General features: G+C 37.4%; 59 protein-coding genes and 1 pseudogene (2 of these 60 cut by a window edge). 27 read left to right on the forward strand and 33 right to left on the reverse strand.

Annotated features, from left to right (window positions below):
- From ACRD64_RS09480 to ACRD64_RS09550, 15 genes are all read right to left on the reverse strand, one after another.
- On the reverse strand, positions 1 to 2,794 hold the 5' portion of the coding sequence (locus ACRD64_RS09480; RefSeq protein WP_430933079.1) for a contractile injection system tape measure protein. The gene continues 551 nt to the left of window position 1, outside the view; the window shows 2,794 of its 3,345 coding nt (coding positions 1-2,794); its start codon is at positions 2,792 to 2,794; the stop codon falls past the left edge of the window.
- Position 2,795: 1 nt separating this feature from the next.
- Complete coding sequence (locus tag ACRD64_RS09485; RefSeq protein ID WP_430933080.1) at positions 2,796 to 6,149, reverse strand: hypothetical protein; 3,354 nt, start codon at positions 6,147 to 6,149, stop codon at positions 2,796 to 2,798.
- A 113-nt stretch (positions 6,150 to 6,262) separates the two neighbouring features.
- Positions 6,263 to 7,174: a hypothetical protein gene (locus ACRD64_RS09490; RefSeq protein ID WP_430933081.1), complete on the reverse strand. Its 912-nt coding sequence runs from the start codon at positions 7,172 to 7,174 to the stop codon at positions 6,263 to 6,265.
- A gap of 9 nt (positions 7,175 to 7,183) precedes the next feature.
- Positions 7,184 to 10,702: a hypothetical protein gene (locus tag ACRD64_RS09495; protein WP_430933082.1), complete on the reverse strand. Its 3,519-nt coding sequence runs from the start codon at positions 10,700 to 10,702 to the stop codon at positions 7,184 to 7,186.
- Between the two features lie 24 nt (positions 10,703 to 10,726).
- The gene (locus ACRD64_RS09500) at positions 10,727 to 11,143 is read right to left on the reverse strand and encodes a GPW/gp25 family protein (protein ID WP_430933083.1); all 417 of its coding nucleotides are present in this window, start codon (positions 11,141 to 11,143) and stop codon (positions 10,727 to 10,729) included.
- On the reverse strand, positions 11,144 to 11,443 hold the full coding sequence (locus ACRD64_RS09505) for a PAAR domain-containing protein (RefSeq protein WP_430933084.1): 300 nt from the start codon (positions 11,441 to 11,443) through the stop codon (positions 11,144 to 11,146).
- 11 nt (positions 11,444 to 11,454) lie between these two features.
- Positions 11,455 to 13,251, reverse strand: a complete 1,797-nt coding sequence (gene vgrG, locus ACRD64_RS09510) for a type VI secretion system tip protein VgrG (RefSeq protein ID WP_430933085.1) — start codon at positions 13,249 to 13,251, stop codon at positions 11,455 to 11,457.
- Positions 13,252 to 13,257: 6 nt separating this feature from the next.
- Positions 13,258 to 13,914, reverse strand: a complete 657-nt coding sequence (locus tag ACRD64_RS09515; RefSeq protein WP_430933086.1) for a CIS tube protein — start codon at positions 13,912 to 13,914, stop codon at positions 13,258 to 13,260.
- Positions 13,915 to 13,921: 7 nt separating this feature from the next.
- Complete coding sequence (locus ACRD64_RS09520; RefSeq protein ID WP_430933087.1) at positions 13,922 to 14,104, reverse strand: DUF5908 family protein; 183 nt, start codon at positions 14,102 to 14,104, stop codon at positions 13,922 to 13,924.
- 2 nt (positions 14,105 to 14,106) lie between these two features.
- Positions 14,107 to 14,565 carry a phage tail protein gene (locus tag ACRD64_RS09525; protein ID WP_430933088.1) on the reverse strand — a complete coding sequence of 153 codons (459 nt, stop codon included), beginning with the start codon at positions 14,563 to 14,565 and terminating at the stop codon, positions 14,107 to 14,109.
- A gap of 2 nt (positions 14,566 to 14,567) precedes the next feature.
- Entirely contained in the window at positions 14,568 to 15,020 is a 453-nt protein-coding gene (locus tag ACRD64_RS09530; RefSeq protein WP_430933089.1) for a phage tail protein, read from the reverse strand.
- A 40-nt stretch (positions 15,021 to 15,060) separates the two neighbouring features.
- Positions 15,061 to 16,926: a phage tail sheath C-terminal domain-containing protein gene (locus ACRD64_RS09535; RefSeq protein ID WP_430933090.1), complete on the reverse strand. Its 1,866-nt coding sequence runs from the start codon at positions 16,924 to 16,926 to the stop codon at positions 15,061 to 15,063.
- 19 nt (positions 16,927 to 16,945) lie between these two features.
- Positions 16,946 to 17,971: a hypothetical protein gene (locus ACRD64_RS09540; RefSeq protein WP_430933091.1), complete on the reverse strand. Its 1,026-nt coding sequence runs from the start codon at positions 17,969 to 17,971 to the stop codon at positions 16,946 to 16,948.
- A 9-nt stretch (positions 17,972 to 17,980) separates the two neighbouring features.
- Positions 17,981 to 18,553: a DUF4255 domain-containing protein gene (locus ACRD64_RS09545; protein WP_430933092.1), complete on the reverse strand. Its 573-nt coding sequence runs from the start codon at positions 18,551 to 18,553 to the stop codon at positions 17,981 to 17,983.
- 82 nt (positions 18,554 to 18,635) lie between these two features.
- A complete protein-coding gene (locus ACRD64_RS09550) occupies positions 18,636 to 19,985 on the reverse strand; it encodes an ATP-binding protein (protein ID WP_430933093.1) in 1,350 nt (449 codons plus the stop codon).
- Between the two features lie 441 nt (positions 19,986 to 20,426).
- Between ACRD64_RS09550 and lon the strand changes: the two genes are divergently transcribed.
- The gene (gene lon, locus ACRD64_RS09555; protein WP_430933094.1) at positions 20,427 to 22,799 is read left to right on the forward strand and encodes an endopeptidase La; all 2,373 of its coding nucleotides are present in this window, start codon (positions 20,427 to 20,429) and stop codon (positions 22,797 to 22,799) included.
- 116 nt (positions 22,800 to 22,915) lie between these two features.
- Here the strand turns inward: lon and ACRD64_RS09560 are convergent, their stop codons facing one another.
- The 3 genes from ACRD64_RS09560 to ACRD64_RS09570 all read right to left on the reverse strand — a co-directional run bounded on the left by ACRD64_RS09560 (position 22,916) and on the right by ACRD64_RS09570 (position 24,649).
- Positions 22,916 to 23,269, reverse strand: coding sequence for a hypothetical protein (locus ACRD64_RS09560; protein ID WP_430933095.1), 354 nt, complete (start codon positions 23,267 to 23,269; stop codon positions 22,916 to 22,918).
- A 21-nt stretch (positions 23,270 to 23,290) separates the two neighbouring features.
- Complete coding sequence (locus ACRD64_RS09565; RefSeq protein WP_430933097.1) at positions 23,291 to 24,265, reverse strand: DnaJ C-terminal domain-containing protein; 975 nt, start codon at positions 24,263 to 24,265, stop codon at positions 23,291 to 23,293.
- Between the two features lie 102 nt (positions 24,266 to 24,367).
- Positions 24,368 to 24,649, reverse strand: coding sequence for a hypothetical protein (locus tag ACRD64_RS09570; RefSeq protein WP_430933098.1), 282 nt, complete (start codon positions 24,647 to 24,649; stop codon positions 24,368 to 24,370).
- 570 nt (positions 24,650 to 25,219) lie between these two features.
- Between ACRD64_RS09570 and ACRD64_RS09575 the strand changes: the two genes are divergently transcribed.
- From ACRD64_RS09575 to ACRD64_RS09635, 13 genes are all read left to right on the forward strand, one after another.
- Positions 25,220 to 25,648: a hemerythrin domain-containing protein gene (locus ACRD64_RS09575; RefSeq protein ID WP_430933099.1), complete on the forward strand. Its 429-nt coding sequence runs from the start codon at positions 25,220 to 25,222 to the stop codon at positions 25,646 to 25,648.
- The gene (locus ACRD64_RS09580) at positions 25,641 to 26,735 is read left to right on the forward strand and encodes a hybrid sensor histidine kinase/response regulator (protein ID WP_430933100.1); all 1,095 of its coding nucleotides are present in this window, start codon (positions 25,641 to 25,643) and stop codon (positions 26,733 to 26,735) included. The genes ACRD64_RS09575 and ACRD64_RS09580 overlap by 8 nt, the downstream gene beginning before the upstream one ends.
- Before the next feature lie 398 nt (positions 26,736 to 27,133).
- A complete protein-coding gene (locus ACRD64_RS09585) occupies positions 27,134 to 27,586 on the forward strand; it encodes a type I restriction-modification system subunit M N-terminal domain-containing protein (protein ID WP_430933101.1) in 453 nt (150 codons plus the stop codon).
- A gap of 11 nt (positions 27,587 to 27,597) precedes the next feature.
- Positions 27,598 to 27,915: an N-6 DNA methylase gene (locus tag ACRD64_RS09590; protein ID WP_430933102.1), complete on the forward strand. Its 318-nt coding sequence runs from the start codon at positions 27,598 to 27,600 to the stop codon at positions 27,913 to 27,915.
- Positions 27,916 to 28,065: 150 nt separating this feature from the next.
- Positions 28,066 to 28,470: a type I restriction-modification system subunit M N-terminal domain-containing protein gene (locus tag ACRD64_RS09595; protein WP_430933103.1), complete on the forward strand. Its 405-nt coding sequence runs from the start codon at positions 28,066 to 28,068 to the stop codon at positions 28,468 to 28,470.
- Complete coding sequence (locus tag ACRD64_RS09600; RefSeq protein WP_430933105.1) at positions 28,400 to 28,597, forward strand: HipA N-terminal domain-containing protein; 198 nt, start codon at positions 28,400 to 28,402, stop codon at positions 28,595 to 28,597. The genes ACRD64_RS09595 and ACRD64_RS09600 overlap by 71 nt, the downstream gene beginning before the upstream one ends.
- Before the next feature lie 243 nt (positions 28,598 to 28,840).
- Positions 28,841 to 29,101: a hypothetical protein gene (locus ACRD64_RS09605; RefSeq protein WP_430933106.1), complete on the forward strand. Its 261-nt coding sequence runs from the start codon at positions 28,841 to 28,843 to the stop codon at positions 29,099 to 29,101.
- 1,143 nt (positions 29,102 to 30,244) lie between these two features.
- On the forward strand, positions 30,245 to 31,717 hold the full coding sequence (locus tag ACRD64_RS09610; RefSeq protein WP_430933107.1) for a glycoside hydrolase family 130 protein: 1,473 nt from the start codon (positions 30,245 to 30,247) through the stop codon (positions 31,715 to 31,717).
- 251 nt (positions 31,718 to 31,968) lie between these two features.
- On the forward strand, positions 31,969 to 32,307 hold the full coding sequence (locus tag ACRD64_RS09615; protein WP_430933108.1) for a hypothetical protein: 339 nt from the start codon (positions 31,969 to 31,971) through the stop codon (positions 32,305 to 32,307).
- 16 nt (positions 32,308 to 32,323) lie between these two features.
- Positions 32,324 to 32,599, forward strand: coding sequence for a GNAT family N-acetyltransferase (locus ACRD64_RS09620; protein ID WP_430933144.1), 276 nt, complete (start codon positions 32,324 to 32,326; stop codon positions 32,597 to 32,599).
- A 760-nt stretch (positions 32,600 to 33,359) separates the two neighbouring features.
- Positions 33,360 to 33,569 carry a hypothetical protein gene (locus tag ACRD64_RS09625; RefSeq protein ID WP_430933109.1) on the forward strand — a complete coding sequence of 70 codons (210 nt, stop codon included), beginning with the start codon at positions 33,360 to 33,362 and terminating at the stop codon, positions 33,567 to 33,569.
- A 2-nt stretch (positions 33,570 to 33,571) separates the two neighbouring features.
- Positions 33,572 to 33,736 (forward strand): Hsp20/alpha crystallin family protein, encoded by a 165-nt coding sequence (locus tag ACRD64_RS09630; protein ID WP_430933146.1) that lies wholly within the window; start codon positions 33,572 to 33,574, stop codon positions 33,734 to 33,736.
- Positions 33,737 to 33,918: 182 nt separating this feature from the next.
- Positions 33,919 to 34,905: a GTP pyrophosphokinase gene (locus ACRD64_RS09635; protein WP_430933110.1), complete on the forward strand. Its 987-nt coding sequence runs from the start codon at positions 33,919 to 33,921 to the stop codon at positions 34,903 to 34,905.
- 27 nt (positions 34,906 to 34,932) lie between these two features.
- On the opposite strand, the gene ACRD64_RS09640 is transcribed toward ACRD64_RS09635, so the two are convergent.
- From ACRD64_RS09640 to ACRD64_RS09690, 11 genes are all read right to left on the reverse strand, one after another.
- A complete protein-coding gene (locus ACRD64_RS09640) occupies positions 34,933 to 35,949 on the reverse strand; it encodes a glycosyltransferase family 4 protein (protein WP_430933111.1) in 1,017 nt (338 codons plus the stop codon).
- Between the two features lie 210 nt (positions 35,950 to 36,159).
- The gene (locus tag ACRD64_RS09645; RefSeq protein WP_430933112.1) at positions 36,160 to 37,086 is read right to left on the reverse strand and encodes a glycoside hydrolase family 130 protein; all 927 of its coding nucleotides are present in this window, start codon (positions 37,084 to 37,086) and stop codon (positions 36,160 to 36,162) included.
- A 6-nt stretch (positions 37,087 to 37,092) separates the two neighbouring features.
- Positions 37,093 to 39,381, reverse strand: a complete 2,289-nt coding sequence (locus tag ACRD64_RS09650) for a glycosyltransferase family 4 protein (protein ID WP_430933113.1) — start codon at positions 39,379 to 39,381, stop codon at positions 37,093 to 37,095.
- A 214-nt stretch (positions 39,382 to 39,595) separates the two neighbouring features.
- Positions 39,596 to 39,718, reverse strand: coding sequence for a hypothetical protein (locus tag ACRD64_RS09655; RefSeq protein WP_430933114.1), 123 nt, complete (start codon positions 39,716 to 39,718; stop codon positions 39,596 to 39,598).
- Between the two features lie 34 nt (positions 39,719 to 39,752).
- A complete protein-coding gene (locus tag ACRD64_RS09660) occupies positions 39,753 to 40,697 on the reverse strand; it encodes a transposase (protein WP_430933115.1) in 945 nt (314 codons plus the stop codon).
- A gap of 95 nt (positions 40,698 to 40,792) precedes the next feature.
- The gene (locus ACRD64_RS09665) at positions 40,793 to 41,569 is read right to left on the reverse strand and encodes a sensor histidine kinase (protein ID WP_430933116.1); all 777 of its coding nucleotides are present in this window, start codon (positions 41,567 to 41,569) and stop codon (positions 40,793 to 40,795) included.
- A 159-nt stretch (positions 41,570 to 41,728) separates the two neighbouring features.
- On the reverse strand, positions 41,729 to 42,079 hold the full coding sequence (locus tag ACRD64_RS09670) for a cupin domain-containing protein (RefSeq protein WP_430933117.1): 351 nt from the start codon (positions 42,077 to 42,079) through the stop codon (positions 41,729 to 41,731).
- 739 nt (positions 42,080 to 42,818) lie between these two features.
- Entirely contained in the window at positions 42,819 to 44,294 is a 1,476-nt protein-coding gene (locus ACRD64_RS09675) for a B12-binding domain-containing radical SAM protein (protein ID WP_430933118.1), read from the reverse strand.
- A gap of 91 nt (positions 44,295 to 44,385) precedes the next feature.
- On the reverse strand, positions 44,386 to 44,922 hold the full coding sequence (locus tag ACRD64_RS09680; RefSeq protein ID WP_430933119.1) for a helix-turn-helix domain-containing protein: 537 nt from the start codon (positions 44,920 to 44,922) through the stop codon (positions 44,386 to 44,388).
- Positions 44,923 to 45,775: 853 nt separating this feature from the next.
- A complete protein-coding gene (locus ACRD64_RS09685) occupies positions 45,776 to 46,252 on the reverse strand; it encodes a Mu transposase domain-containing protein (RefSeq protein WP_430933120.1) in 477 nt (158 codons plus the stop codon).
- 166 nt (positions 46,253 to 46,418) lie between these two features.
- Positions 46,419 to 46,874, reverse strand: a complete 456-nt coding sequence (locus tag ACRD64_RS09690) for a hypothetical protein (protein ID WP_430933121.1) — start codon at positions 46,872 to 46,874, stop codon at positions 46,419 to 46,421.
- Here ACRD64_RS09690 and ACRD64_RS09695 point away from each other — a divergent pair.
- The 12 genes and pseudogenes from ACRD64_RS09695 (at position 46,858) to ACRD64_RS09750 (ending at position 53,412) form a co-directional block, all read left to right on the forward strand.
- On the forward strand, positions 46,858 to 47,226 hold the full coding sequence (locus tag ACRD64_RS09695) for a hypothetical protein (protein WP_430933122.1): 369 nt from the start codon (positions 46,858 to 46,860) through the stop codon (positions 47,224 to 47,226). The genes ACRD64_RS09690 and ACRD64_RS09695 overlap by 17 nt on opposite strands.
- Before the next feature lie 178 nt (positions 47,227 to 47,404).
- Entirely contained in the window at positions 47,405 to 47,818 is a 414-nt protein-coding gene (locus tag ACRD64_RS09700) for an L-rhamnose/proton symporter RhaT (protein ID WP_430933123.1), read from the forward strand.
- A complete protein-coding gene (locus ACRD64_RS09705) occupies positions 47,818 to 48,423 on the forward strand; it encodes a hypothetical protein (RefSeq protein ID WP_430933124.1) in 606 nt (201 codons plus the stop codon). The genes ACRD64_RS09700 and ACRD64_RS09705 overlap by 1 nt, the downstream gene beginning before the upstream one ends.
- 215 nt (positions 48,424 to 48,638) lie before the next feature.
- A complete protein-coding gene (locus ACRD64_RS09710) occupies positions 48,639 to 48,974 on the forward strand; it encodes a hypothetical protein (RefSeq protein WP_430933125.1) in 336 nt (111 codons plus the stop codon).
- A gap of 9 nt (positions 48,975 to 48,983) precedes the next feature.
- Complete coding sequence (locus tag ACRD64_RS09715) at positions 48,984 to 49,583, forward strand: mandelate racemase/muconate lactonizing enzyme family protein (protein ID WP_430933126.1); 600 nt, start codon at positions 48,984 to 48,986, stop codon at positions 49,581 to 49,583.
- 19 nt (positions 49,584 to 49,602) lie between these two features.
- Positions 49,603 to 49,785: a hypothetical protein gene (locus tag ACRD64_RS09720; RefSeq protein ID WP_430933127.1), complete on the forward strand. Its 183-nt coding sequence runs from the start codon at positions 49,603 to 49,605 to the stop codon at positions 49,783 to 49,785.
- 27 nt (positions 49,786 to 49,812) lie between these two features.
- A complete protein-coding gene (locus ACRD64_RS09725) occupies positions 49,813 to 49,938 on the forward strand; it encodes a hypothetical protein (protein ID WP_430933128.1) in 126 nt (41 codons plus the stop codon).
- 12 nt (positions 49,939 to 49,950) lie between these two features.
- Positions 49,951 to 51,039, forward strand: a pseudogene (locus tag ACRD64_RS09730) (aldehyde dehydrogenase family protein); the annotation flags it as partial.
- Between the two features lie 85 nt (positions 51,040 to 51,124).
- Positions 51,125 to 51,799, forward strand: coding sequence for a bifunctional 4-hydroxy-2-oxoglutarate aldolase/2-dehydro-3-deoxy-phosphogluconate aldolase (locus ACRD64_RS09735; RefSeq protein WP_430933129.1), 675 nt, complete (start codon positions 51,125 to 51,127; stop codon positions 51,797 to 51,799).
- 51 nt (positions 51,800 to 51,850) lie between these two features.
- Complete coding sequence (locus ACRD64_RS09740; RefSeq protein WP_430933130.1) at positions 51,851 to 52,945, forward strand: sugar kinase; 1,095 nt, start codon at positions 51,851 to 51,853, stop codon at positions 52,943 to 52,945.
- A 12-nt stretch (positions 52,946 to 52,957) separates the two neighbouring features.
- Positions 52,958 to 53,230 carry a sulfatase-like hydrolase/transferase gene (locus ACRD64_RS09745; RefSeq protein WP_430933131.1) on the forward strand — a complete coding sequence of 91 codons (273 nt, stop codon included), beginning with the start codon at positions 52,958 to 52,960 and terminating at the stop codon, positions 53,228 to 53,230.
- Positions 53,203 to 53,412: a hypothetical protein gene (locus ACRD64_RS09750; RefSeq protein WP_430933132.1), complete on the forward strand. Its 210-nt coding sequence runs from the start codon at positions 53,203 to 53,205 to the stop codon at positions 53,410 to 53,412. The genes ACRD64_RS09745 and ACRD64_RS09750 overlap by 28 nt, the downstream gene beginning before the upstream one ends.
- Before the next feature lie 225 nt (positions 53,413 to 53,637).
- Here ACRD64_RS09750 and ACRD64_RS09755 read toward each other — a convergent pair whose 3' ends face one another.
- The 3 genes from ACRD64_RS09755 to ACRD64_RS09765 form a co-directional block, all read right to left on the reverse strand.
- Positions 53,638 to 54,237 carry a site-specific integrase gene (locus tag ACRD64_RS09755; protein ID WP_430933133.1) on the reverse strand — a complete coding sequence of 200 codons (600 nt, stop codon included), beginning with the start codon at positions 54,235 to 54,237 and terminating at the stop codon, positions 53,638 to 53,640.
- A gap of 26 nt (positions 54,238 to 54,263) precedes the next feature.
- Entirely contained in the window at positions 54,264 to 54,374 is a 111-nt protein-coding gene (locus ACRD64_RS09760) for a phage integrase SAM-like domain-containing protein (protein ID WP_430933134.1), read from the reverse strand.
- Positions 54,375 to 54,841: 467 nt separating this feature from the next.
- A complete protein-coding gene (locus tag ACRD64_RS09765) occupies positions 54,842 to 56,041 on the reverse strand; it encodes a Fic family protein (RefSeq protein ID WP_430933135.1) in 1,200 nt (399 codons plus the stop codon).
- Positions 56,042 to 56,071: 30 nt separating this feature from the next.
- Between ACRD64_RS09765 and ACRD64_RS09770 the strand changes: the two genes are divergently transcribed.
- Complete coding sequence (locus tag ACRD64_RS09770; RefSeq protein ID WP_430933136.1) at positions 56,072 to 57,370, forward strand: IS1380 family transposase; 1,299 nt, start codon at positions 56,072 to 56,074, stop codon at positions 57,368 to 57,370.
- A 103-nt stretch (positions 57,371 to 57,473) separates the two neighbouring features.
- Here ACRD64_RS09770 and ACRD64_RS09775 read toward each other — a convergent pair whose 3' ends face one another.
- Positions 57,474 to 57,671, reverse strand: the 3' end of a protein-coding gene (locus ACRD64_RS09775) for a hypothetical protein (RefSeq protein WP_430933137.1). 309 nt of this gene lie beyond the right edge of the window; only the last 198 of its 507 coding nucleotides appear in the window; its start codon lies off the right edge, out of view; the stop codon is at positions 57,474 to 57,476.

Consider the following 57,671-nt stretch of genomic DNA (forward strand, 5'->3'; position numbering starts at 1 on the left):
GTTCCCGCTCAATAGGCAGCAATTGTCTCAGCGCCTCGGGGAAAGGTGTTGAATCTGCTTTTTCCGCATGAATAAGTCGGTCTATATTGGTCAATGTATCCATCCAGTTAACATGGGAAAATTCTTGTTTTAGATGTCTCAAAAAATCACGATGAAACTGCCTGTTAATTTTTGTGGCGTGCGGACCGTAATATCCGGTCGAAAATTCATACACCATCTTTCGCCATTGCGGCGGGTTTAACTGGTGGAGATAGAAATAAGGCGCAAGCATCAAATACGCCTGTATCTGATTGGTAATCTCCTCATTTGGTTTCCATCGCTTGTCTAGGATCTCCTTGTCATCGGAAAAATAAATTTCCCTTTCAATATCATTGGTCTTGCTGTTAGTATCAATATTCAATGTTCTTTTTTTGGCTCGTTCCCAATTTTCCCGCCATCTTGCAGACACAGAAAATGCTTGATCAAATTCTTTTACTATAGTTTCCGGGATTTTGCCTATCAACATTTCCAAGGTGTTTTCGTCGTTACCCAACCGCTGAAATAGGGTTTCAAATACATCGTTATTGCTTTCGTAAGATTTGTTCAATCCCGAAATAATTTCAGAAAAAGATATGCTATTGGCCCACCAGGGGAAGAATCCGTGATGTGCATAAAATAGGAGTGATGAATAGTATCCGTCAATAATGTTTTGCGGGTTCGTTGGATGGATGGCAGGTTTTAAATCGAAACCCGCGCTGTTTTCGATAGGTCCATTCCACCATTTTTCCAGTTCATCGCGAAGTTTGTTTTTGGGGGTTGGATTCGTTTCGGACGGGATCATTTCCCTTAATTCGTGATCCCATAAGTCCTGCCATGTCTCAACGGAAATTTCAAAGGTGTTATCAGCTTCGGTTTTTAATCTGCCAATTACCGAAAAGATAAAATCCTTGGGTAATGCTCCCCCCTTGGTTGCAGCCAGTGCGGTAATCAATATGGGGATGCGAAATTCGGGAGTATCTAATTTTTGATGCTTTTCCGGCTCAAGGTTCTGTGCCCATACGGTGCGTATCTTGTTGAAGATTTGACATTCTTTTTGAAAGAAGCGATTTAAATACTCCTCTAAATTAGCAATGGTTTGTTCGGAAATTAATTTATCCAATCGGGCTTTCAGATTTTCGGGATCATGGTGGTTGCGCAATAAACCTGCTAAGAAACCGTCTTTCTGCTGAAGTAAACTATTAAATAATATCAGAACATCTTGCCTGCTTAGGTCAAGATGTTTATCCGGCAACATACCATGGTTCAGATAATAGGTTATGATCTTTCGCTTTGAGATGGCCACAAACTCCTGTAACGGATAAATGTCTTCGTATGGATCGTTTGATGGCGTTGATAATCGGTTATCTGAAAATACCTTTTGAATGTTTGCTATGGCCGGATATTCGGATTCGTCTTTAATAAAAGAAAGCATCGAAGAATAGGACATACGATGATCCGAATCAATAAAATCGCGGAACATATTTGATTTCATTATGGCCGACTTGTCAACACCGGCGCTATAAACCATGAATAGAACAAACTCTTCCAGGGTAAGTTTAGCCATATCATTTTGACACAGGTAGTGTATCGAATTTACGATAACATGAATGTATGCAGACTGGCTTCCCTTAAAAAAAGGATCATCCTTTGCCTGGAGTACGTTGTCGGTAAACGATTTTAATAAATTTAATAGTGTGTGCCCGGTTTCCGGGTAAAACATATTTAAAAGAAAATCGGCTCCTGCCTTATTCAAGCCATGTATCATCAACTTCCTTTGTTTTCTATCGTTGATGATTCTCAGAACATTTTCCTTGATCCAATGCTGCGCAGCGATTTTAGTATTTTTACCACTGCTATTTAACATGGTAATGATTTGATCAAGTGTGAATGTTTGATCCTTATTTTCAGGCTGAATCCGCAGTTTTTCTTTTCGGGATTCCGGAGCTTTTTCTTTTATGAAGGCGGAAATGGTTTCCTTTAAAGCACATTTTTCTGCAATTGCTATAAATTTCTGCCAGTGTGCCCCCAGGTAGGGTTTCATATTTCCAAGTATAAAATCTGAGAAACTCTTGCGCAAAAAACTTTGCCCGGTATCATTTAACACATATTTTAAAATAAAAAAGTGAAGGGTTCGTACAAACAAATTGTCGTTCAATTGATGGATGTTACCCTGCTTTTTTGCCCTTACAATGCATTCCCTATATTCAAAAATCCATGGGTGGTTTTCGAAGGCAAGCGTCCGTAAAATCAAATCATAGGTCTCGGTTTTTAAATGGTAAGCAATTCGCTTTAATACCGTATCATGGTTGCTATACTTTTTGAGGATATCCCGAAACCTCTTTTCCTGAAACGTTTTTGTGACCAAATCATCGATTGTAACTTTTTTGTCCAATCCGAATGGGAGATACCCTTTCAGAAGGAATGTCTCAAGATATTCAATTAGATATAGTTGCGATTTAACCGGTAACTCTTCCGAAGTATTTCCCTTGTTTGTTTTTAGTCTGATTGCCAGGGCTTCCTCCAGTGATTTTCCTATCCTTTCACCAAGGTTGCCGGGTATTTCGTTTTCCGCGATTTTGCCAATGTCTATTTCCAGTTTGGCAAATTCAATTATCATCTCTTCGGGAACGATTCGGGTAACGGATTTCTGGATTTCAGTTATAATATGTGTTTCGAAAATGTCTTCAATCAAATTATTACACTTGTCGGCAGACCATGTGGACCCATATTCAAAGTTGAACAAGGCTTTATGAATCATATTTTGACCAGCTGCCATATCAATTAATTTCGAGGTTTATAATGGTTTCATACAACCTCAAGGATGCCGAATAAATCTTTTTGGAAGACTTTTCGGTATTTTGAGATGCCAACCTGAGGTTTTGCCAGTTATGGTATTTCTCTTCGAATACCTCCATCTGATGTTTATCCAACCAATAAATCTGATTACTGATATGTGTGGGGATACGTTCAAGTAAAAGATCGCTGAAGTACGATTTAAATTGGTCGTCTTGAAATCTTGCGGGCCAGTCGGGCAACATAACGGAAATTTTCATGTTAAAAAAATCCTCGTCAATAATTTTACCGTTCGGTAGCTTTCTTTGGAAAACCAGGCGTCTCTGACCGGATTTCTTATTTGTATTTTGTGGGTAGCTTGCCAGGCGTATCTTCTCCATCTCCTTATAGCGCAATCTGCCATTTTCATTTTCCGGCGTGTTGAACAGCTGAACGATGCTTCTGTTGGCATGGTATACTTTCTCAAACAGGGCATTCAGAATATTCAGATTGTTTCTGTTTTGATCATCAGGAATGCGAACCCCACTTTCCAGTTCCCATTTTCCATCCTTAAATTTATAGGCCCAATTTTTTAGGATTCCGGTAATAGATATCATATCTTCCTGATCTATTTTCTGGGAGGCAAGTAGCCTATCTTGATATTTAATAATCCACCTACTACCGCTAAACGAATAAAACGACCTGTCTCTTGCCAGACATATTTGAGAAGTATATTTTTTCGTGCTATTATAGATTTCTTCCAACGCCTTATTCAGGGATTCTAAATGCTTCACTTTCCTGACCTCCCTCGGGGTTCTTGCGTCTTCGTATTTGATAAACCAACTTCCATTTATATAGGAATAACGAGATCCGCTTTCGAGCTCATCTTCAAGCTGAATTAATTTGGGATGGTTTTTTAAAACCGGGTAAAATGTCCAGTCTTTGGTTTTAATAGACCATGTCTTATTTTCGTAACAATAATTTTCTAATGTAAAGTTGTGATGGATAAATACTTCATTTCTTTCGTCTTCTGTACGATACCAGGATTCTTCCTCTACTGTTTGAAATAAATGTTGGCCCTCTTCATCTATAAACTTAAATCCAAATTTGCTATCCTTTAAAATATTGTTCAGCAAGATATGGTCTACCAGATAGATTCCTTCCGACTTTTTGTTGAGAGAAATAAAATAGCTTATAATCTCATTGATGAGCTGAATGGCGGATTGCCTGGTTGGCGCAGTAAACACACTTACCCATTTGTCTTTCTCTGGTTGAAATAAAACGTTAACACTTTCTTTGTCGGATTGATGGTTTGATATTAGAAAATTCTCAAAATTAACGGTTCGTTTATATAAATCGTTTAAGGGTAGTTTCTTGAAAAAATACGCAGGGATGGAGTCAGGTCCTGTAATAAGGTCAGTAATGTTGAGTTGCGATTTGGTTAAAGGTCCAAAGTCATTTATTAAATCAGATGTATTGAGAATGGTGTTGAATTCCGGGAGCTGACTGGCTGATTGAGTTAACTTTTTTAATTCCGGAACTAAAGTAGTATTGCCTCTGTATGGAATACCCGTCTTGGCCATCAGAATATCCTCAAGACCTGAATGTTTCCAGGTGTAAGTATCATTTTCCTCCCGGTTAAAAAACTCTCCTCTTGTTCTGAAATAGGAGAGGGATTTCAGGTTTTTTAAATAAAACGACTTTTTATCAAGTAGTGTTTCGTTGAATATATCATCATTAGGTAGCATATTTAAAAGACTTGCAACTTTCCAGGGGATATCGTTGAATTCTTCCCCGAATCGGGCCAGAAGGTGATTGTAAATTCGGTTTTTTCGGTCGTAAAATGTTTCCTTGGCCTCCAAGTTCAGTTTTTGTTCTGTTACATCTCCACGATACAGTCCCATATCCTGTATTTGTGGGACAGAATGAAGCCATTGTGTAAAATATGTAATTTGCTGATTTTTATTGAAATTAATGTTAAAGAACGTATTCAGGTTTCCAAGTTGTGATAGATGATTGGCCAAATGCTGTTCAAACAACATGAGGTAGGTTTTTAACTGTAAGGCTTTAGCTTTTCTATCTTCGGTTTCGTTTTTTGATAGTCCTTCATTTCCAATACCATAAATTGTAGGAAAGTGATTTTGAATGGAGTGGTACTGCGTTGGGTTTTGGAATTGCCCCCTTAATTTCTTTAAAAACAACGTTTTTATCGATTTGCCAATGGGATATCCCCGATATTGTTTGGCCCACTTACCCATGAAGGAATTGTTTATTTTTTGTTTGTTTAAAACATGGAGCTTCTTGTTGTTTACATAAACCGTCATGTTTTTATAAATGTTATTGAACCTGTGGTCAAATCCATCATCGCTATTATCTTTGATAAGCACATGAAAGTATTTTCCCTTATCAACCTCCATCTTAAGTCCGTCCGTTCCATCTGCTTTAAAAGGTTCAACCTCGCATTTTTGAATGCCATCTGCCTTGGCAAATATTTTTTGGATCTCATCAATATGTATAATCTTTAACCTGTCCGTTAATGTACCTGGCTTAATGAATCCTCTGGAGGGTACCGGTCCGGAGAAAGCCTCTTCTAAACCAAAACCTGCTTCCGTTATTTCATGTAAGCTGTTAAAGCGCACCGGGCTATAAATAAACTCAAGCATTCTGAGAAACAGGTTGGCAATCGTTGTTTCCACCTCTACCTGAGCGTTCAGATATACACTAAATTCGATATCGATAAGATGAGGTTCAAGCAGTATGGCTTGTTCGTATTTTTCACCTAAATTTCTGTTTTCGCACAGGAAACGATTAACATCCGATAAAAATGCTTCTTTTTCTTTTGGATTTGAGTTGATTAGCTCTTGGAAGGAAAGTGTTGGCATCATTTCAATTTGATTAATACCTATGACCTGTTCTTCGTATCCAACATTTTTTTTGCAGTCAAACCAAACGTTTCTAATTTCTTCGAAACGATTGATAATCATTTTTCGGGTATCCTCAATGGTTACGGGATAAGAACTTAGAATTGAAGAGGGGCTGTAAAAAGCATTTTTTTGAAGATCAATTTTTACATCTTCACCTTCTAGTTCATTATCACATGCAGCTGCATCGTATTCCACTTTTTCATGGTCACTAATGGTTAAAAGGTCTTTTATAGGTAAGGAGGTGCGAAAAGCTAAATCTGTTATGGCATAGCATAACTGTTCCAAAATCGTCACACCTGGATCATGCGAATTATAATCTGTCCAAATGTCACCACTCAGTTTCTGAATATATTCCAGGCCTTCTTCACGTAGTTTAGAAAAATCCAAACTTATATGATCCATTTCCTTACCTGTAAAGCTTGCCGATTTTTTCATGTGTCTCCATTATTATAAAAGCTGAAAAGTCTCTTTATTTTGTCTAAGGCCTGTATTCTGGCAGGCAGTTTGCCTTAATGATTTGCCATGGGCATACCTTTTTCACCGACTATTTAATGATCATTTATAAAATTGGAATTCCACAGCACCGATACTCTGAAATGTAATTTTTTGTTTTGCCCGTAATTGCTTCTTGTCTTTATTTGAAGGTTATATTTATCCTTGTTTCGTTGCTCTAAAAAGCCCCATAAATATTTCCACCATTTTGCAATATCCAATAGTTTTTTGGTGTCATCCGCTTTTTTCTCTTCTATCCTGGATGGTCGTGATTCCCATCGAATGTCGATCTTATTCCACCATTTACCGTAATAGGCTGCTGTCTTGGTAATCTTGGGTCTGGAATTTCCCCGGGTACATACCGCGATGGCGTGAATTAGGGATTCGGTTTCGGAATCGCCTTTGGCATAAGCTGTAATTTCGAAGGCGTGACAGCCGTTTAATCCTTTTTCCGTATCGAAAACATTGTGCCACTCACCATCGGCTTCCACCCAATTTTCCATATGGGTACCCATTCTCCCTTCGGAGGCAATTATTCCGTTTACATCAAGTTGTTGACGTGGCAATTTTTTGCCAATTCCAACTTTCCCATCATTTTTTTGGATAAAAATAGCCGGGGAGCCTGTGTTTTCTTTAATCTGGGTATCATCTTTTTCATCTTCCTCCCGGGATGGCGTTATTTGCTGGATGGACATACCGCCGTTTTTATCCTTAGTAATAGAAAGAACCCAGGTGGCCTCATTGTTATCGCTATCTTCAAAAAAACTTAAAAGCTTTCTCTCACCTTTTTTCATGACGTTTTCGGAAGGATAGATCATCAGACCGTCTTCATTAATATCCAGCTTATCATCTGCAATGTTAAAAGTAGAATCTATTAGTTTTTCAAAAGATTTCTCTCCGGGAAGATTGCCTTTTTTGAAAAATGTCTTGAGCTGTTTTCTATCCGTAATGTTCTTTTGGTTTCTCATAACTCTTTGTTAGTTATATTTTCCGTCGCTGTCACTAATCACAAAATCAGTTTCAATTGAAAGATCGCCAACCCCCGACACTGTTGGAGGTATAGGTATATCATCCTCGATAATATCAATCTGATGGGTCGGGGCAGAGGTTAAAATGGAATATGCCGAGATGGCCCTGAGATTTTCTGTATTCCGACCGTTACTGACTGCCGTATCAATCAGTTTATATGTCCCTTGTACTTCAATAAGTTGAATGATGGATAGTTGTGTTACGAAACTTACGTACGGTCTGCTTTCAATAAAATTTAGCAATTCCGTTTTTGAGATATACTCATCAAATCCTTTTTCCACAAAGGCGTCATCCAGGTCAGGAGACAGGTATTTGATCAATTCATTGTTGAGTAAGTTTCGCAAAGCGCCTCTTTTTTGGTAATCGTTGAACTTTACGCTGCACTTTACTTTCAGTTGTTCAAATACCGGGTTGGAAACTTCTACCTTTTGATAAGGCGAAACCATTTTCGAGATATATTCTTTGACCTCCCTCAATGTCTGATAATCCACTTTAACATTCCTTTTTTGATGGTGACCGTTTAACCTGTTTTTAGGTATTAAAACAATTTGCATGGTGCTACCTTTAACCAATTCTTTGGGGTGGCTGTTTCTGCCGTAAACCCTGACTTTTTCGATGTTTTTAAATTTGTCCAGGATAATCCGTTCCACATCCCAGTTCGAAACCGCTCTGTTTTTATGTCTTAATTGTTCACTAACCCGGTCGTAAAAAGATGCTTCGTTCTCGAATTGATTATTTAATTCCAATGCATAAGGCCCGTTAATTTTCTCGACTCCTTTTACTTCAGGTAAACTGATTTTCTCAATTTTCAGGTTGGAGGTAATATTCCGGTTTTGGTTGAAATGAGATTGATCCGCGATTAAGGGAACGGCCTGGGTGAAAATTTTTATAATTCTCGAATTTATATCTTCGTCTCCGTTGTACGCCGCTCGTATCCAGAATTTACCAGTCGGCATCAAGGTGTTATCGAACTGGATAGAGAGGGGTATTTCAAGTTTTACGATACCCGACTTAATCAGGCCGGCTGTGGTATCTTCCAGTAAAAGACCTTCAAAAGAAATCCAATCGTTGTTAGAAAGATATTCCCAATGAATCCTAGGCGGTTTAATGGTGGTATGGGCATAAACGCCATGAATCAGCTCGAAACCAAGGCTTACGATTTCGCCCGGATTAATTTGGGTTAGCCCAATAAAAAGATTGCCTTTATAAGCTATCTGGGGCAACAAATAGCTTTGTGTTTTCACCGGGCCCGGAAATACTTGATTATGACCGAATGGATAAAGATGAATCAACTTCATATCGCTGGTTTCTTCATCTTTTTTTCTCATCATTATTTCCTTCGACGAATTGGAATAGTTTAAGGTTAGCCGTTCAATTACCGGTGTAAAAGGTTGATTTGGAAGCGGTCTTTGGATATTTTTTGATTTGCTGTTCAATAACGCACTTTGCGCATATATATTCGCAAAAACTTGATGGCCGAACGCAATTTCAGGATCTTTTAATATCATGAAAAGTTGATTTGGAGATTTTTCGGTACCGAAGGATTTCCTAAAACTTAGATAATCCATGTTCAGCGGTATTATTTTTTTATTGCTCAAGTAATGGTTGCTTGTCTCAAAAAGTTCTGTGATCAGTTGCTTTTTGGAAGTGTCGGCCTTGTTCTTGTCATCAGTGATTACGACTTTAAAGGAGTTGTTTTCTATTTTGTGCGGATAGGCCTTATAATAATCGTTAAATCCATGTCTGGATCCCGGTAATCCTGCCCAGTGGATCGTAATTTCAAGATGCGTCAGGTTATTTTGAAAGATGAACGGATTTTGAATTTTAAGATAATTACCGACCACAGGGGCAGGGCCAAAAGGCATAAACGGAATTGTGTGGTCGAGGTCACCCAGGGAATTAGATAAATTAAACTTGCCTACCTCTGAAACATGGGCCTCAACGGTCACATAATCCAGAATGATATGTCTTAGAATTTTATAAGGGTGGTATTGGGTGTTGTTGTTTACATGAATTTTAATACACGGCCATTCCGATTCGAAATCTCCCCCGTGGATCGATTTATCCATGGAAACAAGCATGTCGGCATGTTCATCTAATGCCATCGCAATGATCAAGGAGGTATCTGAAAAATTAAATTTCGTATTCACCAGTTTAATTTTCTTCCAACCCTCCAAGCCCGTTATACTTATAATAAAAGCATCTTTAAAGAAATTGCTTATCACCCTGTTTTTTAGTTTATCATAGTCGGTAGTAACGCTTCCTTTTTTATATTTCTCCTGTTCTAGTATTTCCTGATTGATCAAACCCCCGAACATGATTTCAGTTTTTTTGAAAGAAGCAGGGGTGATTTTAAAGGTCAAACGAATGTTCTGTTTCCCTTTTTCGAGAATTAAAGCAGGTGAACTGACAATAATTCCAATGTGGCTCCATCGTTGTGTTGTCCAGGCCAGGTCATTTTGAACTTGTGCTTGCCCAAGCGTAGCCGGATATTCCGTGCGTTTTACTATGTTTGCGTTTACTGGGTTGCCGGCGTCGGTTAAAATATCCTCTTCAAATAAATTATTGAGCGAGAAGTTTTCATGTTCGGAACTGTTGCTAAAAGGGTAATAATCACTTTTGTACAGTGTTCGTAATTCGGCAATTTTTGCTTTGTTGATTTGCATTTCGGTGGAGGTGACAAAGTTGTGTTTTTGATCCTCTCCAAATAAAAACTCACAATTTTCACCGGTATTAATAGTCACTTGTTGAACACCATCAATAAGCTGCAATTCAATTATTGCAGTACCGGTATTTAGCTTTCTTTTCTGTTGATGGAGTAGGTCGAGATAATAAAAATCCAGATGTTTTTGGGTGAGTTGGTTAATGTCGTTTTGAAGGTGTTTGAATAATTTAAAAAAGGAAATCAGTAATGCAATATGAGGGTGATGGTTCTGATAATTGGATAGTTCTTCTTCATAGCTCTTGGTGGCTAATTCTTTAATGAGCACGATAGCGCCAAAAATGTTGTTGTAGAACTCTCTCCATCCTTCCAGGTCATTTTTATGATTTAAAATTTTAATCTTCTCATCCACGTACTTTTTTTGCTCCTCTATTTCCTCCAGCAATAATCCTTCATAATTTGATTGCTTTAATTGATCAATCCAATTAGAAATGAAACCTATGATCATACTTGCTTTGTCAATTACCAGGCTAACCATATCCTTGCTTAAGTCCTCTTTTTCTTTATCAATTTTGATCTTATTTAAGTCCGTCCCCGCAATATTGGCAATGACGAACGCCGAATCTTTTAATAAAAACGATTCCCAATTATCGATAGCCTTGCTTTGGAGATTGTAAAAGTTGACATTTCTTGCAAAAGAAAGGGTGTGCTGAACCAAATCCAACATGGATCTTTCATCCGGAGCTATATAATTAGCGCTAAGGGCTTTATTTTTCCTGGTTTCCTGGCTGCTACCTTTATTCATGGTTCAATACAATATTTGATGTTGTTATAGATTGGTTCCCTCCTTGGAAAAGAACGGATATACTATATTGTTTCTGGTATTTGTGATAATGACTGTATAAAAGATATGAATGAGTATTACACCATTTTCCCCGTTATCTTCCCGGATTTCAATTTTCTCCACCTTTACTCTGGGTTCGTTATAGAGTATGGCATCATAAATGGCATCTTTCATTATGCTAAGATGGGTTGGGTCGTTGGATTCGAAAACATGGTTTCTGATGTCGCACCCAAAAGTTGGAAACATAATACGCTCGCCGGGGATGGTGCCGATAATAATTCTTAAGCTCTGCTCAATATCTTCATCATCCTCTACGGTTTCCAACGTACCCATTTCATAATTGAAAGCAGGCGGAAAAGCCCAGCCTCTTCCTAAAAACGAATCGTTTTTCTCATTCATCATTTAACCTCCTATCATTACGGTTGGGCATCCCAATACAATGCTTCCTCCATGTGCGGTGGTATCACCCATTCTGGCCGCAGGTTTGCCCCCAATCATAACGGTAGCAGATCCTTTTACGATAGAATCAGGTGGCCCCACACATACAAGGCTGTCTCCCAATACGGCAGCGGGCATTTTCCCAATTAAAACGGTAGGTACGCCAGGTCCTACTATTGGCCCTCCCACATGCGGAATTGGCGGCAGTCCCGGTGTTTGCATCGGACAAGTGTGCATATCTGTTAATCTGGCTGCTAAAGGCATATTCTTTTGTTTTAGTTAATCATTACCATAGAACCCTTTACGGTTGTTTGTCCCGAAGCGGAAAGCTCTGCCGAGGCATTACCCTTGGCTGTAACACCTACTTTTGCGGTCAGTTCAACATTGGAGCCGTCCACCTTAATATCAGCATTTCCTTTTATTTTTACCCCTCCGGTTGCCGAAATATCAATATCCCCTTTTGCACTTAGCTTAATGTCTTTGGGACTATCCAGTACGATACCCGAATCATCCATTATTAATGAGTTACTGTTCATGTCCTTGATACGAATGCTTTTTTCTTTGTCACTCAATGTAAACGTATTGCCTTCCGGGGTTTCCACAACAAGAATTTTATCCTCGTCATCGAAGGTGATGTTAATACCGGATTTAGAGTAAATGGACTTAAACTGGTTTTTTTCATCAGGGGTTGTCTTGGGTTTGTTTTTGGCGTTGTATAACGATCCCGTTATCACGGGGTATCTGGGATCGTTGTTGATGAAGGTTAACAACACTTCGTCATCTATTTCAGGGAAGAAAAAGAATCCCGCATCGGCAGTGGCATAAGGAAACACCAACCTTGCCCAGATACCGTCTTCCTGTCCTGTTCCCGAAAAAGCCGGCAGATTGACCAGTACGCGGTAATTTCCATCCGGGTCCTCATGAATTTTTTTCACCTTAGCAATTTGCGTACCCTTTGCAGACGGAATTAACCCGGAAGCAGATGCCTCTTCAACATCGGGCAACGCAGCGTGCCAATGTGTTGGCCTTCCCACTTGTAATATGGTTATCCAGCTTCCGTCTTCCACAATATGGTTTGTTTTTGATACATATGCCTTACCGTTAAATCGGGCGCTAAATCCGGACAGTTCAATCATATCGCCTGCCATAATATCAGCGTTACCCTGTATTATAATTTTTCCCTGGACTTTACTTAATACGGCCTTGTTTGCAAGTGATTCGCCCCATGTTTTTAATTCATATTCAGTTAGTTTGGCCGAGGAATAATGATTGGACTCTTTGTAATCTATTGCTTTTGCCAATTTGGTCGCGTTCAGGTTTCCCTGTCCAAGACTATCCGATATGGTAACGGATTCCGATATTTCTTTTTGTTCCTTATCGTCCCAGGCGGTGAGCTGGTATTTATCCGGGATGTTTTCGCAATCCAAATTTAGGTCAATTTCAATAACAATTTGTGAGGCGTTAATCTCAAATTTTGGTGAAGTTTTGAAATCATTCTTTTTAATGATCAGTTTCCCTTTATCTGTCAAAACTGACATATTATTCATTTCGGCGCGGACAACCATAAAATCCCAATCACTGCAATTATATTGCATGGATACAGGTAATGGTGCTTTGGTCGCATCAATATCGGTTTGAAGCCCATACCTGGCAGCAATACTTGATAGGGCATCAGAATCTTTTTTGTTTTGGAAAGTAGCGTTAAATCGGCCTTTGGTCATCTTAACTGCTAAATCTTTGCAAGTAACTATTAAATGGGACCTGCTTTTTTTCACCGAGAGGTTTTGAGAAACAATTATCCCCTTAAACACCTTATTTTTTTTGTTATCATATCCCAAGGAGATCTCTATCTCATTTCCGGGGATAAAGTCGTTCCCTTCACTGTTCGTAAAGGGAGCATTGTCGACACCAATAGCGCCACCATCTTCCATGATTATGGTAGCCACAGCTATTCTGTTGACCTCCATCTGAACCGTGATTTCATTGATCTCGACAGTATCTTTTATGTTTTTGCCTTTGACGAGAATATCAAAGCTTATAACACCATCCGATTGTTGCAATGTTTTTGCCATATTTTATTATATAACTGGAGGAAAAGAGATTTTAATACCCGGTTTTAAAGCCCTGAAGTTGGTCAGGTTGTTATGTTGGGCTACTTTAATATAATAGCTGCTGTCGCCATAAATTCTATGACACATTAAGGGCAGATTGTCACCGTCTAACACCGTTCTTACATGGGTAAGATCAGAAGAACTTTTTCTTTCTTCAATCGCCTTTTTTTTGGCGCTTACCGACGCAACCAATGTGGCAGTTGCTTCTGCTCTCAAGGGGGATCCGTCCATATCGAGCATGGTGTAATTAACCTTCCAGGATTTTAATCTTCCCTGAAACAAGGATTGCGTTCCCCAATAAACCCTTAAGTAATTGGGCTCGTGGATGTCTCCGTTGTACTGATAAATTAATTCTTTTACTTCTTTAATTTGATCATCCACCTTATCTTTGGATATCATTCCCGTTCCATCAAAGAACATTAAGATTTCGAACAACCCCGACCCGCTGCCTTTAAATTTGGCCGATTGAGCACTGGATCCAATGGTAGTGTCCGCGTTGGAGTATTGTTGCTCATTTGTCACCTTATACGTTTCGGGATTTACGAGCAAGTCATATTCCCCCACCCGGCTCGAATAATCAGGATCTTTAAAAGCCACTATCTTCATTTTAGTCAATTCGCCCATATCGCAATTACCTGATTGTTTTGGATACTATTTTTTGTTCTATTTTTTCGATACACTCCATTTCAATTTCTTTTTTCATTTGTTCCAGATATTCAGTGAGTTGCTCTTCTGTAATGATAGAATCGCCTGTTGTGGAATTTTCGTTTGTCACGATTCCTTTTACTACCAGTTCTTTTATTATCAATGTCATAGCTAATCCTTTCTGAAAAGTTGATATTTCAACGTCAGCGATTCAATCGCCAATTGGTTGCTGGTACTGTTTAAAGCTGATAGTTCCCACGAAATGGGAAAGGCCTTAACAATAGTCCACGAGGCTAATATTCCGCCGTTTGCACCCAAAAGTGCCAGTTTAATATCCATCGGATCAAACTTAAAATCTTCAATGGCGTCCCTGCACCATTGTTCCAATCTTGAGTTTTTCAACAAGCACCGCTTTAGTACCAGGTTATCGTATTTAGCGTGGGTAGGGAGGTGGTGCACAAAATTGTTGTCGCCACCTTCCTTTTTTTCCACTGTGTTAACCGTTACTTTTAAACCGGATACCTCCTGAAAACTGCTGTCCATATCATCAAATCCGGCAAATTTTACCGAAAAGTAGAATGCGACCGGCGGAGTATAATTGGATTTAAAAAAACTATCGTTCCCCATCATTATTAACCGTTGGCAATTGTTAAGCCTTCATGCATAATCTCGATGCTCTCAATGGCTACTTCATTGGCTTCCGACTTAAGATCGGTTGAGCTTATTTTGGTGGGCCATGCATTATTCAATGTCCAGGTCATGGTGGGATTGGCCTCTTCGTCCAGAAGCTTGATAACAACGTTTTGTCGTTCGATAACATTCATTTTTATTTGTTCGTACCATTCCCAAAAACTATTGTCATTTACAAATACCCCTTTTTTCATAGTGACCTTGTTGTTTTTCACCATTCCGGGCATATTGATTTTTGAAAAAACCTTGCTGTTGCCATGTCTGTATTCCAGTGGCTCAGCTTCTATTTCTAATCCGCTTACTTCCTGAAAAGGAATGTTTGTGGCACTTCCCCAATCTACTACAAAAAAGAATTTTGGTAGTGGCCAGTTACTGTCTTGTGCTTCACCTGCCATAATATTTAATTTTAAAATTTATACGAATGAATGGTTGATTTTATGATTTTTGCATTTGTTGTTCAAATGTGACCACAATGAACTCAGCTGGTCTTACAATCGCTAATTTAACGGTTACCAGCATTTTGCCTTCCAGGATATCCAAGCTTGTCATAGTAGTGCCAAGTCCCACTTCCACATTAAAGGCATCGTCCGGCGAAGATCCTGCCAATGCGCCCTGTTTCCACTTTTCGGTCAGGAAGTTAACAATCATGCTTTTGACCGTTACCCAGGTATTTGCATCGTTAGGTTCAAAAACGTATGAACGAAGGGCCATTTTTATGGATTGCTCCAGCATAATCATGGTGCGCCTGACGTTAATATATCTCCAGTCCAAACTGTTTCCGTCCAGTGTTCTTGCACCCCATATTAAGGTACCTACTCCCGGGAAAGTTCTGATAGCATTGATGGATTTACCCGATGTGGCATCCACATTTAAATTCTCCTGATCATCGTGTGTAATATTTAAGGTTGGCTTAATCACACTGTTCATTCCAACATTGGCAGGTGCTTTCCATACGCCCCGGTTATTATCAACCATAGTATAAATGCCTGCAATAGCTGCTGATGGTGGTAGAATATTCATGACACCTCTGATTTCGTCTAAGAGGTTGGCATACGTTGGGCTTGTTGCCATCAAGCCTAAATGAAAATTACGTTTTTTATTGTCTTTGTAATTCGAGAGTAATTTTCTGGTTTCTTTTAGCCTCTCATTCTTTAACGCATCACTCAGTTTACTAATGATTTCGTTTTTTTTGTTGTCAAACTTCTTAAATTCAGCATCATATGCTTTTTTCTGGTCGTCAAAAGCTTTTTTGGCCTTTTTGTATTCCTCTAATTTCGTTTTGTATTCCTCTTTTTGTTCCGGCGTTGCAGCATCATCCAGATTTTCAAGAGGTTCTGGTTCGTTGGGAACACTTGAATCATCTGGTTTCTTCAATTCTGCCGGGTAATCCTGGATGAGTGCATCCTCCAATTCTGCAGGTTTATCTTCTATTAGCTTTTTGATAATTTCATCTTCATCTGATGTGAAATGATCAATTAAAGTATGCGCTTCTTCTTCAGATTCAGGAAGTAACTCCCCAAGGTTAGTTGTAAGATTATCAAATGTAATTTCCCCTTTTTGTACAATGTTGGTATTTAACCATGGGTAATAAGCGGCTGCATAGTTGAGAAATTCGGTGCCAATTTTTTCCCTGAACTTCTTAACCACATCTACATTATCGTTATTGATTCTCTGTCCATCACCATCGTGGATGTCAAGTATGGCGATCCTGCTCTGCATTTTGGCGCAATGGGCCAGCACTTGTTTATAGACCTCATAAGCATCGTCGCCTAAAGCCACGGCATCCGGAATGACAATCATAGTAGGTTCCTGCTCCTTAAGCAGTGTTTTCAGACCGCCTTCGATTAGCTTTCCCTCCTTGTTTTTACTCGTACCTAACAATTCATCTTTTTTAATTTCCTTTTTCCCATCTTCTCCAAATGTGCCTACAGATACAATGTAGCATGTGCCTCCACCGTTAGAAAAGAAAAACTTGATACTGTTAAATAAAAACAATTGATTATGGTCTTCGTACTCAATAGCTCTTTCTACGTTGTTAATTGAAATTACATGTTTGTTTTTTGAATCCTCACCTACCGCAACCAGCTTAAACATTGGGCTTATTGATCCACCAAATAGTTCAAGATAATCGGCAAACGAAGTAATTCTTGTTGGAATATTTACCAGGGATTTGCCATTTCTCGTCGCCTTTTCGGTATATCCAATAAAAGCGGGAATTGCTGTTGCTACTTCCACAACAGATCCCGGGAAAGCATTGACTTCTTCAATGTAAACGCCAGGAGTCATTAATTTTTGTGCCATAACTATTTTTTATTAATTATTAAATATATATGTGAGAGAAGTAGGTCGTTTCCGGATTTTCTGTATCCTGAAATATTAGATCAGGAGAAGCATTGGGCAATTTTTTTAGTACCAACTTGCCAGGCTTCTGAGGCGATACGTAATTATCTACCAATTGATAATAACCGTTGGTGATTTCGGAGATGGGTATTTTGTTTTTTGATTCGAAAACCAAGGCCTCTAAATTATCGTGGACCCGTTGCTTTTTAGGTATGTTAAATACTTGTTCTTTCTCTTTGTTTAAGATGGTTAGGTTGCCAAATTTTTCATAAACAGAATTGACAAGGAAATATTTCCATATGGTTTGTCTGTTCTTGAAGTGAATCGAATAATCAACTTTCCCATACTGTAGGTGCTGATTGAAAAGTCTTCCGGTATAAATTTCTATAATGCCCATCGGTTTTTTCCATACCGCATTCGGACGATAATAAATGCGACTTATTTCGCTGTTACCCTCTTTTATTTTTATCAAGTTCCCGGTCATGCCTGTTAATGAATATTCTCCTGATTCATTGATGGAATGGATAGATTGAGGTGGGATTTCCATATCCGCGGCATCCGTAAAATGATATTTTTTGGTGTGGTCGAATAAAGGGACCTGGAATTTGCCAGCACATAATTGGATCATCTCATTTTGGCCAACTGTTTCATCTTCATGCAATAAAAATGTATGACTGCCTACGACGCTATTGTTGCCTAGGTTGTTAAAGTATAGTAGGTGGTCGCTTGGACTAAAATCCGGCAAATCCGTAAAGTTCACGAATAGATTATCTTTACTGTGGAGCAGTAATCGTATCGGGTTATCATCGTTCGTGGTCATCAACAGTTCCGGATTTGCCGCCAGCAGATGAATACCTCCCGGGAAGGATTTGATAATAATATCCAAATCGCGCAATAATTTGGGGGTACCGTCGTCAAATGAAGTATCCAGTGATTTAAACATGTTATCTTGATAATATCCATGTTTAAATAATACTGTTAACAGGTGTTTGAATCCTTGCTTCATAGTGAAATATTAGGTTTTGCTAAGAGGTTCGTTTACCGTTGGGATTATCTCTTTCATTGGCACATCATCAAATACCAGCATGCCTACTTTGTATTGCACAAAGGGAACGAGCTTGCCACCAATGGCAGACCATAGATGACTTAGTTGTGCATGATCTAACTTGCACAATTCAAAATTCAAGTGGTTTGCGTTATGGCTTGAATTATTTCTGTGGCTTATTTCTATTTTTCTGTGGATCTGAAAAAAACGTATGAGTGATGACAGGTAACTTAATCCTTCAATATATACCGAGCTATCGAAATTTGCACAAAACACCAGTTGCATATTCAGGTGTAAAGTCGGAACCTTTTGCACATAAGAGCCATCGCTTTGGCTGGCGCTTTTATTACGGTTGTTTTTTAATGTAGATTCTTCATCTAAACTGATCAGAAAGAAGACAATTTTACCGTCAACCTTTTCAGCCATTGCCCCATCCGCTTTCACCAAATTGGATAAAACGGCCTTATTCTCTGAGATAGAAAATTCATTTTTAAAATGCTCGTTGAGTATGTCTTGGATATAAGTTAAAGCAACATCAATCATAATAAGAAATTCGTATATGTCAGATTTTCAATTGAAAGTTATTTAATGTACAAAAAATAAACGATATAAAGACCATTATATCCTAAACAATACTTTTCCCTTCTTTTATTTTCTCAATTCTTAGACCGGCTTGAATGTCTTTATACCTGATCGTTCGCTCATTTATACTCAGGCATTTGAGGACGCAGTAATGCAAAATATTTATTATTGAAGCCGCACTTAACTCATATTCGTCCGAGAGATTCTGCAGATCAATCTCCTTATCGTATTCAAATTCATCGGTTTTGGATTTTCTCCATAGGGTAAGGCGATGTTCTGCATCTGGTATTTCAAAGTCTAATATGAGTTGGAATCTCCTGAAAAACGCCTGGTCGATATTCTTCTTAAAATTGGAGGACAGAATAACCAAGCCATCAAAATCTTCTATTCGCTGCAAAAGGAAGGACACTTCCTGGTTGGCATATCGATCGTGAGAATCTTTGGCATGGCTTCTTTTTCCAAATAACGCATCGGCTTCATCAAAAAATAGTATCCAGTCTTTGGATTCAGCCATATCAAATACCCGAGAGAGGTTTTTTTCTGTTTCACCAATATATTTAGATACTACCATGGATAAATCAATTCTATATACATCCATTTGGCAGTGTTGTCCGAGTAGGCTGGCGGTCAGTGTTTTTCCGGTGCCCGGAGGTCCAGTGAACAATACTTTAAATCCCGGTTTTATTTTTTTTCCAAATTGATAATTGTTTTTGAGTGTTTTACCGTGGGCTATGTAATTTCTGATTTCTTCCAATCCCTGTATGATGTGGTTGGGAACCACCAAATCGTCCCATACTTGTGATGTATATAATCGTTTTGCAGGGAAAAGCTGGCTATAATCGGGTTTAAATACTTTACCGGTAGTACATAAGGACAAGTGTTCCTGGGAGATGGAAAGAAGCCCATATAATAGAGGTTCGTTTAAGGATGATGGTTTCAGGATCAGAATGCCGTCTCGATGGAAAAAATGATCTTTATTAAACAAGCGCAATAATTCAAATCTGTTTTTAAGGTTGTTTCCGGCTAAAATAAAAATGGCAGTTTCCCCCGTGGGTAAATACCCTTTATGTTTATCATATCTGATACCTCCAAATTCCGTGAAGGGAATGTCGTACAATTCGTTTTTCATATGTAACAAATCCAATAGGGAAGGTTTAACATGGGGGATTAATGCAAGAATCAACACAAGTCGCTCTTCAAAACCCATTGCGTATTTGTTAATTAAAAGCGCATAGGGTGAGTTATGGTTTTTGATAGAGGGTATTTCCAGGTTTGAAATTTCTTTTTCGGACAGCGATTGTTCAAAAGTTATTTTTCCTCTCAGTAAGATAAGCTTCTGAAACCAATCCAGTTCCTGTTCTATCGTAATGGCATTGGATGAAATACTCCCCATATTCGAATATTTAAATATTAAACAACCCGTGATTGTGATAATAAATGATGTCTGCAATGAGCAGGTATGCTTCAACGATTTTATCGTTTATAAGCATACTTACTCGATGGGATGCAAAGGCTATTTGTTGAATGACATAATTTACATCAATACTGGTGGGATGTCAATAGTTAATATCAGGGGAAAAAATGAAGAAGTATACTACTCCATATCGATAAGCCGGGATCTGTCATTAGGGATTAGAAAAAAATGAAGGAAGGGATAATTTGTTGGATAAAAATTTGTGAGTTTATTTTTGTTTTAAGCACAACAAACTTTAACTTGAATATTATTAAGGATTATATCCATCAAATTACGCTTTCGTTAACCAAACTTCAATGATATTTACATCTGTTTGGATTTAGGTTGATAATCGGTTTACTTTTTTTAAAATACATTATTATGACAAATGATGCGATAAGTAACCCCGGATTGGTGCTTGTTAGTGAGGTATATCCTGATAACCTAATGGTATTACCTTTGGATAAAAGGCCGGTTTTTCCCGGATTGGCGTTGCCCTTGTTTTTTAACTCAAAAGATCTGGTGGAAAAAGTTGAGTACGCCATTGAAAAAGGAAAGGGATTTATTGGTGTTTCGCTCATCAGGGAACTTAACAGGCCAGATGTTGAAGAACTGGAACTGTTTAAGACAGGAACGCTACTTAAAGTTTTAAGAGTGCTTAATAAAAGTGAGGATACCATAAATGTTTTTGTGCAGGCTGTAACCAGGTTTCATTACGTAAAGGAAGCTGTGAAGGGAGGGTTCCCTCATTGGCAGGTTACCTACGAGTACGAACAAAAGCAGGCGGTTACAGACGAAATAAAGGCGTTTACAATGGCTATCATCAATTCGGTTAAAGAATTGATAAAGATAAATCCGATGTTCCATGAGCAAATGCGACTGGCAATACAACAGGTAGGGCTTGAAAAACCTGGATTGTTAATGGATTTGGTCGCTTCCTTTTTATCCTCAGAAGGAAAAAAACAACAGGAAATACTTGAAGCGGTTGACCTGTTTGACCGAAGCGAAAAGATTTTGATTTTATTGAAGGAGGAGTTGGAATTAAGCAAGCTGCAACAAGACATTCAAAAACAAATTGAAGAAAAGATAACACAAAACCAACGTGAGTTCTTCTTGCGTGAACAACTCAAAGTAATTAAAAAAGAACTTGGTCTTGAAAAGGATGATAAAACCACTGAATTGGAAGGTTTTGAGAGTAAGATAAAAGCATTAAAACTAACCGGGGAAGCAGCAAATGTGGTGGACGAAGAGTTGGATAAACTGAAAACCCTTGAATCGGGTTCGTCCGAGTTCAATGTAACACGAACCTATTTGAACTGGCTAACCGATTTGCCCTGGGGCATTTTTTCCGATGACAATAAAAACCTGAAAACAGCCCGGAAAATACTGGATGAACAGCATTATGGCCTCGATGACGTGAAACAACGCATTCTCGAATTTATCAGTACCATAATTAAGCGGGGTAAGGTTTCCGGTTCTATCATCTGTTTGGTTGGCCCGCCCGGGGTTGGGAAAACCTCCGTTGGTAAATCTATTGCCGAGGCCATGGGGCGCGAGTTTTATCGTTTTTCGGTTGGTGGCATGCGCGATGAGGCCGAAATTAAAGGACACAGACGCACTTACATCGGGGCTATGCCGGGTAAAATTATTCAAAGCCTGAAAAGGGCCCGGGTGGCAAATCCTGTGATTATGCTCGATGAGATTGATAAAATAGGTGCAAGCTACCAGGGCGACCCTGCAGCCGCCTTGCTGGAAGTGTTGGATCCGGAGCAAAATTCAGAATTCCTCGACCATTATCTGGATGTACGCTTCGACTTGTCAAACATACTTTTTGTTACCACAGCAAACCAACTCGATACCATTCCCCGACCCTTGCTCGACCGGATGGAAATCATAAAATTGTCTGGGTACATACTCGAAGAAAAAGTGCAAATTGCAAAGCGCTACCTTATACCGAAACAACGCAATGAGCATGGTTTAAAGGCCAGTGAAGTGGGCATTTCCGAAACGGCTCTTAAAAAAATGATTGATGGCTATGCCCGCGAAGCCGGTATTAGAGGGTTGGAAAACCAAATCAAGAAAATAATGCGAAAAGCTACGCTTCGCCTAGCCGAAGATGGAAACGGTAAGACAAATGTTACGCATAAGAATTTAACAGAATATATTGGCCAGCCTGTGTTTACAACCGAGGAACTGTATGAAAAGTCGATTCCGGGAGTTAGCCTTGGCCTGGCATGGACAGCGATGGGTGGCGCAACGTTATATATCGAAGCAACTGCAATAAGCGCAAAGAATGCAGGGCTTAAACAAACGGGACAATTGGGTAATGTTATGCAGGAATCATCAGAAATTGCCTACTCGTATGTTCGTTCCTTATTTACGGAGGATAATAAGTTTCAAAATTATTTTAACCAGCATTTTGTGCACTTGCATGTTCCGGCTGGGGCAACCCCCAAAGATGGCCCATCAGCAGGTATCACTATGGCTTTAGCTCTTTATTCACTGGTGATTGGAAAAGCCGTGAAAAAGGGATTGGCTATGACCGGGGAGCTTACGTTAACCGGAAAGGTGTTGCCCATTGGCGGAGTGCGCGAAAAGACGATTGCTGCCCGGAGGGTTAAAGTGTTTGAGTTGATATTCCCTGCCGACAATAAAAAGGATTTCGATGAATTGCCCGACTATATCAAGGAAGGGGTTACTGCCCACTTCGTTAGCTATTTTGCCGATGTGTTGAATGTCGTCTGGCCGAAATAATATTATCAACAACAAAAAGCGCTTGAACGCTAAAAGGGATGCGTTTTCTTTTGTTGTGTTTTGTGCTTTTTGTTGTTTGCCATGGTATCGTCGTAGTTATCGTTTGCCCAGGGGAATCATAAGCCAAGGTACTTAAGGAAACTTTGCTGAATCTGATATGCATCGTTATGGGTTTCGTCGAAGCTCAGTATTATTAAACCGCAGGCAAGTTCCGACAATTTCCAATCACCTGTAAGTCCGCTAACACCTGACCTGTATATCCGTCTGAAATGCTGATTGGCAGGCAGTCCTGTAAGTCTCATAATGGCAATTGCCCTTCGTATCGAGCTTTCGATATTATTGTGATGAGCGTGTAAATACGATTGCAACAATTCGCTGGCATAATATCTATACCGCAAATCGTTCATTCTGCTAAGAAAAATTTCAATAGCAGGATTTAAGTGGTTATATTGGCTATATCGTGCTATCATATGGGTAATCTTTAATTTCTGCTATACATGTGTTTTGTTTCGCAACCGTTTTAACTTTCTGAAAAGGTCAAGTTCTTCCTCAGAAAGGTTTCGGGGAATGCTGATAATAAGCTGAACATATAAATCACCTGACCTGCCCGGTTTGTTATACACGGGCATACCTTTACCTTTTAACCGGAGTTTGCTTCCCGGCTGTGACCCTTTAGGTACTTTCAAACTTAATTTCCCGGCAAGGGTATTTACTTCTATCTTACCGCCCAGAATGGCTGTATAAAAGTCTATGTTTGCCTTGTATATCAAATCGTTTCCTTGTAATTCGTAGTTGTTGTCAGGAATAATTTTCAGTTTAATGTATATGTCACCGGGTGTTCCGCTGTTGTAAGCATGTCCCCCTTTCCCCTTAATCCTTAGCTCCTGCCCGTTATAAGCGCCCGGTTTAATCGTCGTTCGCAGTTTTTGTCCGTTCACCGTTATTATCCGTGTTGTACCGGAATAAGCTTCGGCAAGGGATATTTCCATTTCGGCCTGGTAATCGGTTCCTTTTTTTGATGCGGCACGGCCGTTAAAACCGTTAATATCACCAGACATGCTGCTTCCGCCCATACCACCCATGCCTCCAAAAAAAGCATTGAAGAAGTCGGAAAAGTTATTTCCGGCACCTCCAAACATATCGCTAATATCCCCTTGGTAATAGAACGAACCTCCACCGGGCATGCCTCCGCCGAACTGTGAGTAATTGAAACCACCTGTCCCGGCACCGGCATTTTGGTACTGTTTCCAGTTTGCACCTAATTGGTCGTACTTTTGTCTTTTTTCGGGGTCTTTAAGTACCTCATAGGCCTCGCCAATTTCCTTAAAGCGTTCTTCTGCCTGCTTCTCACCTTTGTTTTTATCGGGGTGATACTTCACAGCCAGTTTCCTGTAAGCTTTTTTTATTTCATCTTGGCTGGCACTTTTCGATACACCTAATATTTTATAATAATCCTTGTAATCCATGTCTTAACCAATATTTAAGTCAATGCAACTACTTCATTATTAAACCCGCCATTTGGCGGCATTTGAAACACCATTGTTCAAAGAAACAGAATGTCTTAATTTCTAATCCGGCAAGGCCTTTTTCAATTTCCTGTTTTGCTTTTTTGCATACGATGCCCCGTTCAGTTTTCTTTTCGGTGTGTTTTTTATTACATAGGTTTTATCGCACGGACAATCAGCCGGTTCTGACAAAACCACTTTGGGCTTTTTGTTTTTCTTGTTATTTTTCCAGTGAAAAGAGGTTTCATTTCCGGCGGGGAAAGAAAGGGGGCTACAGGCACTTATTGAAATCCCTGCAAGAAACAAAATAAAGTAAGCAGCGTATGTCAATTCCTTTTTCAACATAAACTAAGCAGTTTATTGTGTTCCGCTTGTACACCTATGGTGTTTTTCTATATCCAAAAATTAGTCGTACAAATTACAATCCAATTTACATCCCAATCGCTTATCTGTCAAAATGGCCCATTGGGTGTGAAAAAAATGCCATGTTCAACTGTCGTTTTGACCTATCTATTAATAAGCACCTTATCTCTATTGTCAAAGCCTTTATCTTTTGTTTTCCTGAATATTTACAGCAATATACTTTTAAAATTTTTTACATTTCTTCGTCAATGGACAAAATTCCGGAGTATCAGGCAAGTTATTTTTTATCCGATGTTGAATAGAGTTTTCTGATGGACCAGGATACGGTAAGTTAGGTTTAACCATTCCCTTCGTATCTTAAAGCAAAGACGATGTGAATTAAAGGATTATTATTGGGTTTGTTTGTCATGCGAAGGGGTGTTGGTTTTTTAAGAGGCTACACAACATGCAGAAGACCAATAAGTTTAGTCTGGGATAAAAATTTGAAATAAAAATCTTAAAATTAACAACCTATCCTGTGTAAATCCCGTAAATGCTCCAAAATAAAAAGTTATGGAAGATGCATTGTTTTGGAAAGACGGATATTCGATAGGAATTGAGCAGATTGATATGGAGCATAAAATATTTTTGGATCTGATCAGAAATTTAAAAAATGAAATAGATGACGGTATTGATGACGACAGGTTATTAGATTTAATACTGGAGATTGAGAAGTATGCTGAATTTCATTTTATTAGCGAAGAAAACTTTATGAAAAAAATCAAATTTCCTCAATTTGAATATCATCGGGATTTGCATTATAACCTGTTGGAAAAACTAAATGTAGTGAAACATAGAAAAGTCAATCCAGGCGATTTTTTAAAGTTTGTAATCGAGTGGTTTATAACCCATACCTCCAAGGAGGATAAAGCATTGGAAATTTTTTGCACTAATAATAACATTAAGGCCGATTTTAAATTTGAATTGTTAAAGAATGGATAAAATATTGATCATTGACGATATAGAAGAGAACTTAGTAGTTGTCAATGAAATTCTTACAGAGCAAGGTTACCACACACAAGCAACAACCAGCGGTAGGGAAGGCATAGCATACAGCAATACTAATGATTTTGACTTGTTTTTAATAGATGTGAGAATGCCGGAGCTGGATGGTTTTGAGGTATGCCGTTTAATAAAACAAAAAGAAAGTAATGCCAACACTCCGGTTTTGTTCTTTGTGGCAAAAACTGATTATGAAAATATCCCTAGAGTATTTGAGCATGGTGGGGTTGACATTATTTCAAAACCTTTTCAGAAAAACGAATTATTGGCCAGGGTAAACACCCATTTCGAAATCCATAAACAAAAAAAGAAATTACATGAACTGAACGCAACAAAGGATAAATTCTTTTCGATCATTGCGCACGATTTGAGGAGTCCTTTTAATATGTTGCTTGGTTTTAATGAATTACTGATTAAAAATGTGCAAGCGTATTCACCTGAAACAATCAAGTCAATTGCACAAAATATGTTTGATGCATCAAAACAAACCTTTAACCTGTTGGAAAATTTGCTGGAGTGGTCACGCCTGCAAACCGGAAAGATAAATTCCGATCGTACTAAAATAAAACCGCTTGAATTAATCGATGAAGTAATATTACTGTGTGAGCCTATGGCCAAACAAAAAGGCATTGATTTAAATTGTCATGTTTATTGCGATGAATATATTTTTGCCGATCGTGAGATGATAAAAACAGTATTGAGAAATTTAGTTACCAATGCCTTGAAATTTACATATCCTTCTGGACATCTGCATATAGAAACTCGTAAAATAAAGGATAAAGTGCTTTTTGTAGTATCGGATTCTGGTATTGGGATTGAGCCTGAACATATCAACAAGCTTTTTAGCATTGATAGGAAATTTTCAAACAAAGGCACCGCTGAAGAAAATGGCACGGGTTTGGGACTAGTGCTGTGTAAAGAGTTTATGGAGATACATAAGGAAGATATCTGGGTAGAAAGTGAATTAGGAAAAGGGAGTGATTTTAAATTCACTTTACCATTATATAAAAATTTCAATGCCCATTAAGGGCTATGTGATATCGCTATTACGGTAAAACGGGCATTGGTAGGCCCGCAGAGCGGGATATACATAAATACCCATCGGTTTATGTCCTTATCGAATCGGTGTGGTACAATTTTGAAAATTAACCACTCGGATACCTAAAGCATCTCGGAAATCCATTATAGACTTCATCATGGGCTATTTCCTTGGGGGATGGTAAATCCTCCATTCTTAATGCTTGATAAAAGCAATCATTACTGACCTACTAAGTATTATTTCGTCTTATAATGTTGAACAGAATGGCAATAGATTTAAACGAGTAAGCATGCTGTCTGGGTCATTCATGCGCCTTAATACAAAAGCGTTAAAAAAAATCAGTAATCGAAGCGTTAAGAAATAATTTTTACGATAAGTGAGTGTATATGATGATTGCTTACATATTACCGAACGGAGCAAAAATCAATAAGAGTAAAAACGGTTTGAACCCGCCACTTGCATTAGAAATCCTGTTGCGCAATTCAACTACTTCACAACAAGGCGCTTCACTGAGCTGTATCAACTCACCAGAGCGGTGCTGTGTCTCGTTTCGGCAACTTCTTGTTTTATCGTATTTTAAATGCTCATTACACCTAGCTAAAATAGCCTGGATATTAAAAGGCCCAGTTGATGCATTGGATTTCAAAGTTTACATTTTTACTTTATTATTCTTCAAAAGGTTATCAAATGTATATGATGAAGAATACCAACAAGCACTTGAAGAGTCAGATGGCGATGCTGAATATGCATCTTGGCCTGAATTTCACCGCTTTGAAACACCGGAAGGGGCCATTGGAAAGATGTACGTGAAACACAATCAATGTTGTTTTAGCTATTGAACAAGCGTTACGTGGAATTGAACAAGCAAACCAGGAGCTGCTTTACGGTATTTTTGGAGATGCTCAATGGAGTAATAAAAATAAATTTTCTGGAGCCACACCATGTACAACAAATATACACTAGGTTCAATAAATACGAAGATGTAGAGAATCAGGTTAAGATAGCTAGTCTCGAAGACATCATAGAAAATGATTATAATTTGAATATTCCACTTTACGTAGAGAAAATAATTGAGGATAATCTTCCTTCGGGAGAAGACGCCATGACGGATTTGAAATCAGCATGGGATAAAAGTTTAAAAGCTGAAGAAAAGTTAAAAACATATTGAAAGATTCACTACAGATAGCGCAGATTAACACAGATAAGAATCTGAAAAAATCCGTGGTAAATAAAGCTATTGACAGTTTAATAATCAAAAGAATTCACCACAGATGACCAAATAAAAATCTGTGAGAATCTGTGGTGCAAAGTATAAACAATGACACAACAAGAACTTAAAAAATATCTCTGGGGAGCAGCAACAGCCTTACGTGGTACCATTGATGCCGGAGATTACAAGCAATATATTTTCCCTTTACTCTTCTTTAAACGCATATGCGATGTGTACGATGAAGAATTTGAAAAGGCTTTAGAAGAGAACGATGGCGATATGGAATATGCAGCTTTTGCTGAAAACCATCATTTTGTAGTGCCCGAAGAGGGGCATTGGAATAAGGTGCGCGAAACCACTACCAATGTAGGAATGGCCTTGCAAAATGCCATGCGCGAAATTGAAAAAGCAAACCCTGATACTTTGAACGGTATTTTTGGCGATGCCAGTTGGAACAACAAGGACCTCGGGTATTATCGAAGAGACCAAGATCGGATATCGTTTTTCATATGATGAAGAATATCTGAATAAAAAAGTGAGATGGCCTATTAGCAAGACTTTGCCTATTTTTAAACATCCATACTCATCCAGCACCATGTTTCCATTTTTTGATGATCTAATTCAGGAAGGTTGGATGTAGATGTAGCCAATTGGAAATTGAAGCCTATTGACTGAATGGGTTAATATTTAGCTTGTTGTAAAGATTGTATTGGAGCAGTTTCTGTTCTGCCAATAAAAGAACCTTATTATATATAACAAACATTTATATTGTTACCAGTCATTAGGAGAAGAAGATAAAGACTTTCATTCAAAATGCTCAAAAAATATTTTTGGAACAAGAGAAGCTCCTGTATTGGATTGCTCTTTAGGTCAAATGAACGAATTGGCGAAAAAGATAGTTCGAAGTCATGTTACTGTTCCTGGTGTTCAAGCTAAATTATCTTTTCATTTTGAAAATCAAAGAGGGCAAGAGAATAGTTTGACTTTGGCCGGTGTTTGGGGTAATATGATATTTAAACCACCCACTCAACAAATCGATCATTTACCCGAGAATGAAGATTTTACAATGCATTTAGCCAAATTGTTTAAGATGAATGTTGTACCAAACTCTTTAATCAGGCTAAAACCAGGAGAGTTGGCTTAATATTACTAAAAGAATAGATCGGATTTGGGAGCAGAAACTAGCAACTGAAACAGTATTAAGCCAGGCAGAAGCTTCGGCGGAATTTGGAGTTGATTTATTTACAGAAAATAATAGAACCTATTTTGAGAAGATACGTTTGAAACCTTATCATATTGATTTCGCCATTTTTTTTTCATGGTAATAATCAATGGGACTATAAGGCATACGAGTGAAGGACATCACCATGTTTACCAAGGAATAAAGACCATAAATTCAAGAAAGATAACACCAAACAAATGTATATGGCAATGCCATTTCAATACAACATATTGTAAAAAAGAACATGTTAATGTTGGTGGACGTTTGAAAAATATTATTGATCCATTCTACTTCGGAATAATACGACTTTTAAATGCTACAGGTAATTATACGGTAGCAAATATTATTTTTCTGGTCTTTCTAATTCCTTTATTTATATACTATTTTATCATATGTTCCATAGATATGCAAATTCAAACTCGTAAACTTAAAAAACATGATTGAGGGATTAAAATTGTTTGAATTAATGTATCACTGTTGTACTGATTTTATTATAAGCTTGGCGAATTTATTCAGTTTATCTTATTATGAGATAAATGCTATACTCTTTTGTGTTTTATATCCTTTATTGTTTATAGGATTAATAGTTTTATTTATTATTCAGAATTACCGTTTGAAAAAGTTAAAGGAGGCACGTTAATCCGCATGCTCTAATTGAAGGTTAGAAATTGGGCTAAAAGTAGCATTGGATGAATTGTTTAGTACTTATATTGATACAAATTTTTGTAACCGATCGCTCTGCTGCATCTTGCCCCAGCAACTTTTGCTCCCTAGTTTTGGGGCAAAAAGCAATGCGGATTACATAAATAAAATTTGGAAAGCTATACCGGGAGCAAAAAGAATAGGGTTTGAGCGTTCATTACTTTTGTTTTAACCAAGGAATAGCCCCAGCAAAATTTTACTGGATATTCCGGAGTAAGCGTATCAGTTTTAGCATGCTGTTTAACAGTCTAACGGTTTGAACTGTACCAATGGTTAGTACCTTAGCTGTCACAAAAAATTACACGTAATAACCGCATTTGTTCAAATTTAATCAGTACCTTTTATCATTAAAGAATACGCCCAATGAAGGTATCTGTAAACAGAAAAAATATCACTTTTAGTCCTGACCCCTGTCGAGTAATTGCACGTTTTATGTTTTCAAGTGAAGAACGGGCTATGAATATCATTCGTTTTGTACTCGATATGAATGAGAAAGATGTTTCATTTGCTTTGCAGCAGACATTAAGGGATTATTCGATGCGACATCGAAACATTTCTAAAATATTCGAGAAACATTTTAACAGAGTCTCTCACATATTAAGGTATATGCAAATAGAGCCGGATACAATTGCTTTTTCCACTAAAATCTTAATTGGATCTTATTTTACAATGGAGTATTCCATTGAATCAGCTGCTTTTTTTAATCCTTCTATGGTAGATCATCCTGACCAAACGGAAATAGGGCATGATCAAAAAAGAGTGATCATAAGCTTTAGAGCTACAGGTGAAGGGCATATTTCATCTATAGTTTTTAGAACAGGGGTACTGAGTAAGGGCGACCATATTACGCTTGAACCAATTGGTAATATGTTAGAGGAGGCGGAATACATTTGGAGGTACACCTATGACAAGAAGACTTTTGCGCGTAAAATTGAAGAAATGCAAGATTTTCATAGTATTATCCCTCCTGAATTAATTTTGGATAAGTTGAATGATCAATTTACCTACGGAGAATTGCATAAATGTATTAAGGAAACAAGGACATCGGTACATTTGGAAAAAGATAAGGAATACCTTTATAATCAGATAATTTGGTTAGCATCATCTCATTATGAACTTCAGTTTTCGCTGGATACGAATATCTCGGAAAGAGTTATATTTCCAGTATCAGCCAACGAAAAAAATGGTATTGAAGATGCACGATTTGTTAAATTTAAAGATGAGGATAATAAAGTAACCTACTACGCCACCTATACAGCCTATGACGGAACTACCATTCTGCCTAAACTGCTGGCAACAGAAGATTTTTATCATTTTAAGGTAAGTCCGCTGCACGGCGATATCGCTAAAAATAAAGGTATGGCATTGTTCCCTCGAAAAGTGAATGGAAAATATGCCATGCTTTGCAGGATAGATGGCGTTAATAATTACATTGCTTTTTCGGATAGTATTACCATATGGAGAGAGGCAAAAATATTGCAACAACCTAAATACTCCTGGGAACTTATTCAAATGGGTAACTGCGGCTCTCCAATTGAAACGGAGGATGGATGGTTGGTAATAACGCATGGTGTTGGGCCAATGCGTGAATATGTTTTAGGTGCGGCATTGTACGATTTAAATAATCCTGAAATTGAAATAGGAAGATCTAAAACACCACTTTTGATACCAAATTCCGAGGAAAGAGAAGGTTATGTACCTAATGTGGTATACTCTTGCGGTTCAATGGTGCATAATGATCAATTAATTATACCGTATGCCATGTCAGACTATTCCTCTACGTATGCAACAGTAAACCTGAAAGAACTTCTTAATGAATTAAAAAATTCCGTATAACTCTAATGCCAAAAATAAATGGAGTGCTTATAACCAGCATCGTAGGAGCCACAATTATTCATGCATCTTGCGGGGTAAAGAAAGCAGGAGAATTAAAAAAATGAGTAATCACCCCAACTTTAAATGGTATAATATATCCATGCTATAGTTATGGGCAACCAGAAAAATACGAATAGCTTTGTTACAGAAATGTTTCAATATGAATGATTGCTTAGACAGAAAATATCAAAATTGACAAAAAAGTATGCGATATGGTGATTAGCATAAGGAACTTTGAACAACAAGACTATGACCGTTGCGAAGAATTGGTAAATGAAGCATGGCACTTTGATAAAATTATTGCAGATAAGAACTTGAGCAAAACAGCGTTACGGATGTATACAAAAGGTGGACTATGCTCTGGCAATATGAATCTTGTAGCTGTGTACCAAGGTAGGGTTGTTGGTTTTCTATTTGGGCTAAATCATTTAGCTAAAACAAAGCCCCGAGGAAGAATCAGGCTCGCGTTAGATGCAATCTTTTCTTTTAATTTTAAGAAAATGGATAAGGTTGAAAGAAATAAATTTATAAAAACACTGACTAATTCATAACAAAAATAGAACTATAATAGAGCCAAGCAAAGCAAGCGAAATCTGCTTATTTGTGGTATCTCAAGATTTACGTGGTAAAAATATTGGCACTAAATTATGGGAAAAGTTTAGAGATTTTTGTATTGCAACTGGTGTTAAGAGAATTCGAGTAGAAACCAATAAACTTGGTGCAAGTAGCTATTATGAAAAACAAGGTTTTACACTAGTAAGCGATTTTGATTCAACCTTACATGAGTTAGCCACTCCAGGAGGACAGGCATGTATGTATGAATATTTTTGCAACACAACTTAAAGACAAACACAAAAGAAAGAATAATGGTAGCACACAACACTTAGCCTCCAATAAAGCGTTTCTTGCATACGCTTTAGATTGGAGGGTTTGTTGAACTAAACAATCTCTCGAAAAACAGATGATAAAATTATTAATTTTTATATAGTGGTTTCAATCGCTTTTTTTGAGCGAAAATAGCTGTAAGGTGCTGTTCCTTATTTTTTGTACGGTGCAAATAAATCGAGCTTTTTTTTAAGTCAAAAAAAATGAATCAGTTGCAAGTTACGAAGAAATATCTATCAACTAAGTTTAATTTAATTGTGAAATTGAAACCCTTTCTATATAAAAAGGAATATAAAGTAAGGTCATTTTGTAGTGATGTACTATTTTTACCCTAAGCTCCCGCAATGCGGGTTTAGTTCAACATGCTATATATTCCATCTTCTTTGCCGCAGGCGAAACACAAAAAACACGTAACATATAGCCATACGTAATGTTTAGTCGTTCTCTTAAGGTATATTAAAACACATTAAAAGTGTGAATTATATAACTTATTAACAGTTATATGTAATGTGCTAGCGCATAAATAGCCTTAACTTTATAGTATGAAAACTTTATTATATATCATATCCATGTTACTATTTGTTATCTGGGGAATAATTTATTTTGGTTTTGATACCTCTGCAAATGTGAATATTCTGCCAGTAGTAGCGGGGATTGTTATACTTGTAACAATAGTTTTTAATAAGAAATTATAATATTGACTTTCAAACCAGAATCCATGTATCCAAAATTAAAAAATGCCACCTTATATCCGGGCTGGACTGATGATTTTTTCACAGCTCCGTTATGGCCGGATAATAAATGTAGTGTAGGAGTTTCCTCGCCAGCTGTTAATGTTAAAGAAGATGAAAATAAGTTTGATATTGAAGTTGCCACGCCAGGTTTGGAAAAAAAGACATTGAGATTGAACTTAACCACAAAATTCTGACTATTTCGTCGGAAAAGATGGATAAGAAAGAAGATAATACTGAAAAAATAAAAATAACCAGAAGAGAATTTTGCTATACTTATTTTGGTGAATTTTTTACTTTGCCAAACAGCACAAAAGAAGATGGGATTAAAGCTTCCTATAAAAATGATATAGTAAATATTTAGTATCCCTAAAAAAGAGCAAGCAAAGGATAAGGGCCTAAACGAATAGCAATAGGATAAGAAAAGTTCCTGAATAAGGAACTTTTTGCTACATTAATAGCTCGTAGATAATTATTTATGAATAAGAAAATTTTATGTAAGCTGAAAGGTCTAGAATTTCTTATTGTGATTGCAAATACCAAAATATGAATGTTTTAGAAGATAAAATTATTGAGTTTAAAGAGCAATATGAAGCTAAAAATGAATATTACCAATCGGCATTAAAATTTCTAATAGATCAAATAGGCTCCATTGAAGGAGTTGAGTCCGTTTCAGGAAGAGTAAAGGATTACCAAGAATGTATCACCAAATTTGAAAGAAAATACTTACCCAATATCAGTTCGGATAATACGACATACAAAATATTAGACTATTTGTCTGATTTTATAGGTATAAGAGTAATTTGTTATTATCTGGAAGATGTAGATAAAATAAGAAAAGGGCTACACAAAATATTTCACGAGGTAGATATTACCGATAAAACCTTGCTGCTTGAAAGAACTGAGGATAAATTTGGTTATAAAAGTCTTCATCTGGATTTAAAGTTAAAAAAGAATGGGAGCAGAGTTTCAGATAAGGGCAAATACTATAAAATACAGTTTGAATTACAGATACGAACCATTATTCAGGATGCCTGGAGTATTTTAGATCATAAAATAAAATACAAAAAGAGTATACCACATAGCCTTAAAAGAAGGATTAACCGACTTTCGGCATTGTTTGAAATTGCTGATGATGAATTCCTTCATATAAAAGAAGAAATAGCCCTGGAAGAAAATAGAATTAATCAGCGTATTCAGCAAGGGGCAGATGTAGAGATAAATAAGCCCTTGGATGTGTTTAGTTTTTTGTTTATTGCTTTAAAATATTTTCCCGACTATAAATTTGTTGAATTTAAGGTAGATGGATTTGTTCAGGAATTGCTTGGTGTGTACAAGTATATGACTGAGAGTGAGTTGAATGATGCGTTGGTCAAGTATTTATCTAAAACGGATTTAATTGCTGAGAAAGAAAAAAGGGGCTTAAATCCTTATAACATAATCAGGTATTGTTTATATTTAAGCAATGTTAAATTATTTCATCATATTCTATCTGATTATCAAAAACAGATAGTGCATAATTTAGATGTATAGCATCAGTTTGATATCAATATTGGATTATCAATTATTTCCATGGAGTATTTTACGATACACCTTTAAGTAGCCTTCTGTCATTTTTTGTCGGCTAAACATAGATGTTACCCATTTTGTACATTCATTTCTGTTGATATGTTGAATGTGACTTATGGCTTCAATGGCTTGATCTATGTTTGAAACAAGAAAACCTGTTTTTTCATGAAGGATTAGTTCGGGCATAGAGCCTTTATTGAAAGCTATAACGGGCGTACCGCAAGCCATAGCTTCTACCACGCTCAAGCCAAATGGTTCTTGAAAACTAATGGGGTGTAAAAGGGCACATGCCTGGCTTAACAGCTTCAGGCGTTGCTTTGGGCCGGAATTGCCCACATACACTATATCTTCATCATTGATATATGGTTTTACTTTTTGGTTAAAGTATTCTTGATCTTGTATAAAACCGGATATGACAAGTTTTCTTTTGGTTTTTTTCGCAATTTCAATGGCTTCGTAAGTACCTTTATCACGATGAATCCTTCCAAAAAACAGCAAGTAATCATCAGGCTCGCCGCTGAATATAAATTCGTTAATGTTTATCCCATTGTAAACGGTGGCCTCGTAATTAAGATCTGGGTTACGATTAGAATCGCTAATGGAAACATAATGACTGGTGCTATTATATTTCTTAAAAACCGGAATGATTTTTGGCGAGGAAAAACCATGAATTGTTGTAACTATGGGTGTTTTAATCAGGCGCGAATAGCTTAATGGTAAGAAATCGTAATTATTGTGAATAATATCAAATTGATTTGCTTGTTCCATTAATTGACTAATGTGCAAACACTCCGCTACTTTAGGGTCTATAGTAGTATCTTCGGCATATGCATGTTCGCAAACCGATGACAATTTGCCCTTTGTGTTAGAATCTCCTGTAGCAAATAAGGTTACATCCATACCTTTATCAACGAGTCCTTCTGTAATATTTGAAGCGACCTGTTCCCAAGGCCCATATTTTAACGGAGGTGTCCGCCATGCTATAGGTGCAAGTATTGCGATTTTCATCTGTTTGTATTTTAATTTTTATGGCCAGGCGGCACTACCCAAAGATAATCATCTTCCCGTGTGCGAAAACTTTTACCATGGTCGTTTCTTGTGTTTTAAATTAGTATTCCCTAGGAAATTAAACTGAAGGTTTCGCGATTTCCCTTCGTTCAACAAGTGATAGGTGCAAAGTATAATGTCTAATGATCTTATTGTTCACTTTACTCTGATTTATATGGCAGGCCTGCTGTTCTGTACACAATGATCAACCAAAGATTCAATATTAGCCGTTCCTACGCACATTACCGTGTCGGCACCTCCCCAGTAAATTTTCACGCTTCCATCATCTTCAGGTATTGCTCCACAACAGAATACTACATTATGCACATAACCTACCAACTCGTACTGTTCTTCAGGTTGCAAAATCCATTCATCACCAACGGCAATGATTTTGGATGGATCCCCTAAATCATGTAATGCAGCACCTAAGCGGTATACGCTTCCGTCCATGGTAGGAAAAACTCCATGATAGATATTTAACCAACCTCGAGGCGTTTTTATGGGCGTTGCTCCGGGACCTATTTTCATTTCATCCCAATGATATTGCACGGGCTTCATTATAAGTTTCGATTCGCCCCAGAATTTTAAATCGGGAGAATAGGATATCCAAATAGACCAAGGTGATATTTCTGAATGTGGACGATCCAGTCTGGCGTAAAGGCCGTTAATTTTCTCTGGAAATATCACCACATTTCGATAATCAGCTTCGGTTATAAACGTAAACCTTTCAACAGTTTCAAAATCTTTTGTTTTTGCCAATCCTATGCGCACGCCATGTTTTGAATATGCACTGTAGGTAATCAAGTATTCGTTATCCATTAAAACAATTCTCGGATCCTCAATGCCATAGGCTTCATACTCTTTATGCTCACCCTGAGCTGAAGGTTCCATAAAGGGTGCATCTTCTACCTTAAAACAATACCCATCTGTGCTGGTGGCTTTTCCCAAAATACTTCTTCCGTTGAGCTTGTGGGATCGAAATATCATAATATACAATCCCAGGTGCTTTACTACAGCAGCATTATGCACTGTTGCCACTGGATATGGGACATCATCCTTAGTAAGAATGGGGTTGTTTTTATATCGTTCAATTACCATGATTATTTATAATTCGGAATCTGTAGTTTCAAATAACTTGTTTTGGACGTAAGAAATAGATTCGTCATGTTTATGTAACTCTTCATGAGCTTGTAAAACCGTTAAGTGAGAAATGAGATACGCCAATGAACTTTCAGCACCCTGGTTGCGATTAACTCCATAACTTTCAAATCCATCGCAACAGCCATTGGTTTCAAAATCATATAAACTCATTCTAAGGTCATTTTCTCCTAAAAACCATAAAAATGAAGTATATAGGTTTTTAATGTATTCTTTATTTTTAGTAACTAAGAACGCCTGATGATACATTAAGACCATGGCCATTGCATCAACGGGTTGCTGTGCATAAACGGAACGTTGCTCATCTTTTTTATACCATTTTTCGTTACCTATAACAGACAGGTAGTTATCTTTAAGGGTATGTGACGTCAAAAAATCAATGCTATTAATGGCTACCTTTAATACGCTATCGTCATTTAAAAATTTAGAAGCATGTAAAAGTGATAAAGGCAAAATTCCATTATCATATGCAAGTAACGACTCGAACCAATGCCAATTTTTTGAATCATTTTGTTCGTAGTGCGTAATGAGCTTGTGCGTCATCGTTCTAAGCCTTTCGGTCATAGAATCATCGCCAGGGCTTGTTTTAAGGTAATAGCACAATCCAATGATAGTATTTGCTATGCTTCGGATAGATGTTAATTTGTTGAAATGAGGGATGGCATTATAAAATATTTCCCGTCCTGTTTGGTAATAGGCGTCATTGGGCGCATTGGCCATCAGATAACCCAATGCCCAAATGGTGCGTCCAAATGAATCCTCAGAACCTACTTCGTCTAAATAATTTCGATTGAAACTTAAAAAGTTTTTGAAAGTTCCATCGTTGTTTTGCATGTAATGAATATAGCTTATATAAATAGGGGATAATTCCAGGGCACGTTCATCCTTTATTTGGCGATAACACATTAACACCATTAACAAAGCCCGTGCATTATCATCTAAACAATAACCTTCTTTTAGGTTTGGGATACCAAATTTTGCGTGTTGTATTATTCCGGTATCATCCGTTAATCGATTAATATGAGCAAGAGAAAAGGGTGGCATAATTAGCAGGTCTAATATGGTATCCTTTTTTTTAATTTCGTTTGCACCTTGTTCAGCTACTTTTTCTAAAAGAACAATGTATTTTAAACCTGTTAAAGGCCATGTAATACTTTCTCCATACTCCAGCGCCTTTCTTTTAAGCTTGTTGAGTTTGGCAGGATGGTCAAGAAGATCTTTTATTATGACAGATAAATCTTCCGAGTCGTTGAAATCAAAGAGCTTGCCTCTGCCATTGGCCAATAATTCTTCGGCATGCCAATAGGGGGTTGAAACAACAGCCGATCCAACACCTACAGCATAGGAAAGCGTTCCGCTGGTAATCTGGGCTTTGTTTGTATAAGGTGTTATATAAATATCGGCCGCAGATAAGTATTTAAAAAGATCTTTAACATCTAAAAAATCATTTAAAAACACCACATGTTTTTCTAAATGAAGACTTTTAATAAGACGCATTAAATATATGCGATATTCTTCGCCGGAATACCTGAATACATTAGGGTGGGTTTTTCCCAAAATCATGTAAACAACATCTGGATGCTTTTCAATTATAGCAGATAACGCCTTTATAACTGTTTCAATACCTTTGTTACGCCCCACAAAACCAAAGGTCATCAGCATTTTTTTATTTTCGAGTTTTAACTCCTTTTTTGATTGCTTTGCGTTATATTTTATATCGGGTACGCCATGATCTATAAATTCAATTTTCTCTGCAGGAACATCGTAAATATGGATTAAAAATTCGATAGCTTTATGGCTCATTACCACAATTTTTTGAGCCATCTTACATATGGCGGCTAAAATCGCTCTTTCATTATAACTTGGCGTTTTTAAAATGGTATGGAGTGTAACAACCAAAGGAATTTCCAATCGATGTAATAAGGGTAGTATGTATACTCCACTTTGTCCCCCAAATATACCGAATTCATGTTCTAGCACACAAGCATCAGCACCACTATGATTGATGAATTTTGCAGCTTGTAAATAATCCTCCTGACGTTCTTGCCTAATGATCTGTTTAACCTCATCGGGGTATTTGTAGGTGTTTGTAAAATCGTTCATGGCCACTACAAATCCTTCGTTTGATAATTCAGGTTTTATACTATTGTTTACAACCGAATTAAACAGGTCGTGAGTAAATGCACCAATACCACATTCGCGCGGTGGGTAGGTGCCTATAAATGCAATTTTCATATCTTTTAAAAAATTAGTATCATAACACAAGCGTCATGTTTGTTAAATATGGAGTCTGTGGGGCTGAATCTATGTAGTTGTCCTTCTGAGTTATAGTGTTTCTCAGTGGTTTTTTTAGCGTAAAAACAAATACCCAGGTAGTTATAATGGCAACAGGCATGGTTAATGATTTACTTAGCCATGACTGTTGCAGTTAATAGTGCTATTATTACAATTACAGCACCTCGCTTTTTTTCATTTTTTCTGCACGTTTAGCTTCCTTGGCAGCGCGTTTCTGCTTTAGGTTTTTTTGAGGAGCCTTTTTGCTGTTTTTTTTACCTTCTCTATCTTTTGACATAATGTATGTATTAATTATTAATTCGAATCAAGGGTTAAAAAGCATAGTTTAGAAATGCGGCAGATAATTTACCAAAGGCATGTACTATAAGGCCTTTGGTAGACCTGACCTTACTGGCCCGCTGGATATCCGTTTTCTCAATAAGCCAAGAGAACATGGCTTCAATAGGCTGTCTAACCCTGGAAACAGCAGTTGAAAACAAATCATCTGCAGCTTTGATTCTTTGTTTAATAATATCGGGCATACCTTTTACTGCCTTTACGGGCGTGAGCATTTCTGAATTAAAACTTATTTTCATTTGTTCGTTAAATTCGTGATTCATATAAATTTTGTCACCAAAGAAAGTCCGGTCATAAATCTCTGACCAAGCTTCTTTATAGACACTAATGTCGTTTACCGACGCAGGGGTATAGAGTATTTGTTCCGGGAACGGCAAAGTCCCTTCCCTTCTGAACCCCAACATGTGCAACTTCATACCATAATAGTACATCCCTTTTGTAGAGCAATACCCTTTGTCGGTTATTTCCCTGGCTACTTTCCCGTTGCGCTTGCCCGAACATGTAATGATAGGCATGGAATCAAGCAAGTTTTGATCGATAATACAATCGGACGGCTGAAAATCCCTAACCAGCAGCTCCGACAGCCTTGTAAACGCCCCATCCAACCGGTTTAACCGGTTGTTGAATGCCTGATAGGAACCAAGCTTGGGAAACCAATCCAACAGGTAATCCACAGCAAACTTATGGATGTGCTTTGTTTTTGTATACCCCTGATATTGGATTCCGAAAAGGTATATTGTCATTACCTCCTGGTCGGTAAACTCTGGTTTGTTGTTATTACTGAAACGTTCACAGTAATATTGCAATTCTTGAAAATAGTCACAGACTAAATCGTATATTCTTATTAAATTGTGGTCCTTATCCTTGAGAATCATATCTAAAAGTCGCTTCGAAAACAACTCTAAGATACTGATTTTCAAGGATTTAAACAAATTAAAGATGCTGGTTTTCAGACTTTTAGGTTACTTTTTTTACTTCAATTTCAACCCTTGATTGGCATTATTAAAGTATATATTTAATGTGGGGATAAGGGTAGGGTGAATTTTATTTCACTACCTTGGTTCATATGAGTGGCTATCCCCATTTTTCCCATATGAAGGCCGATAAACTCTTTGCAAAGCATTAGACCAAACCCGGTGCCTGCCTCTCCATTGGTGCCCAGCGACGATATACTGTTTTTGGAGCTAGATAAGGTGTTGACTAGTTTTTCATCGATACCAACTCCATAGTCTTTTATGGTAACCTCTAGGAATCCATGTTCCCTTTTTGACATTATATCAATATCCCCATGTTCAAAAGAATATTTGATGGCATTGTTCATCAGGTTACGCAGTATGCTTTTTACCATGTTTTTATCAGCATAAATCTTGTCTGCTTCAGAAACGGTTGAGATTATACCAACATGTTTTTGCGAGGCAAATAATTTAACGTTCTTAATTTCGTTGGCTAAAATCTCATTAAAAACAAAATATTCAGGTTGATACGACTTACTAATGTTTTTAGAATTAGCCCATTCAAGAAGGTTGTCAAGCATAAAAAATGTATTGTCAGCAGCTTGTAAAGAGAAAGTAATGTATTGCTTAATTGTGCTTTTATCCAGATCCAAGACTTCTTCTTTTAAAAGACTCAAAAAGCTAATAATGGTGCTCATTTGATTTTTTAAATCATGACCAATTATTGCTAAAAGCTTTTTATTCCCGGCTATCAGTTCGTTCTGTTTTTGCTGATGGTTTTTTTTAAGCTGGAATACTTTTGAATTTTCAGATGCTGCTATGGTATTCTTCTCTTTCATGCATTTAAAATTTATCTTTCAATGGCCACAAAGGACTTCGAAGAAAATTCAATAATCCCAGATGTTCCTAATATGCTAAAACTCATGTTTGTATTAGGCAATCACCATTTAAGCACTATACGATTTAATCATTCTGTCATATTGGATGCGTCTTCTTTTTCAAATAGAAACGGATTCATAACCGCTTTTAATTACAGTTGAAATCATTTTAAACCTTTCTTTCGCTTTAATATTATTAGAGGTATGGGCAGGAATTATTATACCCTCACCCGTATTAAGCCTATTTGACTTTTTGTCGATAATAATCTCTGCAGTACCTTCGATAATTTGAATAAACGTATCAAACGGAGATGTTTTTTCGGCCAATGCTTCGCCAGTATCAATAGCAACCACATTTACATTTCCGGTTGTTCTTCGGAGTATTGTTTTGCTCACGACTGAATTTGAAATATATTCAATCATTTCAATTAAAATGTGAGATTTCGCTTTTTCGATTTCAGGAGTATGCATAGGTACCTATTTTGTATTAAAGGTATCTCATTATAAAGGCTAATGTATTATACAATTGAATGTTTAATTTACATCATTCACACATTTTTGAAACAGAGATATTTATTGGGTAGAAGAGCAAGTTTAAATCAAAGCGTTAACCCACATTGCGTAGATCCGCCCTCGAAAACAAAAAAATCTGTTGATAACCTATGTATTTATCAACAGATTTCGCCAACGCATTTTCTATTGCGTTGAAATTCAATAGATTTATTTTTTTGTGTTTTAGTGTTTTGAAATGTAGACCTACCTGGTATGTTATAAAACATGTATTTTTTAAATATTTTTTGTGATCTTATAAATCAATCAAAATATTTACCGTTAACAGCTTAATATTCAACAAAAAAGAAAGCATGAAATAGAAAAACAAAAATCCGTAGTCCTACCTGTCGAAACTTTGAAAATTGATTTGACTAAAATACAAATACTTACGAGCCTTACCCTGCAAAAAGGGTTAAGAAATAATTTTTGCGATAAGTGAGTGTAATGTTAAGCTTGCTTAGGTATTACCAAACGGAGCAAAAATCAATAGAAGTAAAAGCTGTTTGAACGCAGTGGGCCTGCCTGGCCGGCAGGCAGGTTCTTTTCTTATGGCGAAGAGCACGGATTGTTAACTTTTTCATGTCAGCGGCGGTGCAAATTGTTTTTCGTCTGCAGCTAAGGCAATTGGAGCGTGCTTTTGTCGGTCATCATTGATAAATTATAGTCCATAAACGATTCGAAAGTGATAGCCATAAACTGCAAATGTAATTGCTTCTATGAATAGTTTAGGTCTTTTAACTAAAGTCCATACCAACAGCTTCCAATACTCCATTCTTCCCTTATTAACTATACCAATAACATAAACAGATTTAAGGAAAGCGCCAAAAAGGGAAAAATTGATTTCTTTTTGTTTGTTATAACTGTGCTTATAGTTTAAAAATAATTGCCTTACTCTTTGGTAATAGGGTTTAGATGCATAAATGGAATGAATAATTTTTTTATACCCCAACATTAATTCATCGTAGTCCATCTTTGGTATAAAATTCATTGATGAATCGGTATTGTTTCCTGTTGATTCTTTTGTTAATCTGTTTTCTGCGCACAGACGTTGATACAGAAGTGTGTTTTTAGGGGCATTTAATAAACCGACCATTGCGGAAACAATACCACTTTTTTGAATGAAGTCAATTTGTCGCTGAAAGATACTGGGGGTATCACTGTCGAATCCAACAATAAAACCTCCGGAAACCTGTAATCCTGCTTTTTGTATTTCTTGAACTGATTTAAGTAGGTCTCTATTTTCATTTTGAACCTTATTACAATGATTAAGCGATACTTCATCAAGAGTTTCTATACCAATGAATGTAGATGTAAAACCAGTTTCAGCCATAAGGGCTAACATTTCTTTATCGTCAGCTAAATTAATGGAGCTTTGAATATTAAAAACAAATGGATATTTGTGACTGCGCATCCACTGTTTTAGCTTAGGCAGGTAGGCTGACTTTATCTCTTTTTTATTGCCAATAAAATTATCATCAACAATAGAGACAGACCCGCGCCAGTTAAGCTTGTATAGAGCGTTGAGTTCCTCAATGAATTGATTTGGGGATTTCATTCTAACCTTATGTCCCAAAAGAGTTGTTATTTCACAAAAATCACATGAAAAAGGACAGCCTCTTGAAATTTGCACGTTCATGAAGGCGTATTTCTTCATGTCTAATAAATGATAATCTGGAATTGGCGTCATATCAAGGTTTGCATACATATCGGTTTTGTATACTCGTTTAGCTTTCCCCGCGGATAAATCGGTCATAAAAATAGGTAAAGTAATTTCAGCCTCATTCAGAACGAAATAATCTATTTGCGGATAATTTTTGTATTCCTGGGTAAAAAGGGGGCCGCCAGCAACCATTGGTGTATTTAGGTTTTCACATTTGTTAATTACCTTATTAACCGATTCTTTTTGGATGTACATGGCACTAATAAAAACATAATCTGCCCACAGTATATATTCATCTTTTAGCAAAGTTACGTTCATATCAATAAGCTTTTTCTGCCATGATTGAGGTAGTAAAGCTGAAACTGTAATCAATCCTAAGGGAGGAACAGCTGCTTTCTTTGAAATAAACTTGAGTGCATGTTTAAAACTCCAGAAGGAATCAGGATATTGGGGGTAAAGTAATAATATTTTCATGATGACTATCTGTTACTTAACTATATCTGGGTATAGCTTAAAAGTTGATAGCAAAGTTCGTGACATACCGCTTAAATACTGTTATATTATTCTATAAAATATTTACATCATTCACATCTTCAAGCGTGTCACGTCTTTTGTTTTTCATTATTTTGAAGCGAGATGGAGTGAGACCTGTTATTTTTTTAAATTGATTTGACAAGTGTGCCACACTACTATAGTGCATTTTATAAGCTATTTCGGTAAGGTTAAGTTCGTTATAAACAATGAGTTCTTTCACTTTTTCAATTTTATGAGTCAGGTAAAATTTTTCAATAGTTATTCCCTTAACTTCCGAGAATAGGTTAGCTAAATAAGTATAGTTGTGATTAAGCCTTTTACTTAAATAATCAGATAAGTTTACTTTTATTTGATCATCAGTATAATGTACTAATTCAATAATAGTATTTTTTATTTTTTCAACCAGAATGCTTTTTTTATCATCCATCACAAGGAGCCCGGATTTTCTCAACGCTTTATCTAATTGTTTAATTTGTTCCCGCGATAATTCACCAATAATATTCGCCTCTCCAATTTTTACATCAACATATTGAAGACCTAGTTTTTCAAGCTCCGATTTTACTACCATCTGGCAGCGAATACAAACCATATTTTTAATGTAAATCTTCAACCCGTTATAGCTTTAACACATATTTCAAATGACTTATTTAAAGATACGACATAAACTACATATTTTGAAGAAATACCTATATTTATATATCCTGTAGATTACTATGTTAGAGATGTTATATTTTCTTTTTATGGCTTAAACTTCCCATCGCTGCCAACAAATCAAATGATAGCTGATGAACTGTCAATTACTAGGGTTAAGGTAAATCAAATTTTATTTTCAATATACTATGAGGGGGATGTTTTAAGAGAGAAACCTTTTCAAATTCAAAACTTTGTACATGAAATTGCTATTTGTAATTCCATTTGATGAAACTGCAAATAGCCCCAATAATAAATATATGGCTGATATCGATGGTAAAACATCGGCAGTAAGGTTGATTTTGCCTTTTACACCATGAGTAGGAGAAATAATAAATTTTGATTTTATTGAGGAAAGTATAGGTTTTAATCGTGGTCAGTTCCACGATGCAATTTTTAATAATACAGGTGGTATTCAGGAGATTGCAATTGTAACCTGTCCTTGTAAAAACGAGTATCAAAGATGGAAAAACTCAAGATAGAATACGAGCTAGATGAGCTAAGAAGAAAAAGGTGGAGAAATATGCAAGCTTCTTGATTAGTTAAATTTCCCTTTCGGAGATATTTTTTGCAATAAAACATCTATGATAAATACAAAATAGGCTACGTTGTCTCCGGCTCATTGCAGGAAATTATTTTTGACTGGTATGTAAATAGTGGTTGCTGGGGTAGCTGTGGCGTGCAGAAAGTATTGAACCGCTTCTTTAATTACGACCTTAAATTAGATGGCATTATTGGAAAAAAACAGTTAAAGCGATTAATTCTTGTCCTATAGCAGCCTTCTTCTCAAAATAGGCAGGACTCCATTCTGTATATGCCTTGTGCGTGCTACTCAGATGATCTTTATTGATAATGTATATACCCATCGCAGGATTGCGTTGATGGGATGCTATTCGTTCATGATTATATAAGACCTCCGCAGTTGATTTTGTATAATGAATCTGGGTTGATTTTGCGATATATCGATAAGGCACATTGTAATAGTTCTTATCAGGTGAGAAATACGCATAACCCATTTTTTGCACCTTGGCTCTGCGATAATCTTTAAGTTCGTAACCCGATGACGGAAGCGGTTTTAAGTAGCTTCGCTCAACTGATTGGAAGAGTTCCTTTCTGCTTGCGCCTTTGCGTGTGAGAAGGCGATTATTGTAATCGAGAAGCAATTTTTTAATTTCCTGATTGAGCTCGTCCAGCGAAAAGAAAGTCATCTCCCTTAAGGGAATAATAAATGCGTTGATAGGCTAATTGGACAGCATTTTCGACCAATGCCTTGTCTTGGTGCATAGCTTCGGGTAGTGGTAATAAAGCAGTTGTAATGGCGCGCAAAGTCTTTAAATGACCTATTGATGTCTAGTTCGTATTTAATGGCTGTGGTTACTGCCGATTTTGAGTTTGTCCGATACAATGGCCTTGGGAACGCCGCCATAATACGCCAGGGCATAACCTGCTTGTTATCATATTTTTCCATTTTTGACTATATGAGGTTTCAATGTAGGTGTATTGACTGTTTGGTAAAATCGCAACAAATACCTCTGCCGGGATTGGTTCTCCGGTCTCTTTATCGGTAATATGTAGCTTCTTCCCTGCATAATCAATAAAGACCTCATAGCCTGCTATATGCTCTATCTTCATCGAGCCCTTTGTCTTTGGGTGCTTATGGTTATAATGCTCCATAAACTGGGTATAACCATAAAGCTTTTTTGACTCATGCCGATACGCATTGTAATGAAACAGAAAGGTAAAGCCCGGGTGGTTACGAGCTTTATTTACCTTCTCGAAATAGAGCATTACTTCATCGTAACGTGCATTTTTTATGGTAGTGTTGGCCAAATTGGTAGTTACTGAAGAAAACTCAACAGATAGTAAGGAGCTTTTAGATGTATTCTTAGGTATAAGTGATGAAGGACGTGACAGTCTAATAATCGAAGCCACAACACGTACCGCACTTCGCAAGGGAGATTGGTTAATGATACCTGCATACAAAGGGAAAGCACTCAATAAACATGTTAATATTGAGGTAGGGAATAGCCCTGAACCATTGCTATACAATTTAAAAGAGGATATCGCTCAACAATACAATCTGGCTAGCGAAAATCCTGAGAAACTTAAAGAGCTAATGGATGCTTTTATCGAATTAAGAGGGGCAGATTACACTAAAACACAAAAGCTTGAGTTGAAATAAAACTCAATTAAATAAAATCAATGGAGGCACTTGTATGAATTTGTACAGGTGCCTAATTTTTTTTGATCATTTTTAATTCTAACTAATGTGGGGTAAAATAATGTAAGTACTAGGTAAAATCAGCAAATTAATTCAGTGATACATGTCATTTCCTTGTATTAATCAAAAGTATATAAGCATGGAATTTGAATTTTTACCTTTAGCATTGGTATTATTTGCGACCCTTTTTCAGGGCTCATTCGGTCTTGGAATGAAGTTTATGGCATCACTTAAGTGGGAAGCCTGGTGGTTAGTCCACTCGTTGTTTGCAATGATTATATTGCCAACAGCATGGGCATTAATAGTAGTGCCTGACCTATTTTGTAGCATTGCTCAGGCTCCTGTTGATATTAAAATCATGGCCATGATATTTGGAGCAGTGTGGGGTATAGGAGGTATCATGTTTGGTAAAAGTGCTCCATATATTGGCATGTCATTAACCTATGGTATTGTGCTAGGCTTATGTGCTGCAGCAGGTAGTCTTATACCATATTTTATGAAAGATGATCCTAATGCGGCTGCTCTCCGTATGTATTGGGAGGCGTTATTGTAATGGTAATAGGTGTAGCTTTAACTGCTTATGCAGGTATCTTACGCGACAAACAAAGCAACGAACAAGAAGGTAAAAAGATAAATCTTAAAGCAGGTCTTATAATTGCTGTTTTGAGTGGGTTCTTTTCGGCTTTTCCGGGAATTGGTTTTGATGCAGGTTTTGCAGAAGGTAGTGGTATTGGATATTATGCACAGGAAGCCGGAGCAACAGCACGCAATAGTAGCTTAGCAATTTGGGTGGTTGTTCTGTGGGGCGCATTTATTTTAAATGCCATGTATGCTATCTTTTTATTGTTTAAACACAAAAGTTGGAATTCATTTAAAAAGTCAAAATCGGGCAAAGCATACATGTGGTCTATTGTAGCTGCTCTATGTTGGTTTGGTGCCCTGGGTGTATACGAACAGGGAGCTACTCTAATGGGTAATATGGGCTCGGCAATAGGCTGGCCAATTCTTATGGGTGGAGGCTTGATTGTTAGTAATGTTTGGGCTTACTTCAATAAAGAGTGGACAGGTGCTACAAAACCGTTTGGCTGGTTAATGTTTGGCGTAGTCGTCATTTGTATAGGAATGATCATAATTGGATATTCTAACACGGTTGGCTAGTTAAATAAGTGATGAACTTGCTACTGGAAAAAATGAAAATAAAATATTTAGAGATCTTTGTATTAAATGATAAGTTGGATAAGCCATTTTATTTTTCTCAATGGTCATATAGTGAGCGAAAAATATCTTTGGTGAAGTTAACCACTGACGAAGGTATAGTAGGATAGGGAGAAGGATACGGGCCAGCTGATGTTCTGGCCGCTGGCGTAAAGTTATTGTCGCAATATGTAATAGGTATGAATCCATTAGATAATGAGACTATTGGGGATGTAATGTATCGCCGTTCTTTGGATTATGCTCGCCGAGGTATATTGGTAGCCGCCACAAGTGCTATTGATATGGCTGTGTGGGATGCTAAAGGAAAGATTTTAAATGTGCCGGTACATCAATTGCTGGGAGGTAAAAAACGAGACATAATCACGCCTTATGCAACAGGTTTATATTTCAGAGAAGAAAAAAATTTAACTCAGGCTTTGGCATATGAAGTTATTGAGTACAAAGAATTAGGATATAAGGCTGTTGAGATGAAGGTAGGCATGACCATTGAATAGGATATTGAGATGGTACGTGAGGTAAGGAAAGCAATTGGTGATGATATGGAACTGATGGTAGATTCTAATCATGCTTATAATTTGCGCGAAGCCATAAAACTTTCAAAGTCCATTGAGGAGTATGATATCGGCTGGTTTGAGCCACCTGTTTCTCCGGAGTTTTATAATCAATATGCAGAATTACGAAATGCCATAATAATTCCAATAGCCGGAGGAGAATGTGAATATTTAAGATGTGGATTTCATCCCCTGCTTCGAACAAATGCTGTGGACATAGCGCAGCCTGATATTGCTGCTTGTAGCGGATTAACAGAGGTGAAAAAGATTTCAGCTCTAACTTCAACCTATGGCAAAGAAATAGTGCATCACAGCTGGGGAACATACATTGCTATTTCGGCTGCCATGCATTTTATTAGTAACTTGGATAATGTGCCTGGCCGTATGTTCAATTCAAATTTCTGGATGGAACATGATCGAACAGATAATGAGCTTAGAGATAAGGTAACCATTCCTGATTTTGAGGTTAAGAATGGAGAAATCAAGGTTTCGGATAAACCCGGTTTAGGGGTTGGTATTGATGAAGATGCACTTAAGAGATTTTGTAAGTAAATATTAAAAATTTTATCATATGAATTTCGGTTATAAAAAAATGTATATTGGTGGTAAATTAGTTGATGCCATCTCAGGAGTCCAAAAGGATATCATTAATCCTGCACTTGAGGAAGCTGTTGGTTCCATTGCTTATGCCCAAAAAGAAGACGCTGAATTGGCTTTAATTGAAGCCCAGAAGGGTTTTAAGGTATGGTCATAGATGCCACTTAAAGAACGTACCGAACGGATGATGAAACTTCGCGCCGAAATATTGAAACGTGAAGATGAACTGAGAAATGCCGTGGTATATGAAATGGGTAAAACCTATGAAGTCGCTGCTGAAGATGTGGGATTACTGGCTGATGGATTATAATTTTACCCGCAAGCCATGAAAAATATGCACGATGAAATTATTCCTGATTCGGAAAATACACATCATCACCAAATAGTAAATTTACCTGTGGGTGTTGCAGTAGCTTATTTAGCCTGGAATTTTCCTTTACTAAATGTAGGCTATAAAATTGGGCCTGCATTAGCAGCAGGTTGTTCTATTGTTATTAAGCCTTCTGAATTATCGCCTATTTCAGCCTATTTGGTTGGTGAAATTGCTGAAAGTATCAATTTCCCGGCAGGTGTTATAAATGTAATTAGCGGGCCGGTAAGCGAGGTTGCCACTACCATGACCAAAAGTCCGATACCTAAAGTGCTCACCATGATTGGTTCGTCTGCTTCTGGTAAACGAGTTATTGCAGATTCGGCTACAACCGTTAAACATGTTAGCCTTGAGCTTGGAGGTAATGCGCCATTTATTGTGCATAAGGATGCTGATTTAGAATTGGCCGCAACATTGGGAGTCGCCTTAAAATATGGAAATTCAGGTCAGATATGTGTATCCCCTAATCGTTTTCTAGTTCATGAAGAGGTTTATGATACTTTTTTAAATACCTTTAAAGAGAAAACCAAGGCACTTAAAATAGGTTTTGGTATTGAAGAAAAGCCAGATATGGGACCATTGGTGACCAAACATGATCAGGAACGGGTATTGAAAATGGTGGCCGATGATGTGGCATCTGGAGTAGATTTGGTAATGGGCGGTAAAGTTCCTGAAGGCTTTGATAAAGGTTTTTACGTTGAGCCAACCATACTTTCTGGTATTAAATGCGATAGCCGTTGTTTTCGTGAAGAAATTTTCGGACCTGTTGCTGCTATGATGAAGTACGTTACAGTAGAAGAAGCGATTGAATTAGGTAATGATACCGAATATGGTTTAGCATCCTATTTATTTTCTAATGATCAATCAGTCATTCGAAAAGTATCAGAAGAACTCATGTTTGGTGAGGTGCAGGTGAATGGTGTTAAGTATGCCATCTATCTTCCCCATGGCGGTATAAAAGAAAGTGGAATTGGGCACGATTGCTCATACCTGGCACTTAATGATTACCTGGTTAAGAAACGTATTTCAACAGCATTGTAAAAAAAAGATTTAAGTATCAAGATACAAGAATTATACATCATGTAAATCATCTCGTTACTTGCTACTCACTACTTGATTCTATAAAATGTACACATTTGATAAGCAGGCTATGAGGCCTGAAATGATTAAACGAATTGATGACGCCGGTGTAATGGCAGTGTTGGTGGTAGACCATGTAAAACATGCTGTGCCTTTGGCAAAGGCCTTATTGGCCGGAGGTGTCGATGCCATTGAATTAACGCTACGCACACCTGTTGCTATAGAAGCTGCTAAGGCAATCAAAAAAGAAGTGCCTGAAATGACGCTTGGTTTTGGAACTGTTTTGTCTACCGAGCAGGTTAAAACAGTTGTAGATGCTGGTGCAGATTTTGCTGTAGCACCGGGATGTAATCCTAATGTAATAGCGGAGGCTCGAAAGCAAGGCTTAGATTTTGCTCCGGGTATAATGACACCAACTGATATTGAAATGGCAATCCATGAAGGCTGTCGGGTTTTAAAACTTTTTCCTGCTGAAACTTCTGGAGGAATGGCACACCTGGAAAGCATGGTGGCACCTTATCAATACCTTGATCTTAAATTTATTCCCTTAGGAGGATGTAATATGGAGAATGCCCGAACTTATTTGGAATCGCCATTAATAACTGCCATTGGTGGCTCCTGGATTGCAAAGCGCAAAATGATACTCGATGAAAACTGGGAACTCATTACACGTAATGCCAGAGAAATACACACTTTAATTAAGGAGATTCGTAATAAATAACAAATCTACCAGTTGCTAAATACTAACAACTGGTAGCTAGAAGGTAAAATCATGAAAAGAATTATAACATTCGGAGAAATAATGGGGCGTATATGTCCTGAAAATTTTCAGCGCTTTCGTCAGAGTATGCCGGGGAAGTTAGATATGACATTTGCAGGAGCTGAAGCTAATGTGGCTTCTTCAATTGCTATGCTAGGGGGCAAAGTACGTTTTGTAACCGCTTTACCAAATAACGAAATGACTGAGGCCTGTTTACAAGTACTAAAAGGAATTGACGTAGATACTACAGGAATTAAATTGACAGATTATGGTCGTTTTGGCTTATACTTTGTGGAGCGAGGTGCCAATCAGCGTCCAAGTCGTGTAATGTATGATCGAGACTATTCTGCGGTATCCATGACAAAAGGCGAAGCCTACGACTGGTGTGAATTGCTGAAAGATGGAGCCTGGTTGCATACTACTGGTATTACACCTGCTTTGTCCGAAGTTTGTGCGCATGCCACAGAGGTTGCTGTTCGAACTGCAAAAGAAAAAGGCTTAACGGTGTCATGCGATTTAAATTTCAGAAAGAAGCTTTGGCAGTGGCAAAATGGCACATCGCCAAGTATATTGGCTGAAAAAACAATGCGTGCCATTCTTCCATATGTGGATGTAGTAATTGCCAATGAGGAGGATGCACACGATGTATTGGGAATATCTGCCGGCGATACAGATATTGAAGGTGGTCAGTTGGATATTGATAAGTATGTTGATGTGGCTAAAGAAGTTGTAAAGCAATTTCCGAATGTAAAGAAAGTGGCAATCACCTTACGTGAGAGTCTATCTGCCACTCATAATAATTGGGGAGCCATGCTGTATGATGCAGCATCAGATACGGCTCATTTTGCGCCTTTAAATGAGCAAGGGGAATACATGCCTTACGAAATAAAGGCCATAGTTGATCGTGTTGGTGGTGGTGATTCTTTTGGCGCTGGTTTAGTTTTTGCTTTGAATACGCCTGAATTGTCAAAACCAGATCAAGCGATTCGATTTGCCGTGGCAGCCTCCTGCTTATGTCATTCCATTAATGGTGACTTTAATTATTCATCACGTTCTGAAGTAGAAGCCTTAATGGGTGGATCCGGATCAGGTCGTGTTGTACGATAAAAAAAAATGAAAATGAGATTATACACATGCGCAGGAGCCCTTATTTTGTTGTTGTCTTTCATAGCTTGTTCAACAAAAACTGATAAAGCACAAGCTCCACGACCAAATATTGTGGTTGTTATGTGTGATGACTTAGGTTACGCTGATGTTGGTTTCAATGGATCAACAGATATAAAAACACCTGCCTTGGATCAGTTAGCCAATGAAGGAATGAAGTTTACTTCAGCCTATGTGATTCATCCATTTTGCGGCCCCAGTTGTGCGGGTTTGATGGTTGGTATATAATTGCAGAGGCCAATGGAGAGGAAAACAGTGAGGTATATCCGTATGACTTAAAGGAATTGGCTGAAATAAATAAGAAGCCTGAAAGTCAATACTTTTTCCAGGTAAATAGTATTATTTCAGATAAGGAAGAAAGCTTGCCGCTTTTACCTGGTCAGGATGTGTTGCCCGATTTCCCTTTTTAACCTTTGAGGGGAGCGTATAGATGAATATTTTCCTTGATAAATTTGTTTCAGCTTACGTTAGTCTACAAAAACAAATTTTCAGTTTAGGACCTCAGCACTCCAACTGAATTGCTAATAGATTACTTTTCCAACCATACCGCTCACCACTTAGGTTGGTTTAAAATATAGACAAAAAAATGTTGGTAAATATCGCATACCGCAATATTTACTCTAAAATGATATGTTTTAATACAAATCCTTAATTTTCTCCATGTTCTTTTGAATCAAAGCTTCCGTTGTTCTCGCATAACGCTGAGTCATTTTTGTGCTGGAATGACCTAAAGTCTTTGATACAACCTCCAAAGGCATATTGTTTTCTAAGGCAATGGTTGTAGCCAAGGTATGTCTGGAAGTATGGGTTGATATGGGTTTATCAATACTGCATATGGTTCCAATTTCTTTCAAGTAGGCATTCATTTTTTGGTTACTAAGAACTGGGAGGACTGCGCATTTTTCAATAAGTTCCGGTTCGTATTCATACTTGGCCATTAACTTTTTGGCAGCCTTAATGACAAAGATGGTACTCATCTGATCGGTCTTAGTTCTCTTTTTATGAATCCAGGTAATTCCATTGCCATCTGTTGTGATATGCTCGCGTTTTAGAGATTTGGTATCGGAAAAGGCTAGTCCGGTAAAACAACAAAAGACAAAAACATCACGAACCTGTCTTAAGCGTTCCATGCCCATTTCCTTATGGATGACAATATCCAGTTCTTCTTTGGTAAGATAAACTGCATCAACTGGCTTTAGTTTGAATTTAATAGTTGCAAACGGGTCTTTAGTCATCCAACTATTTGCTAGGGCAATTCTGACTATCTTTTAAAGTTCTTCAGGTATTTGATAGTTGTGTTATGGGCGCATTTGCGTTCTGGTTTAAGGTACAACTCATAATTACAGATAAACTGGTGATTCAGGTCTTCCAAAGCTATGTCCTCACGTTTATATTGCCAACGAATAAAACTGCCTTTTTCTGCTTTTTATTGCACACTTTTGCACATAAAAAACCCTGTAAGTGTTGACTTATAGGGTTTTGCTTCGTTTTGCTTAGAAGCTATGTGGAGAGAGAGGGAACTGAAAATTTGCTTTATGTGCCCTATCTTCAATATTTTACGAATTCAATTTTTAAAGTCCTCTGTAAGTCCACCAAAAATGGGCAAAAATGCCCGTTTTAAATGCGTTTCAATGAACTCATTTCCCTCCAAAAGTAGCAAAAAGGAACCGAACCTAAAAATGGATTTTGTGTCAAGTTTTTTGATCAGAAAACTTGACGTTTGGAATTGAGAAGATTTAACGAGAGTAAATATTGGCAAAATTTACACTCGTTATGTTTTGAAAGGTAAGAACTACTCTCTTTAGAGGAATTAAATCTGATGTTTAAAAGAAATTAAATTTAGCTTATAAAGATCTCCTTATAATTTTCCTCAATAATGAAAACTTCTTCTTCAGTAAGTTCTTCAAAATGATTTTCTCTCTTTTTCTTTGATAATTTTCCTTTGCTTTGATTTAATAATTTAATAAGAAGGTCAACTTTTGTGTCGGGTAAATTAATAAAGGAATTTATTCTGTTAGTTAACATGACGTACTTTTCCAGGTAATCAATTTCCTCCGGAATAATTCTATTAATTGTTTCTTCAACGCATTCATAAAGAAATTCAGCTTGACGGGTTAAATCAAAGTAACGATACAAATCAATTGTGTCGTTTAGTATTTTTATATTATGGTCGGAAGTAGGTTCCCATTCAATCAAATCGATTCTTTGAGATGAGAAATCTTCTAATACATCCTGGTAATCACTAATTCGATCTAATATTGCTGATGAAACAGGGAATATCATGTCTCGTTTTGTATAACCCATCCATGTTAAGATGTGATGTATCAAATACCTGTGTATTCTTCCATTGCCATCAGAAAGAGGATGGATAAACACAAAGCCAAAGGCAATGGTAGTTGCTGTAAGTATGGGATCGTATTCGCTGTTTTGAAGAAGATTATTTGTGTTTAATAATCCATTCATTAGAGAGGTGAGATCTTTAGCTTTTGCGGATATGTGATCAGGTATTGGCGTATAAGTTTCTCGGTCATGTTCACCAATAAAGCTTTCATCCTCCCTGACGCCCATATTTTTTAATTTCTTAGAACCAATTACTACATGCTGGAGGCGTTCTATTTCTGATAGAGTCAATGGTTTTTTACCTGCTTGTCCTATTGCTTTACTCCAGTTTCTGGCTCGCATACTTGGAGGATATTCTCCTTCTATAGCAAAAGAGGCTTTTGAATCTTTTAATAACAGGAATGCAGCAGTCCTTTTAATTAGCTCTTTATCGTTATTGTTTAATCCTTTATCTATGGAATCTCTAATATTTGTAGAAATATATTTCTCAAGTTTTTGGGTCTTTCTAATTAGAGGGCAGAACTCAGGTGTTCCAGGTAAGTTATTTTTTATTCGATGTCTGGTAGAGTTTTTGGTTGGACCAGGATACTGTTGCTTTGGATTTAGTACTTCTACATAAGTACCTTTTTTTAACCCGAAAAATTCACTGCGTAGACATAGAATATGGGTGTAAAGTGTTATCTTAAAGGTGTATAACAATAAAAACAACACTTTTTATTACACCCAAAAATGAGCACTAAAGATACAGTATTTTATCGAGGCAACACAGCGGTAAATTTTGATTTTTCAGCAGAAGATATAAGTAGTGACGGAGCTATATTGCTACTAGAGAAATTAGAACGCAAACACCAATTAATTAAATACTTCAGTAGTGTCATGCCGGATGAACGCGACCCTTTTCGGATTATGCATAGCATGGAAAAGCTGCTCAAGCAACGAATTTATTCGTTAATGCTGGGGTATGAAGATGCCAACGATGTCGAATATCTGAAAAGCGACCCTTTGTTCCAGGATATCCTCGATGGGGAACTGGCCTCGCAGCCCACTATTTCTCGCTTAGAAAACAGCGTTGACAAACATTCGGTTTTTAACCTTTGCAATGCTTGGGTTGACCGTTACGTGGGCACTTTGGAAGGAAGAGAAAAGGTTGTGATTGACATTGATGCCACCGATGACCCAACACACGGGAACCAACAATTGTCCATGTTCAATGGGTACTATGGCCATTTTATGTATAACGAACTGTTTTTCCATGACGGGGAAACCGGGCAGATAATCGTTCCTGTACTTCGGCCAGGCAACAGCCATTCAAACAAGTGGTATGTGAGCATATTAAAGCGGATCCTGAAAAAAATAAAAGAGAAGCATCCGGAAATAAAGATTGTAATCAGGGCCGATAGCGGATTCAGCGGCTCTTCCTTTTATAAACTTGCCGATAACTTCAATCTCCAATTTGCCATTGGCCAAGCCAGTAATGAAGTGCTGAAAAGAAGAACTGCCCGTGCATCAAAAGCAGTGACACATTTGTTCGTTTCCCAAAACCAAAAACACCAACATTTCATGTCTTTTGAATACCAGGCAAAATCATGGCATGCGCCCCAACAATGTTATTCAAAGATAGAAAGCACCGGAAAAGGTTTAAACATTCGTCATATAATAAGCAACATGGATGAAAAAGACGCACGTGAAATATACTTTGGTTTTTATGTCAAACGTGGCGATGCCAGTGAAAACAGGATAAAAGAAGTCAAGAACATGTGTTTTTCGGACAGGCTGTCAAACCATGGCTTTTGGGCAAACTTTATACGCCTGATCTTTAGCAGTCTCGCATACGAAATGTTTTTGTTGGTAAAACAGGCAATACGTAAAACCCGAAATGAAGCAGCAAAAAAATGGCAAATCGATACAATTAGGATATCGCTGTTAAAAGTCGGAGCTACGATAAAAAAGACCAAGAGGCGTATATATTACAAGTTTTCCAAAGCATTTGCCCAGCAAGAATTGTTGAGTCAGCTGATGCTGCAATGAAACAACAAAATACGGCACATGGGATGGTTGTGTCTTATTGCCAAATATCAAGTGTTTTTTAATTTTTCCTGTTGCTTTCAGTAAGAAATATGTTCGTTTCTGATCAAAGATGTAATGAAAACTCCATTGGAAAACCTACTGTTGAAGTTAATCTAAAAATTCCCACCCTAAACATTGCGAGATGAATAATCCGGGTTAAGTTAGGGATATCAAGTTTTATTCCAAATAACCATTCGTATAAGAACCAAATTTTTCTAGCGTATTGTCCGGTTGGTTCGCTCAAAATATATTCCTTTATCTC

It is taken from the genome of Saccharicrinis sp. 156, assembly GCF_050589685.1.
In the GTDB taxonomy this organism is placed as follows: domain Bacteria; phylum Bacteroidota; class Bacteroidia; order Bacteroidales; family Marinilabiliaceae; genus Saccharicrinis.

Excerpts from the sequence above, each read along its gene's own strand:
- ACRD64_RS09580 (WP_430933100.1), top strand. The coding sequence starts at position 25,641 with ATGGATAAAATATTGATCATTGACGATATAGAAGAGAACTTAGTAGTT.
- ACRD64_RS09530 (WP_430933089.1), bottom strand. The coding sequence starts at position 15,020 with ATGGCAGGTGAAGCACAAGACAGTAACTGGCCACTACCAAAATTCTTT.
- ACRD64_RS09625 (WP_430933109.1), top strand. The coding sequence starts at position 33,360 with ATGTATCCAAAATTAAAAAATGCCACCTTATATCCGGGCTGGACTGAT.
- ACRD64_RS09645 (WP_430933112.1), bottom strand. The coding sequence starts at position 37,086 with ATGGTAATTGAACGATATAAAAACAACCCCATTCTTACTAAGGATGAT.
- ACRD64_RS09520 (WP_430933087.1), bottom strand. The coding sequence starts at position 14,104 with ATGACATTGATAATAAAAGAACTGGTAGTAAAAGGAATCGTGACAAAC.
- ACRD64_RS09575 (WP_430933099.1), top strand. The coding sequence starts at position 25,220 with ATGGAAGATGCATTGTTTTGGAAAGACGGATATTCGATAGGAATTGAG.
- ACRD64_RS09740 (WP_430933130.1), top strand. The coding sequence starts at position 51,851 with ATGAAAAGAATTATAACATTCGGAGAAATAATGGGGCGTATATGTCCT.
- ACRD64_RS09725 (WP_430933128.1), top strand. The coding sequence starts at position 49,813 with ATGATGAAACTTCGCGCCGAAATATTGAAACGTGAAGATGAACTGAGA.
- ACRD64_RS09535 (WP_430933090.1), bottom strand. The coding sequence starts at position 16,926 with ATGGCACAAAAATTAATGACTCCTGGCGTTTACATTGAAGAAGTCAAT.
- ACRD64_RS09670 (WP_430933117.1), bottom strand. The coding sequence starts at position 42,079 with ATGCATACTCCTGAAATCGAAAAAGCGAAATCTCACATTTTAATTGAA.
- ACRD64_RS09565 (WP_430933097.1), bottom strand. The coding sequence starts at position 24,265 with ATGGATTACAAGGATTATTATAAAATATTAGGTGTATCGAAAAGTGCC.
- ACRD64_RS09685 (WP_430933120.1), bottom strand. The coding sequence starts at position 46,252 with ATGACTTTCTTTTCGCTGGACGAGCTCAATCAGGAAATTAAAAAATTG.
- ACRD64_RS09640 (WP_430933111.1), bottom strand. The coding sequence starts at position 35,949 with ATGAAAATCGCAATACTTGCACCTATAGCATGGCGGACACCTCCGTTA.
- lon (WP_430933094.1), top strand. The coding sequence starts at position 20,427 with ATGACAAATGATGCGATAAGTAACCCCGGATTGGTGCTTGTTAGTGAG.
- ACRD64_RS09500 (WP_430933083.1), bottom strand. The coding sequence starts at position 11,143 with ATGATGAATGAGAAAAACGATTCGTTTTTAGGAAGAGGCTGGGCTTTT.
- ACRD64_RS09715 (WP_430933126.1), top strand. The coding sequence starts at position 48,984 with ATGGTACGTGAGGTAAGGAAAGCAATTGGTGATGATATGGAACTGATG.
- ACRD64_RS09735 (WP_430933129.1), top strand. The coding sequence starts at position 51,125 with ATGTACACATTTGATAAGCAGGCTATGAGGCCTGAAATGATTAAACGA.
- ACRD64_RS09545 (WP_430933092.1), bottom strand. The coding sequence starts at position 18,553 with ATGATTGATGTTGCTTTAACTTATATCCAAGACATACTCAACGAGCAT.
- ACRD64_RS09505 (WP_430933084.1), bottom strand. The coding sequence starts at position 11,443 with ATGCCTTTAGCAGCCAGATTAACAGATATGCACACTTGTCCGATGCAA.
- ACRD64_RS09655 (WP_430933114.1), bottom strand. The coding sequence starts at position 39,718 with ATGTCAAAAGATAGAGAAGGTAAAAAAAACAGCAAAAAGGCTCCTCAA.
- vgrG (WP_430933085.1), bottom strand. The coding sequence starts at position 13,251 with ATGGCAAAAACATTGCAACAATCGGATGGTGTTATAAGCTTTGATATT.
- ACRD64_RS09675 (WP_430933118.1), bottom strand. The coding sequence starts at position 44,294 with ATGAAAATATTATTACTTTACCCCCAATATCCTGATTCCTTCTGGAGT.
- ACRD64_RS09665 (WP_430933116.1), bottom strand. The coding sequence starts at position 41,569 with ATGAAAGAGAAGAATACCATAGCAGCATCTGAAAATTCAAAAGTATTC.
- ACRD64_RS09650 (WP_430933113.1), bottom strand. The coding sequence starts at position 39,381 with ATGAAAATTGCATTTATAGGCACCTACCCACCGCGCGAATGTGGTATT.
- ACRD64_RS09485 (WP_430933080.1), bottom strand. The coding sequence starts at position 6,149 with ATGAAAAAATCGGCAAGCTTTACAGGTAAGGAAATGGATCATATAAGT.
- ACRD64_RS09635 (WP_430933110.1), top strand. The coding sequence starts at position 33,919 with ATGAATGTTTTAGAAGATAAAATTATTGAGTTTAAAGAGCAATATGAA.
- ACRD64_RS09755 (WP_430933133.1), bottom strand. The coding sequence starts at position 54,237 with ATGACTAAAGACCCGTTTGCAACTATTAAATTCAAACTAAAGCCAGTT.
- ACRD64_RS09600 (WP_430933105.1), top strand. The coding sequence starts at position 28,400 with ATGCCAGTTGGAACAACAAGGACCTCGGGTATTATCGAAGAGACCAAG.
- ACRD64_RS09700 (WP_430933123.1), top strand. The coding sequence starts at position 47,405 with ATGGAATTTGAATTTTTACCTTTAGCATTGGTATTATTTGCGACCCTT.
- ACRD64_RS09610 (WP_430933107.1), top strand. The coding sequence starts at position 30,245 with ATGAAGGTATCTGTAAACAGAAAAAATATCACTTTTAGTCCTGACCCC.
- ACRD64_RS09585 (WP_430933101.1), top strand. The coding sequence starts at position 27,134 with ATGATGATTGCTTACATATTACCGAACGGAGCAAAAATCAATAAGAGT.
- ACRD64_RS09615 (WP_430933108.1), top strand. The coding sequence starts at position 31,969 with ATGGTGATTAGCATAAGGAACTTTGAACAACAAGACTATGACCGTTGC.
- ACRD64_RS09515 (WP_430933086.1), bottom strand. The coding sequence starts at position 13,914 with ATGGGCGAATTGACTAAAATGAAGATAGTGGCTTTTAAAGATCCTGAT.
- ACRD64_RS09495 (WP_430933082.1), bottom strand. The coding sequence starts at position 10,702 with ATGAATAAAGGTAGCAGCCAGGAAACCAGGAAAAATAAAGCCCTTAGC.
- ACRD64_RS09525 (WP_430933088.1), bottom strand. The coding sequence starts at position 14,565 with ATGATGGGGAACGATAGTTTTTTTAAATCCAATTATACTCCGCCGGTC.
- ACRD64_RS09550 (WP_430933093.1), bottom strand. The coding sequence starts at position 19,985 with ATGGGGAGTATTTCATCCAATGCCATTACGATAGAACAGGAACTGGAT.
- ACRD64_RS09680 (WP_430933119.1), bottom strand. The coding sequence starts at position 44,922 with ATGGTAGTAAAATCGGAGCTTGAAAAACTAGGTCTTCAATATGTTGAT.
- ACRD64_RS09560 (WP_430933095.1), bottom strand. The coding sequence starts at position 23,269 with ATGATAGCACGATATAGCCAATATAACCACTTAAATCCTGCTATTGAA.
- ACRD64_RS09595 (WP_430933103.1), top strand. The coding sequence starts at position 28,066 with ATGACACAACAAGAACTTAAAAAATATCTCTGGGGAGCAGCAACAGCC.
- ACRD64_RS09720 (WP_430933127.1), top strand. The coding sequence starts at position 49,603 with ATGAATTTCGGTTATAAAAAAATGTATATTGGTGGTAAATTAGTTGAT.
- ACRD64_RS09570 (WP_430933098.1), bottom strand. The coding sequence starts at position 24,649 with ATGTTGAAAAAGGAATTGACATACGCTGCTTACTTTATTTTGTTTCTT.
- ACRD64_RS09490 (WP_430933081.1), bottom strand. The coding sequence starts at position 7,174 with ATGAGAAACCAAAAGAACATTACGGATAGAAAACAGCTCAAGACATTT.
- ACRD64_RS09695 (WP_430933122.1), top strand. The coding sequence starts at position 46,858 with ATGGTAGTGTTGGCCAAATTGGTAGTTACTGAAGAAAACTCAACAGAT.
- ACRD64_RS09705 (WP_430933124.1), top strand. The coding sequence starts at position 47,818 with ATGGTAATAGGTGTAGCTTTAACTGCTTATGCAGGTATCTTACGCGAC.
- ACRD64_RS09770 (WP_430933136.1), top strand. The coding sequence starts at position 56,072 with ATGAGCACTAAAGATACAGTATTTTATCGAGGCAACACAGCGGTAAAT.
- ACRD64_RS09745 (WP_430933131.1), top strand. The coding sequence starts at position 52,958 with ATGAGATTATACACATGCGCAGGAGCCCTTATTTTGTTGTTGTCTTTC.
- ACRD64_RS09540 (WP_430933091.1), bottom strand. The coding sequence starts at position 17,971 with ATGAAGCAAGGATTCAAACACCTGTTAACAGTATTATTTAAACATGGA.